Source organism: Mycobacterium sp. NGS48 (genome assembly GCF_059812585.1).
Map to the genome: position 1 here is coordinate 286,974 of NZ_JCALCY010000001.1, position 56,127 is coordinate 343,100.

General features: G+C 66.0%; 59 protein-coding genes (2 of these 59 running past the window's edge). 36 read left to right on the top strand and 23 right to left on the bottom strand.

What is annotated here, in order from left to right; genetic code table 11:
• Positions 1-1,341, bottom strand: partial view of an N-acyl-D-amino-acid deacylase family protein gene (locus tag AC5Y42_RS01350; RefSeq protein ID WP_499895199.1) — the 5' portion only. 390 nt of this gene lie to the left of the window's left edge; only the first 1,341 of its 1,731 coding nucleotides appear in the window; it begins with the start codon at positions 1,339-1,341; the stop codon falls past the left edge of the window.
• Between the two features lie 47 nt (positions 1,342-1,388).
• On the opposite strand from AC5Y42_RS01350, the gene AC5Y42_RS01355 reads away from it, so the two are divergent.
• The 4 genes from AC5Y42_RS01355 to AC5Y42_RS01370 all read left to right on the top strand — a co-directional run bounded on the left by AC5Y42_RS01355 (position 1,389) and on the right by AC5Y42_RS01370 (position 4,789).
• Positions 1,389-1,757: a VOC family protein gene (locus AC5Y42_RS01355; protein ID WP_499895201.1), complete on the top strand. Its 369-nt coding sequence runs from the start codon at positions 1,389-1,391 to the stop codon at positions 1,755-1,757.
• A gap of 10 nt (positions 1,758-1,767) precedes the next feature.
• A complete protein-coding gene (locus AC5Y42_RS01360) occupies positions 1,768-2,292 on the top strand; it encodes a mycothiol transferase (RefSeq protein ID WP_499895203.1) in 525 nt (174 codons plus the stop codon).
• 116 nt (positions 2,293-2,408) lie between these two features.
• Complete coding sequence (locus AC5Y42_RS01365) at positions 2,409-3,938, top strand: aldehyde dehydrogenase family protein (RefSeq protein WP_499895205.1); 1,530 nt, start codon at positions 2,409-2,411, stop codon at positions 3,936-3,938.
• A 5-nt stretch (positions 3,939-3,943) separates the two neighbouring features.
• Positions 3,944-4,789 carry a hypothetical protein gene (locus AC5Y42_RS01370; RefSeq protein WP_499895206.1) on the top strand — a complete coding sequence of 282 codons (846 nt, stop codon included), beginning with the start codon at positions 3,944-3,946 and terminating at the stop codon, positions 4,787-4,789.
• Here the strand turns inward: AC5Y42_RS01370 and AC5Y42_RS01375 are convergent.
• The 7 genes from AC5Y42_RS01375 to AC5Y42_RS01405 form a co-directional block, all read right to left on the bottom strand.
• Entirely contained in the window at positions 4,786-5,277 is a 492-nt protein-coding gene (locus AC5Y42_RS01375; RefSeq protein ID WP_499895208.1) for an LpqN/LpqT family lipoprotein, read from the bottom strand. The genes AC5Y42_RS01370 and AC5Y42_RS01375 overlap by 4 nt on opposite strands.
• A gap of 169 nt (positions 5,278-5,446) precedes the next feature.
• A complete protein-coding gene (locus AC5Y42_RS01380; protein ID WP_499895210.1) occupies positions 5,447-6,133 on the bottom strand; it encodes an anti-sigma factor in 687 nt (228 codons plus the stop codon).
• Positions 6,130-6,693, bottom strand: coding sequence for a sigma-70 family RNA polymerase sigma factor (locus tag AC5Y42_RS01385; protein ID WP_499895211.1), 564 nt, complete (start codon positions 6,691-6,693; stop codon positions 6,130-6,132). The genes AC5Y42_RS01380 and AC5Y42_RS01385 overlap by 4 nt, the downstream gene beginning before the upstream one ends.
• 35 nt (positions 6,694-6,728) lie before the next feature.
• On the bottom strand, positions 6,729-7,499 hold the full coding sequence (locus AC5Y42_RS01390; protein ID WP_499895821.1) for a DUF1295 domain-containing protein: 771 nt from the start codon (positions 7,497-7,499) through the stop codon (positions 6,729-6,731).
• A gap of 17 nt (positions 7,500-7,516) precedes the next feature.
• Complete coding sequence (locus tag AC5Y42_RS01395) at positions 7,517-8,785, bottom strand: class I SAM-dependent methyltransferase (RefSeq protein ID WP_499895213.1); 1,269 nt, start codon at positions 8,783-8,785, stop codon at positions 7,517-7,519.
• Positions 8,782-9,480, bottom strand: a complete 699-nt coding sequence (locus AC5Y42_RS01400) for a DUF1365 domain-containing protein (protein ID WP_499895214.1) — start codon at positions 9,478-9,480, stop codon at positions 8,782-8,784. Before AC5Y42_RS01400 ends, AC5Y42_RS01395 begins: the two co-directional genes overlap by 4 nt.
• Entirely contained in the window at positions 9,474-10,763 is a 1,290-nt protein-coding gene (locus AC5Y42_RS01405; protein WP_499895215.1) for an NAD(P)/FAD-dependent oxidoreductase, read from the bottom strand. Before AC5Y42_RS01405 ends, AC5Y42_RS01400 begins: the two co-directional genes overlap by 7 nt.
• A gap of 130 nt (positions 10,764-10,893) precedes the next feature.
• Between AC5Y42_RS01405 and AC5Y42_RS01410 the strand changes: the two genes are divergently transcribed.
• The 3 genes from AC5Y42_RS01410 to AC5Y42_RS01420 all read left to right on the top strand — a co-directional run bounded on the left by AC5Y42_RS01410 (position 10,894) and on the right by AC5Y42_RS01420 (position 14,200).
• Positions 10,894-11,556 carry a fasciclin domain-containing protein gene (locus AC5Y42_RS01410; protein ID WP_499895217.1) on the top strand — a complete coding sequence of 221 codons (663 nt, stop codon included), beginning with the start codon at positions 10,894-10,896 and terminating at the stop codon, positions 11,554-11,556.
• A gap of 133 nt (positions 11,557-11,689) precedes the next feature.
• The gene (locus AC5Y42_RS01415; protein ID WP_499895218.1) at positions 11,690-13,429 is read left to right on the top strand and encodes a cytochrome c biogenesis protein DipZ; all 1,740 of its coding nucleotides are present in this window, start codon (positions 11,690-11,692) and stop codon (positions 13,427-13,429) included.
• A 174-nt stretch (positions 13,430-13,603) separates the two neighbouring features.
• Entirely contained in the window at positions 13,604-14,200 is a 597-nt protein-coding gene (locus AC5Y42_RS01420; RefSeq protein ID WP_499895220.1) for a fasciclin domain-containing protein, read from the top strand.
• 1 nt (position 14,201) lies between these two features.
• On the opposite strand, the gene AC5Y42_RS01425 is transcribed toward AC5Y42_RS01420, so the two are convergent.
• From AC5Y42_RS01425 to AC5Y42_RS01435, 3 genes are read right to left on the bottom strand one after another with little or no spacing between them, the layout of a single operon-like run.
• A complete protein-coding gene (locus AC5Y42_RS01425; RefSeq protein WP_499895221.1) occupies positions 14,202-15,104 on the bottom strand; it encodes a crotonase/enoyl-CoA hydratase family protein in 903 nt (300 codons plus the stop codon).
• A 2-nt stretch (positions 15,105-15,106) separates the two neighbouring features.
• Positions 15,107-15,496 (bottom strand): type II toxin-antitoxin system VapC family toxin, encoded by a 390-nt coding sequence (locus AC5Y42_RS01430; RefSeq protein ID WP_499895223.1) that lies wholly within the window; start codon positions 15,494-15,496, stop codon positions 15,107-15,109.
• Complete coding sequence (locus AC5Y42_RS01435; protein ID WP_499895224.1) at positions 15,493-15,717, bottom strand: FitA-like ribbon-helix-helix domain-containing protein; 225 nt, start codon at positions 15,715-15,717, stop codon at positions 15,493-15,495. The genes AC5Y42_RS01430 and AC5Y42_RS01435 overlap by 4 nt, the downstream gene beginning before the upstream one ends.
• A 163-nt stretch (positions 15,718-15,880) precedes the next feature.
• On the opposite strand from AC5Y42_RS01435, the gene AC5Y42_RS01440 reads away from it, so the two are divergent.
• Positions 15,881-17,203, top strand: coding sequence for an NAD(P)/FAD-dependent oxidoreductase (locus AC5Y42_RS01440; RefSeq protein ID WP_499895225.1), 1,323 nt, complete (start codon positions 15,881-15,883; stop codon positions 17,201-17,203).
• 68 nt (positions 17,204-17,271) lie between these two features.
• On the top strand, positions 17,272-18,585 hold the full coding sequence (locus tag AC5Y42_RS01445) for a sensor histidine kinase (protein ID WP_499895822.1): 1,314 nt from the start codon (positions 17,272-17,274) through the stop codon (positions 18,583-18,585).
• On the opposite strand, the gene AC5Y42_RS01450 is transcribed toward AC5Y42_RS01445, so the two are convergent.
• Positions 18,582-19,238, bottom strand: coding sequence for a DedA family protein (locus AC5Y42_RS01450; protein ID WP_499895227.1), 657 nt, complete (start codon positions 19,236-19,238; stop codon positions 18,582-18,584). The genes AC5Y42_RS01445 and AC5Y42_RS01450 overlap by 4 nt on opposite strands.
• Positions 19,239-19,275: 37 nt before the next feature.
• Positions 19,276-21,336, bottom strand: coding sequence for a prolyl oligopeptidase family serine peptidase (locus AC5Y42_RS01455; protein WP_499895229.1), 2,061 nt, complete (start codon positions 21,334-21,336; stop codon positions 19,276-19,278).
• A gap of 56 nt (positions 21,337-21,392) precedes the next feature.
• Here AC5Y42_RS01455 and exaC point away from each other — a divergent pair, with 56 nt between their 5' ends.
• From exaC to AC5Y42_RS01490, 7 genes are all read left to right on the top strand, one after another.
• Positions 21,393-22,916, top strand: a complete 1,524-nt coding sequence (gene exaC / locus AC5Y42_RS01460) for an acetaldehyde dehydrogenase ExaC (RefSeq protein ID WP_499895230.1) — start codon at positions 21,393-21,395, stop codon at positions 22,914-22,916.
• Positions 22,917-23,000: 84 nt separating this feature from the next.
• Positions 23,001-23,477 (top strand): DUF779 domain-containing protein, encoded by a 477-nt coding sequence (locus AC5Y42_RS01465; protein ID WP_499895231.1) that lies wholly within the window; start codon positions 23,001-23,003, stop codon positions 23,475-23,477.
• Positions 23,478-23,507: 30 nt separating this feature from the next.
• Positions 23,508-23,789, top strand: a complete 282-nt coding sequence (locus AC5Y42_RS01470; protein ID WP_499895233.1) for a putative holin — start codon at positions 23,508-23,510, stop codon at positions 23,787-23,789.
• Between the two features lie 46 nt (positions 23,790-23,835).
• Positions 23,836-24,489, top strand: coding sequence for a hypothetical protein (locus AC5Y42_RS01475; protein ID WP_499895234.1), 654 nt, complete (start codon positions 23,836-23,838; stop codon positions 24,487-24,489).
• A gap of 184 nt (positions 24,490-24,673) precedes the next feature.
• Positions 24,674-25,906 carry a fatty acid desaturase family protein gene (locus tag AC5Y42_RS01480; protein ID WP_499895236.1) on the top strand — a complete coding sequence of 411 codons (1,233 nt, stop codon included), beginning with the start codon at positions 24,674-24,676 and terminating at the stop codon, positions 25,904-25,906.
• 32 nt (positions 25,907-25,938) lie between these two features.
• A complete protein-coding gene (gene lpdA / locus AC5Y42_RS01485; protein WP_499895238.1) occupies positions 25,939-27,333 on the top strand; it encodes a dihydrolipoyl dehydrogenase in 1,395 nt (464 codons plus the stop codon).
• Between the two features lie 4 nt (positions 27,334-27,337).
• The gene (locus AC5Y42_RS01490; protein ID WP_499895239.1) at positions 27,338-27,610 is read left to right on the top strand and encodes a hypothetical protein; all 273 of its coding nucleotides are present in this window, start codon (positions 27,338-27,340) and stop codon (positions 27,608-27,610) included.
• Here the strand turns inward: AC5Y42_RS01490 and AC5Y42_RS01495 are convergent.
• Together AC5Y42_RS01495 and ramB are read right to left on the bottom strand one after the other, a co-directional pair.
• Entirely contained in the window at positions 27,601-28,152 is a 552-nt protein-coding gene (locus AC5Y42_RS01495) for a carboxymuconolactone decarboxylase family protein (protein WP_499895241.1), read from the bottom strand. The genes AC5Y42_RS01490 and AC5Y42_RS01495 overlap by 10 nt on opposite strands.
• Positions 28,149-29,564, bottom strand: a complete 1,416-nt coding sequence (gene ramB / locus AC5Y42_RS01500) for an acetate metabolism transcriptional regulator RamB (protein ID WP_499895243.1) — start codon at positions 29,562-29,564, stop codon at positions 28,149-28,151. The genes AC5Y42_RS01495 and ramB overlap by 4 nt, the downstream gene beginning before the upstream one ends.
• A 121-nt stretch (positions 29,565-29,685) precedes the next feature.
• Between ramB and AC5Y42_RS01505 the strand changes: the two genes are divergently transcribed.
• The 4 genes from AC5Y42_RS01505 (at position 29,686) to AC5Y42_RS01520 (ending at position 34,078) form a co-directional block, all read left to right on the top strand.
• A complete protein-coding gene (locus tag AC5Y42_RS01505) occupies positions 29,686-30,480 on the top strand; it encodes an acyl-ACP thioesterase domain-containing protein (RefSeq protein WP_499895245.1) in 795 nt (264 codons plus the stop codon).
• Between the two features lie 280 nt (positions 30,481-30,760).
• Positions 30,761-32,047, top strand: coding sequence for an isocitrate lyase (gene aceA, locus AC5Y42_RS01510; RefSeq protein ID WP_499895246.1), 1,287 nt, complete (start codon positions 30,761-30,763; stop codon positions 32,045-32,047).
• A 144-nt stretch (positions 32,048-32,191) separates the two neighbouring features.
• Positions 32,192-33,085 carry a 3-hydroxybutyryl-CoA dehydrogenase gene (locus AC5Y42_RS01515; protein WP_499895248.1) on the top strand — a complete coding sequence of 298 codons (894 nt, stop codon included), beginning with the start codon at positions 32,192-32,194 and terminating at the stop codon, positions 33,083-33,085.
• 132 nt (positions 33,086-33,217) lie between these two features.
• The gene (locus AC5Y42_RS01520) at positions 33,218-34,078 is read left to right on the top strand and encodes a cyclopropane mycolic acid synthase family methyltransferase (RefSeq protein ID WP_499895250.1); all 861 of its coding nucleotides are present in this window, start codon (positions 33,218-33,220) and stop codon (positions 34,076-34,078) included.
• 73 nt (positions 34,079-34,151) lie between these two features.
• Here the strand turns inward: AC5Y42_RS01520 and AC5Y42_RS01525 are convergent, their stop codons facing one another.
• Positions 34,152-35,060, bottom strand: a complete 909-nt coding sequence (locus AC5Y42_RS01525; RefSeq protein WP_499895251.1) for a cyclopropane mycolic acid synthase family methyltransferase — start codon at positions 35,058-35,060, stop codon at positions 34,152-34,154.
• 198 nt (positions 35,061-35,258) lie between these two features.
• Between AC5Y42_RS01525 and AC5Y42_RS01530 the strand changes: the two genes are divergently transcribed.
• Positions 35,259-36,509, top strand: coding sequence for a KasA/KasB family beta-ketoacyl-ACP synthase (locus tag AC5Y42_RS01530; protein ID WP_499895252.1), 1,251 nt, complete (start codon positions 35,259-35,261; stop codon positions 36,507-36,509).
• A gap of 28 nt (positions 36,510-36,537) precedes the next feature.
• Here AC5Y42_RS01530 and AC5Y42_RS01535 read toward each other — a convergent pair whose 3' ends face one another.
• Complete coding sequence (locus tag AC5Y42_RS01535; protein ID WP_499895254.1) at positions 36,538-37,548, bottom strand: prenyltransferase; 1,011 nt, start codon at positions 37,546-37,548, stop codon at positions 36,538-36,540.
• Between the two features lie 28 nt (positions 37,549-37,576).
• The gene (locus AC5Y42_RS01540; RefSeq protein WP_499895255.1) at positions 37,577-38,278 is read right to left on the bottom strand and encodes a TetR/AcrR family transcriptional regulator; all 702 of its coding nucleotides are present in this window, start codon (positions 38,276-38,278) and stop codon (positions 37,577-37,579) included.
• Between the two features lie 112 nt (positions 38,279-38,390).
• On the opposite strand from AC5Y42_RS01540, the gene AC5Y42_RS01545 reads away from it, so the two are divergent.
• From AC5Y42_RS01545 to deoC, 6 genes are all read left to right on the top strand, one after another.
• Positions 38,391-39,758, top strand: a complete 1,368-nt coding sequence (locus AC5Y42_RS01545) for a DUF445 domain-containing protein (protein WP_499895824.1) — start codon at positions 38,391-38,393, stop codon at positions 39,756-39,758.
• A gap of 103 nt (positions 39,759-39,861) precedes the next feature.
• On the top strand, positions 39,862-40,263 hold the full coding sequence (locus AC5Y42_RS01550) for a helix-turn-helix domain-containing protein (RefSeq protein ID WP_499887351.1): 402 nt from the start codon (positions 39,862-39,864) through the stop codon (positions 40,261-40,263).
• 78 nt (positions 40,264-40,341) lie between these two features.
• The gene (locus AC5Y42_RS01555; protein ID WP_499895256.1) at positions 40,342-40,950 is read left to right on the top strand and encodes a heparin-binding hemagglutinin; all 609 of its coding nucleotides are present in this window, start codon (positions 40,342-40,344) and stop codon (positions 40,948-40,950) included.
• A 92-nt stretch (positions 40,951-41,042) separates the two neighbouring features.
• On the top strand, positions 41,043-41,333 hold the full coding sequence (locus AC5Y42_RS01560) for a DUF2516 family protein (RefSeq protein WP_499895826.1): 291 nt from the start codon (positions 41,043-41,045) through the stop codon (positions 41,331-41,333).
• A gap of 4 nt (positions 41,334-41,337) precedes the next feature.
• Entirely contained in the window at positions 41,338-41,769 is a 432-nt protein-coding gene (locus AC5Y42_RS01565) for a DUF2599 domain-containing protein (RefSeq protein ID WP_499895258.1), read from the top strand.
• Complete coding sequence (gene deoC / locus AC5Y42_RS01570; RefSeq protein ID WP_499895259.1) at positions 41,769-42,443, top strand: deoxyribose-phosphate aldolase; 675 nt, start codon at positions 41,769-41,771, stop codon at positions 42,441-42,443. Before AC5Y42_RS01565 ends, deoC begins: the two co-directional genes overlap by 1 nt.
• Here the strand turns inward: deoC and AC5Y42_RS01575 are convergent.
• The 4 genes from AC5Y42_RS01575 to AC5Y42_RS01590 form a co-directional block, all read right to left on the bottom strand.
• Positions 42,440-43,195 carry an LmeA family phospholipid-binding protein gene (locus tag AC5Y42_RS01575; RefSeq protein ID WP_499895260.1) on the bottom strand — a complete coding sequence of 252 codons (756 nt, stop codon included), beginning with the start codon at positions 43,193-43,195 and terminating at the stop codon, positions 42,440-42,442. The two genes, deoC and AC5Y42_RS01575, sit on opposite strands and share 4 nt — an antisense overlap.
• A gap of 383 nt (positions 43,196-43,578) precedes the next feature.
• Positions 43,579-44,538, bottom strand: a complete 960-nt coding sequence (locus AC5Y42_RS01580) for an LmeA family phospholipid-binding protein (protein WP_499895261.1) — start codon at positions 44,536-44,538, stop codon at positions 43,579-43,581.
• Positions 44,535-45,353 (bottom strand): carbon-nitrogen hydrolase family protein, encoded by an 819-nt coding sequence (locus AC5Y42_RS01585; protein ID WP_499895263.1) that lies wholly within the window; start codon positions 45,351-45,353, stop codon positions 44,535-44,537. Before AC5Y42_RS01585 ends, AC5Y42_RS01580 begins: the two co-directional genes overlap by 4 nt.
• Positions 45,354-45,437: 84 nt before the next feature.
• A complete protein-coding gene (locus AC5Y42_RS01590) occupies positions 45,438-45,944 on the bottom strand; it encodes a DUF2505 domain-containing protein (protein WP_499895264.1) in 507 nt (168 codons plus the stop codon).
• 26 nt (positions 45,945-45,970) lie between these two features.
• On the opposite strand from AC5Y42_RS01590, the gene AC5Y42_RS01595 reads away from it, so the two are divergent.
• Positions 45,971-47,035 (top strand): UDP-N-acetylmuramate dehydrogenase, encoded by a 1,065-nt coding sequence (locus tag AC5Y42_RS01595; protein WP_499895265.1) that lies wholly within the window; start codon positions 45,971-45,973, stop codon positions 47,033-47,035.
• A 39-nt stretch (positions 47,036-47,074) separates the two neighbouring features.
• A complete protein-coding gene (locus AC5Y42_RS01600) occupies positions 47,075-48,394 on the top strand; it encodes a L,D-transpeptidase (protein WP_499895266.1) in 1,320 nt (439 codons plus the stop codon).
• Here the strand turns inward: AC5Y42_RS01600 and AC5Y42_RS01605 are convergent.
• Positions 48,372-49,118 carry an SDR family NAD(P)-dependent oxidoreductase gene (locus AC5Y42_RS01605; RefSeq protein ID WP_499895267.1) on the bottom strand — a complete coding sequence of 249 codons (747 nt, stop codon included), beginning with the start codon at positions 49,116-49,118 and terminating at the stop codon, positions 48,372-48,374. The two genes, AC5Y42_RS01600 and AC5Y42_RS01605, sit on opposite strands and share 23 nt — an antisense overlap.
• 195 nt (positions 49,119-49,313) lie before the next feature.
• Here AC5Y42_RS01605 and AC5Y42_RS01610 point away from each other — a divergent pair, with 195 nt between their 5' ends.
• The 7 genes from AC5Y42_RS01610 to AC5Y42_RS01640 all read left to right on the top strand — a co-directional run.
• On the top strand, positions 49,314-50,603 hold the full coding sequence (locus AC5Y42_RS01610; protein ID WP_499895269.1) for an ROK family protein: 1,290 nt from the start codon (positions 49,314-49,316) through the stop codon (positions 50,601-50,603).
• A gap of 50 nt (positions 50,604-50,653) precedes the next feature.
• A complete protein-coding gene (gene mshA, locus AC5Y42_RS01615) occupies positions 50,654-52,003 on the top strand; it encodes a D-inositol-3-phosphate glycosyltransferase (RefSeq protein ID WP_499895827.1) in 1,350 nt (449 codons plus the stop codon).
• 75 nt (positions 52,004-52,078) lie between these two features.
• Entirely contained in the window at positions 52,079-52,585 is a 507-nt protein-coding gene (locus AC5Y42_RS01620; RefSeq protein ID WP_499895270.1) for a type III secretion system chaperone family protein, read from the top strand.
• 23 nt (positions 52,586-52,608) lie between these two features.
• Positions 52,609-53,358: a phosphoglyceromutase gene (locus tag AC5Y42_RS01625; protein WP_499895272.1), complete on the top strand. Its 750-nt coding sequence runs from the start codon at positions 52,609-52,611 to the stop codon at positions 53,356-53,358.
• A gap of 157 nt (positions 53,359-53,515) precedes the next feature.
• Positions 53,516-54,742 carry a sensor histidine kinase gene (locus AC5Y42_RS01630; RefSeq protein WP_499895273.1) on the top strand — a complete coding sequence of 409 codons (1,227 nt, stop codon included), beginning with the start codon at positions 53,516-53,518 and terminating at the stop codon, positions 54,740-54,742.
• Positions 54,739-55,422 (top strand): two-component sensory transduction protein RegX, encoded by a 684-nt coding sequence (regX, locus tag AC5Y42_RS01635; protein ID WP_499895274.1) that lies wholly within the window; start codon positions 54,739-54,741, stop codon positions 55,420-55,422. The genes AC5Y42_RS01630 and regX overlap by 4 nt, the downstream gene beginning before the upstream one ends.
• A gap of 86 nt (positions 55,423-55,508) precedes the next feature.
• Positions 55,509-56,127 carry the 5' portion of an oxygenase MpaB family protein gene (locus tag AC5Y42_RS01640; protein ID WP_499895276.1) on the top strand. Its footprint extends 344 nt past the window's final position, so only the first 619 of its 963 coding nucleotides appear in the window; its start codon is at positions 55,509-55,511; the stop codon falls past the right edge of the window.

Sequence of the window (56,127 nt, forward strand, 5' to 3'; positions counted from 1 at the left end):
GCCGCCGTCTCCGAGTCCCAGCACAACGTCGTCGCGGCGGATCAACTCGCCGATGGTGGTCAACGAGTTGGCCTGAAAGTTGGCCATCGCGCCCAGCAGGATCGCATGGCCGTCGTCGTCGAGCAGTCGGTCGTAGGCCTCCTCGGCGGGGTCCACGCCACGCGCCCGGGCCCGGGCCGCGATGCTGTTCGAGGCATCGGGCTCGTAGTTGGGGTCGTCGCCAAGTGGGAAGATCCAATCCCAGGCCTGCGCCAGATAGAACAGCGGATTGATCGCGGCCTCGGTCGGCTTGTCGCCCAGAATGCGGTCCCGCACCTCCGGCCGTCGCATCTCGGCGACCCGCTGGTCGAGTGGCAGGCCGGCGATCTCGCGATAACTGGGATAGAGCATGAACGGGTTGACCGTCAGATCCAGGCCGATCATCAGCCCGATCGGCCGGGGCAGGACCTGCGCGGTGATATCGGCACCGGCGCCGTTGGCCTTTTCCACCATGGTGATCGCGTCTTCGAACAGCGGGTCACCGGAGTTGCCGACCACCAGCGTGAAGGTCACCGGCAGGCCGGTGTCCCCGGCGGCGTCGAACACCTGCTGCAACACCGGCTGATACCCGCCGGCCGGGATGTCCGGCACGAACTGGATCAGGCCACCGCCGCCGTCGGCGATGCCGCGGGCGATCTCGAGGATCTCGTTCTCCCCGGCGTCGTAGCTGGGTATCTGCCGGCCGCCTTCGGTGCGGTGCGTCGCCAGCCGCGACGACGCAAACCCCAACGCGCCGAGCTCGACGGCTTCCTTGGCCAGCGCCCGCATCTTGGCCAGGTCCTCGGCGGTGGCCGGTTCGCGGTCAGCGCCGCGCCGGCCCATCACGTAGACCCGCAACGGCGAGTGCGGCAGATAGGCGGCCACATCAATGTCGCGCCTACCCGCATCCAAAGCATCCATGAATTCGCCGAAGGTCTCCCACGTCCAGGGCAGGCCGTCGGTCATCACGACGCCGGGAATGTCCTCGACGCCGGCCATCACGTCGACCAGCACGTCGTGGTCTTCGCCGCGGCATGGCGCAAATCCCACTCCGCAATTGCCCACGACCACCGTGGTCACGCCGTGCGCCGACGACGGGTTCAGCCGGTCCGACCAGATCGCCTGACCGTCGTAGTGGGTGTGCAGGTCGACGAACCCGGGCGTGACCAGCAGCCCGGTCGCGTCGATCTCCCGGTCGCCGGGACCGTCGAGGACGCCGACGGCCGCGATCACGCCGTCGCGCACTCCGACGTCGCCGACGTAGGGCTCACCGCCCAGCCCGTCGACGATGGTGCCATGGCGGATGACGAGGTCGTAGGTCATCTAAATAATCTACGACCCTGTCGGCGGCCCATGCCAGGCTCTCTTCCATGATCGATCACTTCGGCATCAATTGCGCTGACTACGCCAAAGCTCAGCAGTTCTACGACCGGGTACTCGGCGTTCTCGGTTACACGCGGCAGATGGATTTCGGCGAAGCCATCGGATACGGCCGGAACGGCCACCCGGCCTTTTGGATCGCCGAGGGCACCGGGATGGGGCCTAACCGCGAGATCCATGTTGCGTTCCAAGCCGCCGACACCGACGCGGTCACGGCGTTTTACGAGGCTGCGCTGGCACTCGGCGCCGAGTCGTTGCACGCGCCGCGGCTGTGGCCGGAGTATCACCCGGGCTACTTCGGCGCGTTCGTGCGCGACCCCGACGGCAACAACGTCGAGGCGGTGTTCCACGGGGCGTAGCGTCGGCGGCATGGCTGACTCCGATGCCGCTGCCCAGGAATTACTTCGCGATTCGTTCACCCGGTTGGTCGAGCACGTCGACCAGATCACCGACGGGCTGACCGATGACGAGGCCAGCTACCGGCAGAGTCCCAACGCCAACAGCATCGCGTGGATGATCTGGCACAGCGCCCGGGTGCAGGACGTGCAGCTTGCCGACGTCGCCGGCGTCGAGCAGGTCTGGACCCGCGACGGCTGGGTGGATCGGTTCGGGCTCGATTTGCCCCGCGACGACACGGGCTACGGCCACAGCCCCGAGGATGTGGCGAAGGTGCAGGCCCCGCGCGACCTGTTGGCCGGCTACTACCACGCCGTGCACAAGCTGACGCTGGAGTACGTCGCTACCGTCACCGCTGACGAGTTGGCCCGCGTGGTCGACAAGCAATGGGATCCGCCGGTGACGGCCAGCATGCGACTGGTCAGCATCATCGACGACTGTGCCCAGCATCTGGGCCAGGCCGCCTACGTGCTCGGCGTCGCGCATCGGCGGACTTGACCGGCTTCTCAGCATCGCTGCGTCCCCGGCTTCGCGGGGACCCCGCTGCATCGTCGCCGCCCGGGCGAACTTGACACCTGTCGACCCACGTCAGGGCCGCGGCTAGCATGGCCGGTATGACCGCCACCACATCACCAGCACCCACCCCCGAGTTCACCGGTACCGGCAGCGTCCGCAATCCCGCTACCGGCGCCGTGGCCGGTGAAGTGCACTGGACCGATCCCGCCGATGTGCCCGCGATTGCCGCAAAGCTGCGCGTGGCCCAGCGCGAGTGGGAGCAGCGCGGCGCCAAGGGGCGCGCCAAAGCGCTGGCCCGCTACGCGGTGTGGCTGGGCGAGCACCGCGACGAGATCGAAGAGCTGTTGATCAAGGAGACCGGCAAGTCGGCCGTCGACGCGGCGCAGGAGGTGCCGCTGTTGATCATGATTCTGTCCTACGTCATCAAGACGATGGAGAAGGCGCTCGCCCCCGAAAGCCGGCCCGCGGCGCTGCCGTTCCTGGCGATCAAGAAAATCACGCTGCACTATCGGCCGCGTCCGGTGATCGGGATCATCGCGCCGTGGAACTACCCGGTGGCCAACGCGCTGATGGACGGTATCGGCGCGCTGGCGGCGGGATGCGCGGTGCTGCTCAAGCCGTCCGAACGCACTCCGCTGACCGCCGAGGTGCTGCGCCGTGGCTGGCGGGAGTCCGGTGCGCCCGACGTGTTTGCGCTGGCGCAGGGCGCCCGGGAGGTGTCCGAGGCCGTCATCGACAACGTGGATTACCTGCAGTTCACCGGTTCCAGTAACACCGGCCGCAAGGTGATGGAGCGCGCGGCGCGCCGGTTGACGCCGGTCAGCCTGGAGTTGGGCGGCAAGGACCCGATGATCGTGTTGGAGGACGCCGACGTCGACCTGGCCGCCCACGCCGCGGTGTGGGGCGCGATGTTCAACGCGGGCCAGACCTGTGTATCGGTCGAGCGGGTCTATGCGCTCGAGGCGGTCTACGACCAGTTCGTCGACGCGGTAGTCCGCGACGTGAAGGCGCTGCAGGTGGGCGCCGGCGATGGGTTTACCTACGGCGCCCTGATCGACGAGGGGCAGCGGGCGGTCACCGAGCGCCACGTCGCTGACGCCGTGGCCGCCGGGGCGCGTGCGCTGACCGGCGGGCAGCGGCCCGACGGTCCGGGCAGCTTCTATCCGCCCACGGTGCTGGTCGACGTCGACCACTCGATGGCCTGCATGACCGAGGAGACTTTTGGTCCGACCCTGCCGATCATGAAGGTCGGCACCGTCGACGAAGCGATCCGGCTGGCCAACGACAGCGAATACGGGTTGAGCGCATCGGTGTTCTCCAAAGATGCAGCACGTGCCAAAGATGTTGCGTTGCAACTTGATTGCGGTGCGGTCAATATCAACGACGTGATCAGCAACCTGATGTGCACCACCGCCCCGATGGGCGGCTGGAAGGCATCGGGCATCGGGGCGCGGTTCGGCGGCGCGGAGGGACTGCGCAAATACTGCCGGGTCGAAACGGTGGTCGCACCGCGCACCAACGTCGGCGCGGGCGGCAACTATTACCACAATTCGCTGAAGGCGCTGACCCGGATGAACCGGATGATGACCAAGATGGCGCTGGCAAGGCCGCGCCGCACCGCAAAGTAGCGCGTGTGCGGTTCGCAGCCACGGCGCTGCTGTGGCTGCTGACCACGCTGGCGGTGGCGGTGGCGGTGCCGACGGTGTGGGCGCAGCACACCATCGTCGACGCCGACGGGTATGCGCGGCTGGCCCGAGGAGCGGCGGGTGATCCGGCGTTGCAGGCCGCGGTGGCATCGCAATTGAGCGCCACCGCGACGAGGCTGATCAGGGAACACGGCTACAGCGTCGACGCGTCGCGGGTGCACGGTGTCGCCAGCGCTTACGCCGCGGGCCCGTCTTTCCCTGCGGACTTCGCGCAGGCCAACCGAGTCGTGCACGGGTGGCTGTTCACGCGCCCCGCGACCGGGTCCGATCCGTGGGTCATCGATCTCGCGCCGATGCTTGAAGACAGCGCCTTGCAGCAGACGCTGTCCGACTACCACGTCCGGGCGCCGTCGGCGCTGACCGTTCCGGTGACGGTATCACCGCCAAAGACGTTGCAGCCGGGCACGTTACGTCCACTGGCGTTGTGGGGGCCGTGGGTGAGCCTCGGCGCGGCGCTGCTCGCCGGTGTCTGCGCAGTCTTGACGTTGGTCGCGGCCCGCAGCCGTGGCAGGGCGCTGGGAAGCCTCGGTGTCTCGGCATTGCTGGTCGGCGCAGCCGGTTGGGCGGGCGTTGAGGTCGCCCGCCGCCGGATCGGCAGTGCGCTCAACCACACCGCCGGCGACATGCGCCGCGTCGCCGATGCCATGGTCGGCCACGCCGAAGCGAGCCTGCATCACTGGCTCAACCTGACATTGGCCGCCGGCGTCGTGCTGGCGGTGTGCGGCGTCGTCGTTGCGATGCTGGGCAGCGTGCGCAACCGGCCCGAGCGCTAGCCTGCGCCGGGCGGCAACATCTGGAAGCCGGTCAAAATCGTGTTTGCATCGCGCGCGAACGCCGGGTTGTCCGGATCAGCGGAGCCGACGGTGAGGGTGGTGGCGTAGGTTTTGCCACCAAAGACGCCCACTACGGCCAGCATGGTGGAGCGACGAGCCGGTATCTCGCCCATCGGCGGCGCGGTGTAGGTCACGCTTTCGGCGCGATACCCGCACCGTGTGGTCGGGGTCGTGACCAGGTCAGTAGCGCCCAGTCCGGCGGTCAAGCCCCTCCGCTCGCCGTCAAGTACCTCCTGAGGGTCCGCGGACCCGTCGGCGGTTTCCAGCGTGACCACGGCGTTGGGGGCGAATTTGTTGGCGATCAGGTCCCGGTTCACGATGGCGTACCGGACGATCTGCGAGTCGAACAGCGTCGTGCGTTCCCACCCATGCGGTTGCGGTATCCGTAACTGCGGCTCGCCGGGAGCATGGGATTCGATTGACGTCATTGGCGCCGAAACATCTTTACACGGACCGGCTTTGGCGTTTTCCGCACCAGGAGCCTTGACCGCCGAACCGGAAACCAAAGTCGTACAGCCCACCAGCGTCGACAGCGCCGCTGTCGCTACCGCCGCTCGCGTCAGCCGTGTCCGCCGCACATCCAACACTGACGCCTTCCTAGCTCAACGGCAACTGGGCAAAGATCTTCCCGGTCGGCTGAGGCGATCCGGTTCCCGGTTCGACGGTGAAGGCCAGCGCACTCGAGTTCCCGAGGTCACTCAACACCGCGGTGGTTGACGGCGCGACGGTCGCGGTGTTCATCGTCCCCGCCGAGACTGGGCCCTTATCGCCGAGCAACCACATCTGATAGACGGTCCCCGCGGAGGGCGGCGGGACGTTGTTCATCACCAGTACACCGGCGTTGCGGTCGCGGGAGAACACCACCGTGGCCATCCCGCCGTCGGCGAGCGGGCGCGAGACCGTCCGGACATCGGGGGCCGCCATGATCTGCTCGGCGACCGTCGCCGCGGGCGGCGTCCTCAGTGCGATTCCCGCGCCGAAAGCCGCGAGCGCCACCACAATTGCCGCGGCCGCGGCCACTACGACTGTACGCCAACGTGTCTGGCGAGCGTCCAGCGTGCCCAGCACCGCCGCGCGCAACTCGGCGGGCGGCTCCGCGGCAGTCGCCGCCGACACCACCGCCATCGTCTCGCGAACGGCGCGCACCTCGTCACTGAAGGCCTCGGCGATCGACACCGGCGCGGCTGCGACCTGCCTGTCGATCGCGACGCGTTCCTCGTCGGAGATGGCGTGCAACGCATACGGCGTGGCAAGCTCGAGCAGTTCGAAAGTCGGCTCGGTCATGGCACACCCAGGCAGTTGCGCAGGCCGCGCAAAGCGTCACGCATCCGTGACTTGATCGTCGACAGGTTGGCCGACAGCCGTTGCGACACCTCGACGTAGGTCAACCCGTCGTAGTAGGCCATCTGGATGCACTGCCGTTGCGTATCGGTCAAACCGTCCAGGCACTCGGTCACCCGGCGCCGCTCGTCACCGGCGATCGCCGCGTCGGCCACGACATCACTCGATGGGTCGACGTTGGCCGCGCCGTAGCGTGACTCGCGCTGGCCGGCGGCCTGTTCGGAGCGCACGCGGTCGACGGCACGGCGATGCGCCATCGTCAATAGCCAGGACAGCGCAGAGCCCTTGGTGGAGTCGTAACTTTTCGCGGTTCGCCACGCCTCCAGGTAGACCTCTTGCGTGGTCTCGTCGCTGTAGCCCGAGTCGCGCAGCACTCGAACGATCAAGCCGTACACCCGCGTCCTGGTGTGGTCGTAGAACGCAGCGAACGCTTGCGCATCCTGACCCGCCACCTGGCGGAGCAATGCGTCGAGGTCGCTGCTCAGCTGCGTCGGTCCGGTCATCGACCGGTAGCCTATCCTCTCCGCCACGACGGTCGTCATTTTCCGGCTGATCGGTGCGGAAGTGGTATGAAAAACGATGTCCGTTGCTGGTATTCGCCGAATCCGGGACGGCCGGCCATATACTTCTCGGCCAGCCGAGCGCCGGTGGCATATACCAGAAAGTAGGTCATGAGCAGCGGGGACAGTATTGTCGCCAACGACCACCAACCGGTGATCGTGATCAGCCACAAACCCCACCACACGCAAGCGTCGCCGAAATAATTCGGGTGACGCGTATACGCCCACAAGCCGCGGTCCATCACCTTTCCGTGATGCTCGGGGTCGGCTTTGAACACCTGCAGTTGGCGGTCCCCGACGGCTTCGAAGGTGACGCCAACTGTCCACAGCAGCATGCCGGCCACACTGAGCGCCAGCAACGGCTTCGGTGTGGGCCCCGTGACGGCTGAGAGTTGCAAGGGCAACGCGACGAACCAGATTGCAAAACCTTGCAGCGCGAAGACCTTGAGCACAACCTGGCCCAGCGAGGCGCCGCGGAGCATGTCGGCGTAGCGGGGGTCCTCGGCTTTGCCGGCCGTCTTGCGGTGAATATGCCAGCTCAGCCGCGTTCCCCAAACCGCGACCAGCGCCAGCAACAGCCAGCGGCGGGAGGCGTCGCCGTTGCCCAGCACCGCGGCGACGACCGCGACGGCGATGAAGCCGATTCCCCAGGCGACGTCGACGACGTTGTAGCGGCCGATGCGCCGTCCGATCGCGAATGCGGCCGCCTGGATTACCGCGATCACCGCGATCGACGCACCGCAGACGATGGCAAAAGTAGTGAGGTTCACCGGGCATCTCCGCGCGCGAATGTCCATTGGTAGACGTTGAGGTATCCCGACCGGAATCCGGCCTCGGCGTATGCCAGATAGAACTGCCACATCCGGGCAAAGACCGCGTCGAAGCCGATGTGTGACAGGGTAACTCGTCGCTGCATGAATCGTTCCCGCCACAGGCGCAACGTTTCGGCATAGTGCGGGCGCAGCGAGTGCATGTCGACGGTGCGTAAATCGGTGTGCCGCGCGGCGATGCCCTGAATGGCTTCAGCGGACGGGATCAGCCCGCCCGGGAAGATGTACTTCTGGATCCAGGTGTGGGTTCTGCGGGTGGCCAGCATGCGGACGTGCGGCATGGTGATCGCCTGAAGCGCTATCCGGCCGGTCGGCGTCAGCAGGCGCTCGAGGGTTCGAAAATATTCCGGCCAGGCGTGAAACCCGATCGCCTCGATCATTTCGACCGAGACCACCGCATCGTAGTTTCCGCCGACATCACGATAGTCGCGCAGGTCGATCTCGACTTGCCCGGACAGCCCGGCCGCCGCGACTCGCTGCCGCGCCAATCGCTGTTGTGCGCTCGATAGCGTCACCGAGCGGACGTGTGCTCCGCGCTGGGCAGCGCGGATGCACAGTTCGCCCCACCCAGTGCCGATTTCGAGCACTTGGCTACCCGACCGAACGCCGGCCGCATCGAGCAGCCGGTCGATTTTGCGCCGTTGCGCGTCGGCGAGGTCCGACCACGAGGCCGGCAGCTCAGAGAACAGCGCGCTGGAGTAGGTCATGGTCTCGTCGAGGAACTCGCCGAACAGATCGTTGGACAGGTCGTAATGCGCGGCGACGTCACGGCGGGCCTGTGCCCGGTTGCGGTGCTGCGACCCCGGCCGGGCGGCCACCACGATCGGTCGCAGCCACTGCAGCGCGCGCGGTACCAGATCCCCCACCTCCGTCGCCAAGATCGTCAGCACACCAGTGAGATTGTCCGACTCCCACTCGCCAGCCATATAGGACTCGCCGAACCCGATCAGGCCACGGCGTCCGATCCGGCGGGCAAGCCGGCCCGGGCGGTTGATCACCAGCGCCGGCGACGACGGCTCGCCGCCGCCGATCACAGTGCCGTCGGGATAGCGGAGCCGCAGCGGCAGGTATGCCGCCGTGCGGCGCAGCAGCCGGTCGGCAACCATCGCGGATGCCAGGGCAACCGGACCGGAAGGCACCCTGGCCACCGCTGGCCAACGGGCGGAATCTATTGCCGCCGAGGTAGTTCCGCAAGCAACACTCATCGTGAGACCACCGGAACTTTGCGCAACCACAATCTGATTCCTTGGAGACGGATGCGCAAGGCGACCATCAGGGGCGCTAGCGGCGAGAGCAACTGCATCCGCGCGACGTGCCCCACGGTTGCCGGCTGTCGTGTCCCGCGCAACGTCGCGACGAATGCCGGTCGTCCATCGCCGTGCAGTGTCACCACGACGTGCACCCGCCGGTCGGGGCGCGGCGCCAGCACCTGGTAATGACCCGTCACCGGATTGAACGGCGACACGTAAAACTTCTTGGTGACGAGTACCGGTGTGTTCGCCGGCGGCAGCAGGTAAGCGTGGCGCTTCCCGTAGGTGTTGTGCACCTCGGCGATCACGTGCCGCAGCGCGCCGTCGCCGTCATGGCACCAGAAGACGCTGATCGGATTGAACACGTAGCCCAGCACTCGTGCCTGGAGCAGCGCGGTCACTCGTCCGCCCGCTAACGACGCGTCGTGCTCGGCGAGAAAGGTGTCGACCCGCTCGCGCAGCGAGGCGCCGGGAGCACCGGTGAAGTGGTCGTGGGCGTGAAACCGGGCGAACGGCCGCAGCCACCACGGCAGTGCCGGCAACTCGTCGATGTCGATATACCAGCTGTAGCTGCGGTATTCGAACGAGTGACGCACCGGCGCCTGCCGGCAGTGGGTAATGGTGGTGCGGTAAATCGCCGGGGTCAGCACGCCATCGCCTGCTCAGTTCGTGCCGGCCAATCGGCGCCCAGTCGCTGGGCCGCCCGCAGCCCCGACGCCGCGCCGTCCTCGTGGAACCCCCACCCGTGGTAGGCACCGGCGAACACCACCCGATCGTCATCGAGGGTCGGCAACAGCCGTTGCGCGGCAACGGATTCCGCTGTATACAGCGGATGGCTGTAGGTCATTTCCGCGATCACCGATCGCGGATCGATCCGGCCGTGGCCGCCGAGTGTGACCAGGAATCGGCGGTTGGCCTGGATGCGCATCAACCTGCTGACGTCGTAGGTGACCACAACTGGGTCGCTGCCGGCGGTGATCAGGTAATTCCATGAGGCGCGGGCACGCCGGTGCCGCGGCAGCACCGACTCGTCGGTGTGTAGTTGGGCGCGGTTGGTCGAATACGGAATCGACGCGAGGACGGCCCGCTCGTATGCCGATGGGTTGTCGAGCAGCAGCAGCGCCTGGTCGGGGTGCACCGCGATGACCGCGGCGTCGAAATGCCGCGGCGGTTCGACGCCGGCCTGCACGATCACCCCGTTGGGCAGCCGGCGCAGCGAGTGCACCGGCGTAGCGGTGCAGACGTCATGCACCCGGGACGCGATGGCCTGTACATAGCGTTGCGAACCGCCGGTCACCGTGCGCCAAGTCGGTGAGCCGAACACCGACAGCATGCCGTGGTTCCCCAGAAACACGAACAGATAGCGGGCTGGGTAGCGCAGCGCGTCGTCGGAGCCGCACGACCACACCGCCGCCACCAGCGGTGTGATGAAGTGCTCGACGAAGAACGCCGAGAAGCGGTGCCGGCGCAGGAAGGCTTCCAGCGTTTCCAAATCGTCGTGGTCGGCGCTTAGTAGCCGGGTCGCGGCGCGGTGAAACCGAACGATCTCGGCGAGCATGAAGAGATAACGCGGTCGGGCCGCTTGCGGACACGCGAACAGTCCGCCGATACCGAGGGCGCCGGCGTATTCCAGGCCGGTGGCGTCGGCGCGCACCGACATCGACATCTCCGACTCCTGGGTCGCCACTCCGAGGTTGTCGAACAATCGGCACAGCGTCGGGTAAGTGCGGTCGTTGTGCACCAGGAACGCCGAGTCGACGTTCACGATGGTGCCGTCGTCGCGCTCGATGACATGCGTGTGCGCATGACCGCCGAGCCGGGTGTCGGCCTCATACAGCGTGACCCGATCCCGTCCGGACAGGGCGTAGGCGGCGGTCAGGCCGGCGACACCGCTGCCGATCACCGCCACCGAGCGCGCGGATGACTGTTGCACATCAGCTATTCGGAGAAGGCGACCAAAAGGATGGCCTCGTCCACCCATCCGTGAGGGCGGTCACTCCGAATCAGAACTGTCCGACCCGTAAGCGGCGGCGTTGCCGCCTTGACTAAGGAGCCGAATCGGAATGAAGGACGTTCAGTCCAGGGCACTGGCGATCACCCTGGCGGCGATCGCTGCCGTGGGGTTTTCGGCGTGTGCGAACGACAAATCCGAGTCTGAGAAGCAGACCAGCGCGAGTCCGGTCACCAGCTCGGCGGCGCCGGCTACCACCGGCGCAACAGTGGATCCCGCGGCGGATCTGATTGGCTCGGGATGCGCCGACTACGCGGCTCTGCACCCGACCGGCCCGGCTTCGGTAGCGGGGATGGCGCAAGACCCAGTCGCGACGGCCGCATCGAACAACCCGATGTTGAGCACGTTGACATCGGCGCTCTCGGGCCAGCTGAACCCCAACGTGAACCTGGTCGACACGCTCAACAACGGCCAGTACACGGTGTTCGCGCCGACCAACGCGGCATTCGACAAGCTGCCCGCCGCGACCATCGACGAGCTCAAGACCAACTCCGACAAGTTGACGAGCATCCTGACCTATCACGTGGTACAGGGTCAGCTCAGCCCGGCGAAGGTTGACGGCGCTCACAAGACCCTGCAGGGCGCCGAGGCCACGGTCAGCGGCCAAGGCAACGACCTCAAGGTCAACGACGCGAGCTTGGTGTGCGGAGGGGTGCACACCGCCAACGCGACGGTGTACATGATCGACACGGTGCTGATGCCGCCCGCTCCGTGACGGTCTGACACCGCCGCCAGACAAGGCAGCTCGCACTCGCGGGCTGCCTTGTCGCCTTTAACGGGTTGGTCACGCAGCGAAACTTGTGGTGTGTGAATGCGATCCAACACGGGCCTGGCTGCGAATACCTGACATGGTGACGCTTGCGCTGATCGGGCTGGTCGGAGGCTTCGTGACCGGCATATCGCCGTGCATACTTCCGGTCCTGCCGGTGATCTTCTTTTCCGGCACTCAGCGCACTGCCGAGGATGAGTCGGCCGGCCCGGGCGGTGGGATAGCGGTCGCGGTCAAGCCGAAGCGCTTGTCTCAGCGGCCGTACTGGGTGATCGGCGGCCTGGTGTGCAGCTTCACCGTGGTCACCTTGCTCGGCTCGGCATTGCTGTCGCTGCTGCACTTGCCGCAGGACGCGATTCGCTGGGTCGCGCTGGTCGCGTTGGTGGTAATCGGGCTGGGCCTGATTTTTCCTCGCCTCGAGCAGCTATTGGAGCGGCCGTTCTCCCGCGTGCCGCAAATTCACATCGCTACCGGTGCAAACGGATTCGGTCTCGGTCTGGCGCTGGGAGTGCTTTACGTCCCGTGTGCCGGGCCCGTTCTCGCCGCCATCGTGGTTGCCGGTGCCACCGCGACGATCGGCCTGGACACCGTCGTGCTCACCGTTGCATTCGCGGTGGGTGCCGCGGCGCCACTGTTGTTCTTCGCGCTGGCCGGTCAGCGAGTGGCCGAGCGGGTCAGCGCATTTCGGCGCCGGCAGCGCGAAATCCGCATCGCGGCAGGCATCGTGACCATCCTGTTGGCGGTGGCGCTGGTGCTCAACCTGCCCGCAATGCTGCAGCGAGCCATCCCCGATTACACCGCCTCGCTGCAAAGCCAGCTCGGCGGCGATCAGCAGATCCAGGAAAGGCTCAACCTCGGCGGCATCGTCACCGACCAGAACAGACAACTGGGCAACTGTGCAAACGGCGCGCCGACGCTGCAGAACTGCGGTCCTGCCCCTGACATCAAAAACATTGCCGGGTGGCTGAATACGGGCGGGGGCAAGCCGATCGACCTGCGCTCATTGCGCGGCAGGGTAGTGCTCGTCGACTTCTGGGCGTATTCCTGCATCAACTGTCAACGCGCCATTCCGCACGTCGAGGGCTGGTATCAGGCCTACCGGGACAAGGGTTTCGACGTGATCGGCGTGCATACCCCCGAGTACGCATTCGAAAAGGTCGCCGGCAACGTCAAAAAAGGTGCCGCCGATCTGGGTATCACCTATCCGATTGCGTTGGACAACGGCTACTCCACGTGGACGAACTATCGCAACCGTTACTGGCCCGCCGAATATTTGATCGACGCCGGCGGCACCGTGCGGCACATCAAATTCGGTGAGGGCGACTACGACGGTACCGAAAAATTGATTCGCCAACTGCTCGTTGACGCCCAGCCGGGAATCACATTGCCTGCGCCAGTCGACGCGCCCGACACCACACCGCCGCACGGCCTCACTCCCGAGACGTATCTCGGAGTGGGCAAGCAAGTCAACTACGCCGGTGCTTGCGTCTACGACGAGGGTTCGGCGACATTCGACTACCCGCCGTCGCTGCCGAACGATTCCTTCGCCCTGCGGGGTTCGTGGGCGTTGGACTACCAGGGCGCGACGGCGCAGGACGGCGCTTCGGCCGTCGAACTCAATTACCACGCGAAAAACGTCTACCTCGTGGTCGGCGGCACCGGTTCCATCTCGGTGATCCGCGACGGCACAACGACCACCGTGCCGATCAGCGGACCGCCGACCTCACATCAGATCGTGGCGGGCGGCGAGGCGATCCGCGACACATTGGAAGTGCGTCCTGGCCAAGGGCTGACCGTGTATTCGTTCACTTACGGATAGTGGCGATCGCAAGCGCGGCGAAGCCGGGCGCTGGGGGCACCGTTCGCTTGCGGGGGACGGGTCGTCATCAAGATGGCAGGCAACCGATCCGGCACGCTGGTGGCTCCGAATAAGGGGTGTCAGAGGGCTACCCGTGCGGCGTAGAACCATCACCCTGAAGAGAGCCGGAATTCGATGAAAGTTCACAACAAAGCGATCAACGCAACCAGCTTGGCGGCGGCCAGCATCGTAGGTTTTGCGGTGGCCACCTCCGCACCTGCGGCGGCGGCGCCTAATTTGATCGGCGCGGGATGCGCAGACTATGCGGCGCTACACCCCGACGGTCCCGCGTCGGTGGCCGGAATGTCGCAGGACCCGGTGGCGGTGGCCGCGTCCAACAATCCGGAACTCACCACGCTGACCGCGGCGGTGTCCGGCCAACTCAACCCGCAGGTGAACCTGGTCGACACCCTCAACAACGGTCAGTACACGGTGTTTGCGCCGACCGACGCCGCGTTCAACAAGCTGCCGGCGTCCACGATCGACCAGCTCAAGACCCCGGAGGGCGCAAGTACGTTGAACAGCATCCTGACCTATCACGTCGTTCCTGGCCAGTTGAGTCCAACCCAGGTCGACGGCTCACACAACACGGTTCAGGGTGCGCCGGTGAACGTGACCGGCTCGGGTGACGGCCTCAGAGTCGGCAACGCTGGCGTGGTCTGTGGCGGGGTGCCCACCGCCAACGCTACGGTGTACATGATCGACACCGTGATGATGCCACCGGGGCAGTAAGTCACGGCGTGATGACGTGCGACGGGTCGGGCCGCAGCTCCGGCGGGGCCTGGCTGTAGTCGCCGAACGGCCCGTCGCGGCGCTCGATGGCGGCGCGCACCCCGTCGGTGGCGGCGGTCTGAATGAACTCCAGCGCATCGGGAGTGTTGCGCATCAAGCCGTCGAGGATGCCGCCGAGCATCTGCGTCGACGCCAGACCCATGTTCTCGTATGCCTGGTTGACAATGAGCTTCTGAGCTCGTAACTGCGACAACGGGATTCGCGCCAGCTCGGCGGCGATTTCGCCGACGCGGCCCTCCAGCCGCTCGAACGGCACCGCCTCGTTGATCAGCTCGACCTCGGCGGCCTGCACACCGGTCAGCGGCCGGCCGGTCAACGAATGCCACTTGACCTTGGCCAAACTGAGCCGATAGAGCCACATGCCGGTCAGGTATGCGCCCCACATCCGGCTGTACGGGGTGCCGATCACGGCGTCCTCGCTGGCGATGACGAGGTCGGCGCACAGCGCGTAATCGCTGGCTCCGCCAACGCACCAGCCGTGGACCTGCGCGATCACCGGTTTGGACGCCCGCCAAATCGCCATGAATTTCTGGGTCGGCCCCGTTTCGCGGGCGCTGACCATCGCGAAATCCTTGCCCGGATCCCACCGGCCGTCGGTCATCATCGTTTCGCCCCAGTGCTGGAAACCCCCACCGAAGTCGTAGCCGCCGGAGAACGCCCGCCCGGCACCGCGCAACACGATCACTTTGATCTCCGGGTCGCGTTCGGCGAGCCCGACGGCGGCCTCGATCTCATCGGGCATCGGCGGCACGATGGTGTTGAGCTGCTCGGGGCGGTTCAGGGTGATGGTGGTGACCGGACCAGCCGTCGTGTACAGCAGCGTCTCGAATTCGGGTGTTGGCATAGTCAGAACACCTCCACATCTGCATGGTGCCCATGAGCTCGAGCCAGCCGGCGATCACAGGTGATCAGCGGCGCCTCCAGGGCCTCCGCCAACGCGATGAACACGGCGTCGTATGCCGTCAAATGATGGCGCAGCCCCCACACGCGATCAGCGAGGGGACCCAGCGGATACCTGGTCAAGGTGATGTCGTGGATGTCGGCGCGAGCATCCTCCAATCGTGCGTCGTCCGCGGCTCGCGTCAGTGCCAAACGGCGCAGCGCATGGAGAATTTCGACATCGATGAGGTGCGGAGCATGCAGGTCGTTGTCATCGGACAGCCGGGCCAGCAACCCGGGGTTGGACGGGCGGGCCAGAACGGCATGGATGAGTGCCGATGTGTCTACGACGATCACCGATCGCGCCCGGTGCGGACCGCGTCGACGATCGCACCTGCATTGGCGCCACCGCTGCGTCGGCTTGACCGGGCTAGGACATCGGCGACGGCCGGCCGGTCGGCCACGCGCACAAGTTCATCAAGTAGGTAGTCCGACAGCGACATTCCCGCGGCGGTCGCCCGCGTGCGCAGCGTGCGATGCACCTCGTCGGGAACATTGCGGATCTGGATGACCTTCACCACCGAAACCTACACCAAATTTGGGTGTGCCCCACCATATGTACACTGCCAGGTCAGGAACACAGGTTCCCGCACATTTAAAATCCCCTTATTATTCTTACAATTGGCTTAATTTTATGTAGGGTCTCTGCATGACGGTTGCCGGTGGTAGCGATGGTGCAGCATGAACCGGTTCGACGTGGCGATCGTCGGCGCCCGGTGTGCGGGATCCCCGCTGGCGACGATGCTGGCGCGGCAGGGCTTGAACGTGTGTGTGCTCGACCGGGCCCGGTTTCCGTCCGAGACTCCCTCGACGCACATGATTCAGCCCTGCGGTGTCCAGATGCTGGACCGGCATGGCCTGCTCGACGGGATCCTGGCGGCCGGTGCAATGCCGCTCGATCGACTCACCCTGATCAACGATGACGTTCGGATCGACGCGACGGTCGATCAGCAGGTAGCTCCGTGCCCCGCGTTATGCGTTCGGCGCGTGACGTTGGATGCGCTGCTGGTCGAAGCCGCCGCCGCGGCCGGCGCGGAGGTGCGCACCGGTTGCCGGGTCACACAACTGATCACCGACGACGGCCGGGTAACCGGCGTGGAGACATCCGCCGGGCCGGTTCATGCGCGGTTGGTGGTGGGGGCCGATGGCCGGCACTCGACGATCGCCTCCTGCGTGGGCGCCCGCGAGTACCACGTCACGCCGCCCGGAAAGTTGTACGCCTGGGCGTATTTCGAAGGCGTCGATAACCGGGACGGGCACGCAAGGCTCGGTCGCCAGCGGGCCGTGGGATTCCTGGCCGGCCCCACCGACGGGGATCTGTACATGGCCGCGATCGGGATCGATATGACCGACCAGGCCAAATTTCACCGCGACCGCGACGCCAACTTCGCCACGGCAATCCGGGCATGGCCGGAGCTGGCAGATCTCCTCGCCGACAGCCGTCGCGTCGGCCCGATCCGGGTCGTCAGCAACTGGTACGGCTATTTCCGGCAGGCCGCCGGCCCCGGCTGGGTGCTCGTCGGCGACGCCGGGCACTTCAAGGATCCTGCGCCGGGACAAGGGATCGCCGACGCGCTGCGCCAGGCCGATAAGCTCGCGACGGCCATCATCGATGGGGTTGGCAACAGCAGTCTAGACATTGCGGCGCAACGGTGGTGGCGATGGCGCGACGACGATGCCTACGAAATGTATTGGTATGCACGCAATGTCGGCGCACCAGGGGCGGTTTCTCCATTGATTAAAAGCGTGCTGCGGGAAATCGCGGCCGACCCCGAGGCCACCCGAATGCTCTTCCAGGTGATGAACCACGATGTTCGTCCTTCGCAGTTGTTCGCCCCGGCAAGGCTCGCCCGTGCCGCGCTGGGGGCATTCCGAGACGAACCCAGCCAGATCGTGGCAACCGTGAAGGAGATCGTCGGTGCCGGAAAACAAAACGCGCGGCAAGGCCGGCAACGACGCCTACAGCCGCCTGGCATGTCCGATACGGCCTGGGAGCGACGGTAACGCTGACATCGGGCAAGATGTCCTCCGTGGAGCCGGACACTCGCTTGCATCGGCTGCAACGGCTGCTGATGCGAATGTTGTCGCTACGCACCATTGTCTTCATCGCCGCGCTCTCGGTGGTCATCCTGGTCCTGACCCTCGGCGCCTGGGTGTGGATCGGCGTGACCAACGATCAACACAACCAGCTGGACCGGCGACTGGACTCGGTAAGCAGCTTGGGCGATATCAGCACCCTGCTGAGTAACCCCAACAGCGATCAGCCCACCCCAAACGGCGACCTGGTGCGCACCGCGCGCATCGGGCCCGCGACCGTATCGGTGCCCAGCGACATCGTGTTGCCAAAACTCGACAACGGCTACGCCGATACCACCATCAACGGCGTCGAATACCGAGTCCGCACCTTCACCGCCGGCCATGCCTCCATTGCGCTCGGCGCGCCGTTGGCCGAAGCCCAGAATCGAGTCAACGAACTGCATCTGCGGGTTTTGCTGATCTGCGGCGGCGTCATCGTCGGCACGGTCCTTGTCGGCTGGGTCATCTCGCTGATCATGGTCAATCCATTCCGGCTGCTGGCGCAGCAGGCGCGAGCCATCAACGCCCAGTCCAACCCCGACGAAGTCCAGGTCCGCGGCGTGCAAGAGGCGGTGGAAATCGCCGAGGCGGTCGAGGGGATGCTGGCCCGCATCGGCAAAGAGCAGCAACGCACCAAAGCGGCCTTGGAATCCGCGCGTGACTTCGCCGCGGTTGCCTCCCACGAACTGCGCACGCCGTTGACCGCCATGCGCACCAACTTGGAGGTGCTGTCGACCCTCGAACTGCCCGCCGAGCAGCGCACGGAAGTCGTTGGCGACGTCATCCGCACTCAGGGCAGGATCGAGGCGACGCTGTCGGCGCTCGAACGGCTGGCCCAAAGTGAACTGACCACTGTCGACGATTTCGTCCCGTTCGACATCACCGAATTGCTGGATCGCGCGGCGCACGACGCGGTTCGGGCCTATCCCGAAGTGAACGTGTCGCTGGTGCCCTCGCCCACTGTGTTGATGGTGGGGCTGCCGGTCGGGCTGCGGCTGGTAGTCGACAACGCGATCGCCAACGCGGTCAAGCACGGTGGCGCCACCGAAATCCTGCTCAGTGCAACCAGTTCCGCCTACGGCGTAGAACTCGCGATCGACGACAACGGCAGTGGCGTGCCCGAGGAAGAACGTGCCGCGGTCTTCGAACGGTTCTCCCGCGGGTCGACGGCGTCGCGGTCAGGCTCGGGGCTAGGGCTGGCGCTGGTCGCCCAGCAGGCCGAACTACACGGCGGCAGCGCAGCATTGGAGACCAGCTCGCTGGGCGGAGCGCGTCTGGTGTTACGGCTGCCCGGAACGCACGACGGTTAGCGCGTCCTGTTTCCGCAGTTGTCGGCGGCAGGGGAGTGGCGTTGCCGACGTTTGATCAGCCACCGGATGAGCACGGCGATCACGACAGCGGCCAACGCGGCCAAAAAATACTTTTCGTAGCGCTGGAATTCGGTGTAAATCGCGGCGATGTGGTCGCCGGCCACATAGCCGACGAGAACCCAAAGGCTGACCCACGCGATGGCTCCCAGCACGTTGTACGCCAGAAAGCGCCACCAACGCATGTGCGCCAGACCGGCCACCACTCCGTTGACCTGCCGCAGTCCATCGATGAACCGGGCGACCGGTACGACGACGTTGCCGTGCTTGGCGAAGAAGCGCTCGGCCGTGGCGAGCCGGTCCTCGGTCAGGAATATGTAGCGACCGAAGCGCAGTACCAACGGCCGGCCGGCGTAATGACCGATGGCATAGCCGACGTTGTCACCGACGACGGCAGCCAACAATCCCAACGCCAGCACGACGGCCAAGTTCAGCCGTCCGGCTCCGGCATAGATTCCTGCAGCGATCAAGACGGTTTGGCCAGGCGCCGGAATGCCGAAGCCCTCCACACCGACCAGAGCCACTACGGCTGCATAGCCGTGACGGTCCAGAACGGAGGCCAGCGATTGCAGGATCCCGGGCAGCTGCGCAGACATGAACGCAAGAGTGCCCGAAAAGCAGTGCTATCAGACGTCAATCGAGTACTTTGCTGGCGCAGCTGCTCTCGTCGCCGCCCAGCATCCGCCACAAAAATGCGAAGCAGAGCGCGGACTTGAACGCGATCTGCTTGTTGTCGGCCGCGCCGGCGTGGCCGCCCTCGATGTTCTCGTAGTACCAGACCCGGTGCCCGGCCGTTTCCAGTGCGGCGGTCATCTTGCGGGCATGCCCCGGATGCACCCGGTCGTCGCGGGTAGACGTGGTGATCAGCACCGGCGGATACTGCTGGTCAGGCGAAATATGGTGATACGGCGAGTATTCCGAGATGAACTCCCAGTCCGCGGGATCGTCGGGATCGCCGTATTCGGCCATCCAGGACGCCCCGGCCAGAAGTAGGTGGTAGCGCCGCATGTCCAGTAGCGGCACCTGGCACACCAGCGCGCCGAACAGCTGCGGGTATTGGGTCAACATGATGCCCATCAGCAGTCCGCCGTTGCTGCCGCCCTGCGCGCCCAGTTGCGCCACCGTGGTAATGCCGCGGACCACCAGATCGGCTGCCACCGCCGCGAAGTCCTCGGCCACCTTGTGCCGGCCTGCGCGCATCGCCTGGGTGTGCCAGCCCGGACCGTATTCGCCGCCGCCGCGGATGTTGGCCAGCACATAGGTGCCGCCGCGGGCCAGCCACAGCCGGCCCAGCACCCCGTCGTAGCCGGGGGTGCGGGTCACTTCGAATCCGCCGTAGCCACCCAGCAGCGTGGGACCCTTCGCATCGGCGGGCCGTACGACGAAGTAGGGGATCGACGTGCCGTCCAGCGATGACACGAAATGCTGGGTGACGCTGAGGTTCTCGGAGTCGAAAAAGGCCGGGGCGGCCTTGACCTCGTGCAGCGGACCGTCGACGGGTCCCTGCAGCAATCGCGACGGGGTGTCGAATCCGCTGGAGTCCAGGAAAATCTCGTCACCGGTGTCATCGGCCGCCACGATCACGGTGTTGGTATTGGCCGGCACGTCGGTCACCGGACGGCGCTCCCAGCTGCCCGGCGTGACGATCTCGACGCGACTGGCCACATCGGCGAGCGTGACGATCACCAGCCGATCACGCGTCCACGCGTAGTGGTGCAGGCTGGTGTGCTCGTCGGGCTCGAACACCACCCGTAACTCCGCTGTGCCGGCCAGAAATTCGTCATAGCCGGCGGCCAGCAGCGAGCCCGCCCCATACGACGCGCTGCCGGTGAACCAGTCGGTGCGTAATTCGATCAACAGCCACTTCCGGTGCACGGACACCGTCGCGTCGGTCGGCGCGTCGATGCGGATGAACTCTGAACCATCCGGGGAGCCGCGCAGTTCGTAGACCTCGTCGTTGAAGAAGTCGACGGCGCGGTTGACGAAGGTGCGCTCGAAACCCGGTGTGCGGTCGGCTCCCGCCGACACGGCGACATCTGCGCGCGACCCCTCGAAGACGGTTTCGGCGGCCGTCAGTGGCGTGCCGCGGTGCCATCGCTTGACGACCCGCGGGTAGCCTGATTCGGTCAGCGAGTCAGCACCGAAGTCGGTGCCCACCAGCAGGGTATCCGGCTCAAGCCAGCTGACTTGCGACTTGGCTTCCGGCAACTCGAACCCGCCGGTAACGAATTGACATGTCGCCATGTCGAATTCACGAACGATCGCCGCGTCGGAGCCGCCACGGGACAGGTTGACCAGGGCGCGGCTGTGATCGGGTTCGATGACCTGCGCGCCGGCCCACACCCAACTCTCGTCATCGGCGCCGGCCAGCTCGTCGAGATCGATCAGCACATCCCACTCCGGGGCGTCGCTGCGGTAGCTCTCCAAGGTGGTGCGCCGCCACAGACCTCGGGGGTTGGCGGCGTCGCGCCAGAAGTTGTACAGGTATTCGCCGCGGCGCCGCACATACGGGATGCGGGCATCGGTGTCGAGCACCTCCAGAGCTTTGGCGCGCATCTGCTCGAACTGCTCACCGGAGAACTCGTCGACGGTCGGTTCGTTGCGCGCGCGCACCCAGTCCAGCGCGTCGTCGCCGGCGATGTCCTCCAGCCACAGATACGGGTCGTCCAGCTCGTCATCAGGCATGGAAGTCATTGTGACCGCAGCGGTACTGTGAGCTGTGTAACACCGTGAAACGAGGAGTTGATCCGATGACCGTCTACGCACGTCCGGGATCTGCAGACGCGCTGATGAGCTTTGAATCCCGGTACGACAACTTCATCGGGGGCGAGTGGGTGGCGCCGGCCCAGGGCCGCTATTTCGAGAACCCGACGCCGGTGACCGGTCAGACCTTCTGCGAGGTGCCCCGCTCCGACGAAACCGACATCGACAAAGCGCTCGACGCCGCGCACGGTGCCGCACCGGCGTGGGGTAAGACCCCCCCAGCGCAGCGCGCGGCGATCCTGGCCAAGATCGCCGACCGCATCGACGCCAATCGGGACAACCTGGCGCTGGCCGAAGCCTGGGACAACGGCAAACCCATCCGGGAGGCGCTGTCCGCCGATATCCCGTTGGCCGCCGACCATTTCCGGTACTTCGCCGCCGCGATCCGGGCCCAGGAGGGTTCGCTCTCGCAGATCGACGACGACACCGTTGCCTACCACTTCCACGAGCCATTGGGCGTGGTCGGGCAGATCATTCCGTGGAACTTTCCCATCCTGATGGGGGCCTGGAAGCTGGCGCCGGCGATCGCTGCCGGCAACACCGTCGTACTCAAACCGGCGGAGCAGACCCCGGCCTCCATCCTCTACTTGATGAGCCTGATCGGCGACCTGCTGCCGCCGGGTGTGGTCAACGTGGTCAACGGATTCGGCGCTGAGGCGGGCAAGCCGCTGGCGTCGAGCGATCGGATCGCCAAGATCGCATTCACCGGGGAAACCACCACCGGCCGATTGATCATGCAATACGCCAGCCAGAATCTGATCCCGGTCACCCTGGAGCTCGGCGGCAAGAGCCCCAACGTCTTCTTCTCCGATGTGATGGCGGCCAACGACGACTTCCAGGACAAGGCGCTGGAGGGTTTCACCATGTTCGCCCTCAACCAGGGCGAGGTGTGCACCTGCCCGTCGCGCAGCCTGGTCCAGGCCGACATCTACGACGAGTTCCTGGAGCTCGCGGCGATCCGCACCAAGGCGGTGCGGCAGGGCGACCCGCTGGACACCGAGACCATGCTGGGCTCACAGGCTTCCAACGATCAGTTGGAAAAGATCTTGTCCTACATCGAAATCGGCAAGGGCGAAGGCGCCACAGTCGTCACCGGCGGCGAGCGCGCCGAGCTCGGCGGTGACTTGGCGGGCGGCTACTACATGCAGCCGACGATCTTCTCCGGCCACAACAAAATGCGGATCTTCCAGGAAGAGATTTTCGGCCCGGTCGTGGCGGTCACGTCGTTCAACAACTACGACGACGCGATGGGAATTGCCAACGACACCCTCTACGGCCTGGGTGCCGGGGTATGGAGCCGCGACGGCAACACCGCCTACCGCGCCGGCCGCGACATCAAGGCCGGCCGGGTGTGGGTCAACTGCTATCACGTGTATCCACCGCACGCGGCGTTCGGCGGCTACAAGCAATCCGGGTTCGGCCGGGAGTGTCACAAGATGGCGCTCGAGCACTACCAGCAAACCAAGAACCTGATGGTGTCCTACTCAGACAAGGCGCTCGGCTTCTTCTGATGACCGCGCGCCGGCGACGATAGGACGATAGACAGGGCAGTGCGATCTGAAAAGGGCAGGAGGAGCGGCTCCATAACGCACCGCGTGGTGATCACCGCCGCTGCCGCCAACCTGCTGGAGCAGCTGACCCAGCGGCACGGCCCGGTGATGTTCCATCAGTCCGGCGGCTGCTGCGACGGGTCGTCGCCGATGTGCTATCCCGACGGGGATTTCATCGTCGGCGACCGTGACGTGTTGTTGGGCCTGCTTGACGTGGGAGACGGAGTGCCGGTGTGGATCTCCGGCCCGCAGTTTCAGGCATGGAAGCACACCCAGCTCGCGATCGACGTGGTGCGCGGCCGCGGCGGCGGGTTCAGCCTGGAAGCTCCGGAGGGAATGCGATTCCTGTCTCGCGGGCGGGCCTTCACCGACGCCGAGAACACCGAACTGGCCGCCGCACCAGTGATTACCGGCGCCGGCTACGCCCGCGGTCAGCGCCCGCCGGAACGCAGCCCGGTGGTCACCGAGGCCACTGACGCATGCCCAATACCGACGGGACGCGCCGGACCGGTACCGCGGTAGCCAGTAGCCACCGCAGTAACGTGGGAAAGCATGATCCCGCTGCCCCGTCCATGGCTGCTGACCAGCGCGATGCTGGTCGGCACCGCGCTCGGATTGGTGGCCGCTATCGCGGCGACGGTGCTGGTTCGGACACCGGTCCGGCCCGATGTCGTCATCGGGTTGGTGCTCGGGGTGCCCACCGTGATCGGGCTGCTGATGATCCTGCTCTTGAGACGACGCTGGGCCACAGCAGTGGGCGTCTGCGCGCTGGCGCTGGCGCCCGGCTGGTTTGGTGCGCTCGTCGCCATTGAGGTGGTGATGGCTTCTGCCTGACCAGGACCGCGACGGCCGCGAATCGCTGCCGCAGACCGAACCGTACGTGCCGACCTTCGACACCGGTGCACAGCCCTGGGCCGACGAACCGCCGACGTCGGGTCGGCCCCGCCGACGGTGGCGACGAAAACCCAAGCCCGCAGCACCGGATCCATCACCGGCGGAGCCCACGACACAGCTGCCGCCCGCCGTTCCGCCCGAGTCTGCGGTGCCGGCCGGGCCGAGGACCGAGCTGGGAGCGGAGGATGCGCCCTCGATCGAGGCCATTCCGGTGCAGTCGAGCGGCGCACCCGCCGCGCCGCCCGCCGAGTTCGCGTCGGAGCCGATTCCGCCCGCCGCGCATTCCGTGACGGTGCCCGGCCGCTACTACTACCTGAAGTGGTGGCAGCTGGTCCTGGTGATCGTCGCGGTGTGGATCCCGGCAGCGGTGATCGGCGTAGCCCTGTTCTCCTGGTGGTACTCGCTGCCCGACAAAACACCCGCCGTGTTCGTCGTGCTGATCTACGTCGTGGTGTGCACGGTCGTCGGGTTGATGATGGCGATGGTGCCGAGCAGGCCGCTCGTTTCGGCGTTGGCGATCGCGGTGATGTCGGCAGTGTTCGCGTCGGCTGCCGCCGCTTCCCCGTTATACGGTCACTACTACTGCCAGGTGCAGTACCAGCAGGGCGGCCACTGCCTGGCCGGGATCATCCCGTACTGAGCGCCAAGTCACGATTGCATCCCAGCTTCGGTGGGGTCGGCCCCAGTGGTCTATGGTCTACACCGACGGTGTTGAACTGGTCGCCGGACCTCGCCTCACGCCCGTGATACATCACCTACTAGATCGGACGTGACGCGAGATGCTGCGGTACCCGAACCTTCTCTGCTGCGTGCGCTGAACGTCGATGGCTATCACCGACGTACCTGAATACGCCCATTTGAGCGATGCGGACATCAAGGAGCTCGGCGTCGCGCTGGAGGCGATCGGTTGCGAAATCGAGGCTTCGCGCGGTGCCAAGGATCGCGCATACATCAAGCGCGTCATCACTTTTCACCGTTGCCTCGAGGTCGCCGCGAGACTGGCCATCGTCGGGAGCAAAGGCAAGTTCGGCTGGGCGGTCGGAACCACGGCCCTGGCCGCGGCGAAGTGCATCGAGAACATGGAACTCGGCCACAACATTATTCACGGCCAATGGGATTGGATGAACGACCCAGAAATCCATTCCAGTACGTGGGAATGGGACATGGTCGGTCCCTCGTCGCAGTGGCGGTCCTCTCACAACCACCGGCACCACGTGTTTGCGAACGTCGTCGGCGTGGACGAGGACCTTGGATTCCGAATCATGCGAGTGACTCGGGACCAGGACTGGCGACCGGCGGCATTGCTGCAGCCGTTGTACGCGGTGCTGCTGGCGATGGCCTTCGAATGGGGCGTCGCGGTGCACGGCTTGTATTCGGTGCAGGACTATGAAACGACAGAGGCCGGTAAAGCCGCCCACAAACGGGCGCTGGTCCGCAAGATCGCACGCCAAGTCGTCAAGGACTATGTCCTCTTTCCCGCGCTGAGCCTTCGGCGGTGGCGCCGCACGCTCGGGGCCAACGTGGTGGCCAATGGACTGCGCAATGCGTGGGCGTACATCGTGATCGTCTGCGGTCACTTCGCGGACGGAGCGGAGAAGTTCACCCCGTCAGTGCTGGAGAGCGAGACGAAGCCCGAATGGTATCTCCGGCAAATGTTGGGGACCGCGAATTTCCGGGCCGGGTCGGTACTGGCGTTCATGAGTGGCAACCTCTGCTACCAAATCGAGCACCACCTCTTTCCTGGTCTACCGAGCAATCGGTACCCGGAGATCGCCGAACGGGTGCGCGTCTTGTGCGCCGCCTACGACCTGCCCTACACGACCGGGTCGTTGCTTCGCCAGTACCTGCTGACCGTGCGCACCATCTGCAAACTGGCACTGCCGGACCGATTTCTGTCCGCCACCTCCCACGACGCACCAGAGACCGCGTCGGAGGACAAATTCCGCAATGACTCGAAAACTTCCGAATCATCAGGGGTCGGGGGCGATGTGCGACGAAGTGGATTGGCGACCGCAATATTCGCCCGCAGGCATGGGCGCCGTCAGTTGGCCGCCTAATCAAGGCCGGGACGGCCCGTTACTGTAGTGCCGTGACCCACTATGACGTCGTCGTCCTCGGAGCCGGCCCCGGCGGTTACGTCGCCGCGATCCGCGCCGCCCAGCTGGGGTTGAACACCGCAGTCGTCGAACCCAAATACTGGGGGGGAGTGTGCCTCAACGTCGGCTGCATCCCGTCCAAGTCGTTGCTGCGCAACGCCGAACTCGCCCACATCTTCACCAAAGAGGCCAAGACCTTCGGGATCAGCGGCGAGGCCGGGTTCGACTACGGCATTGCCTACGACCGCAGCCGCAAGGTGGCCGACGGCCGGGTTGCCGGTGTGCACTTCCTGATGAAGAAGAACAAGATCGCCGAGATCCACGGATACGGCAGGTTCACCGATGCCAACACGCTGTCGGTCGAGCTCAACGACGGCGGGACCGAACAGGTCACCTTCGACAACGCAATCATTGCGACCGGCAGCAGCACTCGGCTGGTGCCGGGCACGTCGCTGAGCCAGAACGTGGTCACCTACGAGGAGCAGATCCTGTCCCGGGAGCTGCCGGCGTCGATCGTCATCGCCGGGGCCGGTGCCATCGGCATGGAGTTCGGCTACGTACTGGCCAACTACGGGGTCGACGTCACCATCGTCGAATTTTTGCCGCGGGCCCTGCCCAACGAAGACGCCGAAGTGTCCAAGGAGATCGAGAAGCAGTTCAAGAAGCTGGGTGTCAAAGTCCGCACGGGCACCAAGGTGGACTCGATCTCCGACGACGGATCACAGGTGACGGTCACGGTCAGCAAGGACGGCAACACGGAGGAACTCAAGGCCGATAAGGTGTTGCAGGCCATCGGCTTTGCCCCCAATGTGGAAGGTTACGGCCTGGAGGCGGCCGGGGTGGCGCTGACCGATCGCAAAGCGATCGGCATCAACGACTACATGCGGACGTCCGTGTCGCACATCTATGCCATCGGTGATGTCACCGGGCTGCTGCAACTGGCGCACGTCGCGGAGGCGCAGGGCGTCGTCGCCGCCGAAACCATCGCCGGTGCAGAGACTTTGGCGCTTGGCGACTATCGGATGCTGCCGCGTGCGACGTTCTGCCAACCCCAGGTGGCCAGCTTCGGGCTCACCGAGCAGCAGGCCCGCGACGAAGGGTATGACGTCAAAGTCGCCAAGTTCCCGTTCACCGCTAACGGCAAAGCACACGGGCTCGGCGATCCCAGCGGGTTCGTCAAGCTGGTCGCCGACGCGAAATACGGCGAACTGCTCGGCGGGCACCTGATCGGCCATGACGTGTCGGAGTTGCTGCCGGAGCTCACACTGGCGCAGAAGTGGGACCTGACCGCAACTGAGTTGGCGCGCAACGTGCATACGCATCCGACGATGTCCGAGGCGCTGCAGGAATGCTTCCACGGCTTGACCGGTCACATGATCAATTTCTAAACCAGTGGGTACCGAGTCGGTGTGGGGTGTGGTTGGCGGCGCGGCCGTCGGCTACATCGCGTGGTTGGTGGCGATGACGGTCGGCAACGCCGTCACCACGGTGAGCCGCTGGAGCCTGGTCGCGTTGGGACTCTCTGTGCTGTTGGCGATCTGGGCCGTGCTGTGGGGGCGACGGCAACGTGAGCGGCGCAACTACCCGCTGGCCGCGTTTGTGTTCGGCCTACCGATTCTTCCGGTTGTGCTGTCCCTGGCGGTACTGGCCGCCACTTACATGTGATCTGGGTGGTCCAGCGGGATCTCGAGGGCCGACATGGTGGCGGCCAGTCCATCGTATTGTGCTGCCAGCAAGCAGAATTCGATCAATTGGCGGCGATCGAGATGAGCGGATAACTGCTGCCAGACCTCGTCGCTGATCGTGCGGTTGTTGATGAAGTCGTCGGTGGCACGCAGCAGCGCCTGCTGTCGATCGTTAAGGCCCTCGGACGCTTCGGGCCAGCCGAAGATGGCCTCCTGGGTCTGCGCATCCAGCCCGCGCCGGCGTGCGATCGGACGGTGATGTTGCAGCTCGTACTCGCACGCACGTAGATGCGCGACTCGAAGAATCACCAACTCGGTGTCCACCGCCGGCAGCCGGCCGCGTAGCAGTCGGGCCCCGTAAAACGCCCATGCCCAGAACAGCAGTCGACGTTGACCCAGGGTGGTGAACAAATGAAACTCCGGTGCCCGAACCGTACGCGCGCCCAGCTTGGCCAGCACCCAGTTGATCGGGCCCAATTCGCGGAACCGCCCCGACGGGATGCGACCCACCTCGGCACTCACGGTTGCTTCACCAGGTAGGGCGACACCGTGCTGCGGTGCTCATCGAGGTCCAATGCGCGGCCCAGCGCGGGGAACGCCCGCTGGGGACAGTTGTCGCGCTCGCAGACCCGGCAGCCCGCGCCGATCGGTGTGGCGACATCCCCCGACAAGTCGAGTCCTTCCGAGTAGACGAGCCGGTGGGCGTGCCGCAATTCGCAGCCCAGTCCGATCGCGAAGGTTTTACCGGGCTGACCATACCGCGCCGCGCGCCGTTCCACGGTGCGGGCCACCCACAAGTAATTGCGGCCGTCGGGCATCTGAGCGATTTGCACCAAAATCTTGCCGGGATTGGCGAACGTCTCGTAGACATTCCACAGCGGACAGGTCCCGCCGCTGGACGAGAAGTGAAACCCGGTGGCGGACTGACGCTTTGACATGTTGCCCGCGCGGTCGACTCGGACGAACGAGAACGGCACGCCGCGCATCGACGGCCGCTGCAGGGTGGACAGGCGATGCCCGATGGTCTCGTAACTGACGCGGTAGAACGACGAGAGCCGCTCGATGTCGTAGCGGAAATTCTCGGCGCTGTCGTGAAACTGCCGGTAAGGCAATACAGTGGCGGCGGCGAAGTAGTTGGCCAGGCCCAGCCGAGCCAGCTTGCGCGACTCCTCACTGGTGAACTTGCCGTCGGTGACCATGGTGTCGATGAGGTTTCCGAACTCCAGATACGCCAATTCGGCGGCCATCTTGAATACCCGCTGCCCCCACGACAGGTGATTGCTGATATCCAGCGTCTTGGCGTCCGGATCATAGCGATGCAGCACCGCCTCGCCCAGATCGATACGTCGGTTGACGTGCACACCGTGCACGTCGGTGAGCCGGTTGGCCAGCTCGACGGCCAGCTCACCGCGGTGCATCCGCATCCGCACGGTGAGATCCTCTGCCGCCGTATCCAACTCGTGTAGATAGTTCTGGCGCTGGTAGAAGTAGTCGCGCACCTCTTCGTGCGGCATGGTGATCGACCCGCTGCCGCTGCCGTCGGAGAACCGCTCTTCGGTAGCCGCGGCCAGTTGTGCGGTGGTGATCCGGTAGCGCCGGTGCAGGTTGACCATCGCGCGGGCCAACCCAGGATGGGCGCTGACCAGTTCGGCGACCTCGGGCAAGTCGACGTCGATGTCCAAGTCACGGTCCATGGTCACCTCGCGCAGCTCGGCGACCAGCCGGGTGTCGTCCTGAGAGGCGAAGAACGTCGCGTCGACGCCGAAAACCTCGGTGATCCGTAGCAGCACGGCCACCGTCAGAGGTCGTACATCGTGCTCGATCTGGTTGAGGTAACTGGGCGAGATCTCCAGCATCTGGGCCAGCGCCGCCTGGCTGAACCCGCGTTCGCTGCGCAACTGCCGAACGCGCGAGCCGACGAATGTCTTGGACACCCGATCAGGTTACCGGGTTGTGAAGGTGGGCTTCGCAGACTTGGCAGCTGCGTAGATTGGCGCGCCACCTTGCTGGTTTGGCATGATTTGCTGAGGGTGGGGAGTAATCGGGGAGTAAATCGTGAGCCTGGACAAAACATTGATGCCGGTGCCGGACGGGCACCCCGACGTCTTCGACCGGGAATGGCCGCTGCGTGTTGCCGACATCGACCGCGAAGGCCGGCTACGCTTCGATGCGGCCGCCCGGCACATCCAGGACATCGGCCAGGACCACCTGCGCGAACTGGGCTTCGAAGACACCCACCCGTTATGGATAGTCCGGCGCACCGTGGTCGACCTGGTCCGCCCGGTGGAGTTCCAGGACATGCTGCGCATGCGCCGGTGGTGTTCGGGCACGTCCAATCGGTGGTGTGAGATGCGGGTCCGCATCGACGGCCGCAAGGGCGGGCTGATGGAGTCCGAGGCGTTCTGGATCAACATCAATCGCGAAACTCAAGGCCCGGCGCGGATCGCCGACGATTTCATCGCGGGCCTGCGGCGCACGACCAGCGTCGACCGCCTGCGCTGGAAGGCGTATCTGACCGCCGGGGACCGTGAGGACGCCGTCGAAATCCACGAGTATCCGGTCCGGGTCACCGACATCGACTTGTTCAACCACATGAACAACTCGGTGTACTGGAGCGTGATCGAGGACTACCTGTCGTCACACCTGGACATGCTGAAGGCGCCGCTGCGGGTGGCGATCGAGCACGACGCCCCGGTCTCACTGGGCGACAAACTGGAGATCATCTCGCACATCCACCCGCCCGGATCCACCGAGCGATTCGGTGCCGGCCTGGTGGATCGCACTGTTACAACGCTCACATACGCGGTCGGCGACGAGACCAAAGCGGTCGCCGCGCTCTTCGCGCTCTGACCAGCCGCCGGCCCCGCCGGTCTCGGCAAACATGTGCATTGACCTGCGCAATCGGGTTACCGGCGGGTAACTACTGAAACGGTTCAGAAAACCCAGGCTTCGCAAGCTTCGCAAATGGGCGCAAAGTCCTAGCCAAACTTGGCAACTTAAACGGGTGGACCTGCGGAGCTAATCTGTGCCATCTTCGATTTAGCAAACCAGTGAAGCCGCTGCGGAGTTAACAAACCTGGAAACCACTCGGGTCTTTCCGCGGCGGTGACGAACCTCAAGGAGCACCGCAATGTCGACCGTTGGCACGCCGAAGAGCGCCGAGCAAATCCAGCACGACTGGGACACCAACCCGCGGTGGAAGGATGCCACCCGCACCTACAACGCCGAGGATGTGGTGGCGCTGCAGGGCCACGTCGTCGAGGAGAACACGCTGGCTCGCCGGGGCGCCGAGGTGCTCTGGGAGCAGCTGCACGACCTGGAGTACATCAACGCGCTGGGCGCGCTGACCGGAAACATGGCGGTGCAGCAGGTTCGCGCCGGCCTGAAGGCCATCTACCTGTCCGGTTGGCAGGTCGCCGGTGACGCGAACCTGTCCGGTCACACCTACCCCGACCAGAGCCTGTATCCGGCCAATTCGGTGCCGCAGGTCGTGCGCCGGATCAACAACGCGCTGCTGCGCGCCGACCAGATCGCCAAAGTCGAGGGCGACACCTCGGTGAAGAACTGGCTGGCGCCGATCGTCGCCGACGGCGAGGCCGGCTTCGGTGGCGCGCTCAACGTCTTCGAGTTGCAGAAGGCGATGATCGCGGCCGGCGTCGCGGGCTCGCACTGGGAAGACCAGCTGGCCTCCGAGAAGAAGTGCGGCCACCTGGGCGGCAAGGTGCTGATCCCGACCCAGCAGCACATCCGCACGCTGACCTCGGCCCGGCTGGCCGCCGACGTGTGCGACGTCCCCACCGTGGTCATCGCCCGCACCGACGCCGAGGCGGCGACGCTGATCACCTCCGACGTCGACGAGCGCGACCAGCCGTTCATCACCGGTGAGCGCACCCGCGAGGGCTTCTACCGCACCCGCAACGGCATCGACCCGTGCATCGCCCGGGCCAAGGCCTACGCGCCGTTCGCGGACCTGATCTGGATGGAGACCGGCACGCCCGACCTCGAGCTCGCCAAGAAGTTCTCCGAGTCGGTCAAGGCGGAGTTCCCCGACCAGATGCTGGCCTACAACTGCTCGCCGTCGTTCAACTGGCGCAAGCATCTCGACGATGCGACCATCGCCAAGTTCCAAAAGGAGCTTGCCGCAATGGGATTCAAGTTCCAGTTCATCACGCTGGCCGGCTTCCACGCACTCAACTACTCGATGTTCGACCTGGCCTACGGGTATGCCCGCAACCAGATGAGCGCCTACGTCGAGCTGCAGGAGCGCGAGTTCGCGGCCGAGGAGCGGGGCTACACCGCGACCAAGCACCAGCGCGAGGTGGGTGCGGGTTACTTCGACCGCATCGCCACCACCGTCGACCCGACGTCGTCGACGACGGCGCTGACCGGCTCGACCGAAGAGGGCCAGTTCCACTGAGGCCCCCCTTTCGCGCGAGTGTGCGTGTCGGCGGTCGACACGCCGCGCGGAATCCCGGTTCTGCGCACGCTCGCGACCTGAGGACGCCGTCAAGTTGACAGCACAGGCCCCGCCCGGCGATGTTGGGCGGGGCCTGTCGCTGCCATGCGCCCGTCAGGGGCAAAGAAGTGTGAAAGGAACACTGTGTCGATCGAACGAGTAGGTGTCGTCGGAGCCGGACAGATGGGCGCCGGGATCGCGGAGGTGTCCGCACGCGCCGGCGTCAACGTGACGGTCTTCGAAACCACCGAAGCACTCGTGACCGCCGGACGTAATCGCATCGCCAAGTCGTTGGACCGCGGCGTCAGCGCGGGCAAGATCACCGAACGCGAACGTGACGACGCCGCCGCTTTGCTGACCTTCACCACCGACCTCAAGGACCTTGCCGACCGCCAACTCGTGATCGAGGCCGTCATCGAGGACGAGACCGTCAAGGCCGGCTTGTTCGCTGAACTGGACAACACCATCACCGACCCCGAGGCGGTGCTGGCGTCGAACACCTCAAGCATTCCGATCATGAAGCTGGCCGCGGCGACGAAGAACCCGCGGCGAGTGCTCGGGTTGCACTTCTTCAATCCGGTGCCGGTGCTGCCCCTGGTCGAACTGGTCTGCACGCTGGTCACCGACGAAGCCGCCGCAGCCCGCACCGAGCAATTCGCCAGTGAGGTGTTGGGCAAGCAGGTGGTGCGTTGTTCGGACCGGTCCGGCTTCGTGGTGAACGCGCTGCTGGTGCCCTATCTGCTGTCGGCGATCCGGATGGTCGAGGCCGGCTTCGCCAGCGTCGAAGATGTCGACAAGGCCGTGGTTGCCGGGCTCTCCCACCCGATGGGGCCGCTGCGGCTGTCCGACTTGGTCGGCCTGGACACGTGCAAGCTGATCGCCGACAAGATGTTCGAGGAATTCAAGGAGCCGCAGTACGCCCCGCCGCCGCTGCTATTGCGCATGGTCGAGGCGGGCCTGTTGGGCAAAAAATCCGGGCAGGGCTTCTACTCTTACTAGAGCCGGGCATTCCGAACTGACCAGAGTTGCGGTGCGCGCCACATCCTTCGGATGGGGTCGTACCGTCGCTCACAGCTACGGTAAGGTGCTATCCCCAGAGGGTCCAAAGCGTGCGATAGGTAACTGATGGAAATGACGAAACTAAGACCGTACTACGAAGAGTCCCAAGCGATCTACGATCTTTCCGATGAGTTCTTTTCATTGTTCCTTGACCCCACGATGACGTATACCTGCGCATACTTCGAGCGCGACGACATGACGCTCGAAGAAGCCCAGAATGCGAAGCTGGATCTGGCCCTGGACAAGCTGAACCTCGAGCCTGGCATGACGCTGCTCGACGTCGGCTGCGGGTGGGGCGGAGCGCTGGTCCGGGCGGTCGAGAAATACGACGTCAACGTCATCGGCATCACGCTCAGCCGCAATATGTGCGACTACAGCAAGGCCAAACTGGCCAGCATCCCGACGAAGCGCACCGCGGAGGCGCGGCTGCAAGGCTGGGAAGAATTCGACGAGAAGGTCGACCGGATCATCACCGTCGAGGCCTTTGACGCGTTCAAAAAGGAACGGTATGCCGCATTCTTTGAGCGCGCCCGCGACATCATGCCCGACGACGGCCGGATGTTATTGCACAGCCTGTTCACGCATCCATGGACGTATTGGCATGAGCATGACATTCCAGTGACAATGACCGATTTGCGGTTCATGCGGTTCATCAGCCAGGAGATCTTCCCCGGCGGCCAGATGCCCTCCCAAGAGGACATTCTCGAATTTTCACAGGGTGCCGGATTCTCAGTCGAGCAAATCGAGAATTTGCGCCCGCACTACGCACGGACGTTGGACACGTGGGCGGCTAACCTGCAGGCCAATCGCGATCGCGCCATCGCCGTCCAGTCCGAAGCGGTGTACGAACGCTTCATGCGCTACCTGACCGGGTGCGCGGACTTCATGCGGCGGGGCATCACCGACGTCGCGCAATTCACCCTGACCAAATAGCAAAGGTCATGCGCTGCAAAGCGCAAGGCTGAGCAGCCGAGGCTGATCAGCTCAGGCCGACCACCAATGGCGGTTAGGCGGCTTTCTTTTCCATGGTGAACTGGCAGACGTTGGTGTAACCGTCGCGGAACAGCTCGCGGCAGCCGGTCAGGTACTTGATGAAGGTCTCGTACATCTGCTCGCCCTTGAGCTCGATCGCCTCGTCCTTGTGCGCTTCGAGTGCCTTGGCCCACGTGTCCAGGGTGCGGACGTAGTTCTTGCCAATGAAGTGGCGCCGGGTGATGTCGAAACCAGCCTCGGTGGCGTACTTGTCGACGATGTCGACCTGCGGCAAGCGGCCGCCCGGGTAGATCTCTTTGCGGATGAAGCTGATGAACCGCATCAGCGACATCGTCCTCTTCAGCCCGAGCTTTTCGCCCTCCTCGGCCGACGGCACCACGATGGTGTGCAGCAGCATCTTCCCGTCGTCGGGCAACACGTTGTAGCACATTTTGAAGAAGTCGGCGTAGCGCTCGTAGGTGCCGATCCCGTCGGCGAAGTGCTCAAACGCGCCCAGCGACACAATGCGATCGACCGGTTGGTCGAACTCTTCCCAGCCGTGCAGCCGCACCTCTTTGGACCGCGGCGAGTCCATCTCGTCGAATTTTTGCCGGCAGTGCGCCATCTGGTTCTCGCTCAGCGTCAGACCGATGACGTTGACGTCGTACTTCTCGATCGCGTGCCGCATGGTCGAACCCCAGCCACTGCCGATGTCGAGCAGCGTCATGCCGGGCTCCAGCCCCAGCTTGCCCAGAGCCAGGTCACGTTTGGCGTGCTGAGCTTCTTCCAGCGTCGTGGCCCCATCTTCCCAGTACGCGCAGCTGTAGGTCATCGACGGATCGAGCCACAGCTTGAAGAACTCGTTCGACCGGTCATAGTGCGACTGGACGTTGTCGACATCCGGCTTCAGTTCGGTTTCCCCCGTGCCCTTTACCCCACTCATAGGCGCCGACCCTATACGGCCGCTCGAACCCCGGCAATCGTGCCCCCGCAGGATCGAGGACGACCCCGCAGTGAGGGGTAAGTGAGGCTCCGTTCGCGGCGGCGCGAACCACGGCCAGGTTTACGCTTGACCGGTATCAGGCCGGGGTAAGTGGGTGGTATTGGAAGGGCCATCGAGGGAAAGGAACGAAGCAGCGCCATGGCCGAGTTCTCGACCGGAAATGGTTTCCCCGATGTGGTTGTCACCGGTGTCGCAATGACCACCGCCCTCTCAACCGACGCCGACAGCACGTGGAAGAAGCTGCTGGACGGACAGAGCGGAATCCGCAAGCTCGATGATCAATTCGTCGAGCAGTTCGACCTACCGGTTCGTATCGGCGGGCATCTGCTCGAGGATTTCGACCACGAACTGACGCGGGTAGAACTGCGCCGGTTCTTGTTTCTGCAGAAGATGTCGACGGTGCTCGGCCGGCGCGTCTGGGCCAACGCCGGCTCGCCCGACGTCGACGTCACCCGTTTGATGGTCTGCATCGGCACCGGGATGGGTTCGACGGAGGAGATGGTCGTCTTTTACGACGACATGCGCGAGCGTGGTATCCGGGCGATAGGTCCGCTGGGCGTGCAGCAGGCCATGCCCAACGCCGCGGCGGCGGCGGTCGGGCTGGAACGGGGTGCCAAAGCCGGCGTCTCTACCCCGGTATCCGCCGACGCCGCCGGCGCCGAGGCCATCGCCCATGCGTGGCGCAGCATCGTGCTCGGTGAAGCCGACATCGCGATCTGCGGCGGCGTCGAGACCAGAATCGAAGCGGTTCCCAGCGCGGCGTTCAGCCAGTTGGGCCTGCTTTCGACGAACAACGACGACCCCGCCGGTGCGTGCCGTCCGTTCGACCAGGATCGCGACGGATTCGTGTTCGGCGAAGCCGGTGCGCTGCTGGTGGTTGAGACCGAGGACCACGCAAAGGCCCGCGGCGCCAATATCTTTGGCCGGATGATGGGCGCCGGCATCACCTCAGATGGCTACGACATGGTGGCGCCCGATCCCAATGCCGAACGGGCCGGCCACGCGATGACCCGTGCGATCCATCTCGCCGGGCTGACGTCGTCCGACATCGACCACGTCAACGCCCATGCCGCCGGCACCGCAGTCGGAGACCTGGCTGAAGCGAAGGCAATCAATAAGGCGTTGGGCGCCCACCGGCCTGCGGTCTACGCGCCGAAAGCTGCGCTGGGCCATTCGATCGGGGCGGCCGGTGCGGTGGAGTCGATCCTGACCGTATTGGCACTGCGGGACGGCACCGTCCCGCCGACTTTGAACCTGCGCAATCTTGATCCGGATATCGATCTCGATGTGGTGGTCGGTGAGCCGCGACCTGGCCACTACGAGTATGCGATCAGTAATTCGTTCAGTTTTGGCGGTCAAAATGTCGCGCTGGCGTTCGGAAGATATTGAGACCGAAAGTGCGTGGATAGCCGCAGCTTCAGATGGCCCGCAGCAGCGCGCCGATCGCCAGGCCCACCACCAGCAGGGCGCCCACCTGACGCACGTGCACCCAGGCCAATGCCGCATACCACAGCGGCCACACGGGGAACCCCTCCGGCGGCGACTCAGGCGGCGGGCGACGAAAATACGGCCACACCTTGACAAGTCGGGGCAGCGCGAACACGACGAGCAATGCCGGCCAGGGCATCGCTTTCGCCAGTACTGCGGCGACGACCAGGAGATAAAAGCCGGCCATCATTCCCAGCGTGGCCGCACGGGCGCGGGCTTCGCCGAGCATCACCGGCAGCGTGCGAATGCCCAACGGCTCGTCGTAGGGGATTTTGTCGATGTGCTTGCCCATCAGCACCGTCGTGCACAGCAGCCCATAGGGCAGCGACGCCAGCACAACCTCCCAGTCCACCGTCCCGACCGCGGAGTAGTACGTTCCGCAGACCATCAACGGACCCCAGACGACGAAGACGTCGGGCTCGCCTAGCCCGCGCTTCTTCAGCCGCACCGGCGGGGCGGTGTAGGCGACGCTCAGCAGGAAGCCGGACAGCGCAAACGCCACCACCGGCCAACCGCGCGCCCACGTCAGCACGATCAGGATGGCCAGGTCGGCCACATTCACGACGGCGATTGCCACCAGCAGGGTGCGACGACTGACCAGCCCCGAAAGCACCGGATGCGGCGCGTAGAGCGCACGCGGATAGTTTTCGCTGTCGGTGCCGGTCTGCGTGTCGTACAGGTCGTTCATCAAGTTATTCGCGATGTGCGCCAACGTGATTCCGACGATCGCGAGAACCAGCCAGCGCCAATCCAGGTCCGGCTTGCCGATCGCCAACAGCGCGGCGACCAGGCCCGCGAACAGGGTCATCGGCAGCACCGCCGCGCGGGTGACGACGATCCAGCGGGTGACGGTATCGACCGGTCCGTCAGGTGGCGGATTGGTGGTCCGCAATGCGTAAGCCCAGGACCGCAGTCGCGAGCGGGTCTTCACCTCGGACATCACTCGAGACTAGCCCGAGATTAGGGCCTTAGCGCGGGCGGACGGGCACGACCGGCGAGGGATGCGGTTGATTCCGAAAGTCCTCCAGCGACCCGCCGACCTCGACGATCCCGACAAGCGCATTCCAACTCAGCATTGTCAGGTAATCGATCAGCTCGTCGGCACTCATCCGCGGGTTCAGTAACCAGGAGTGGGTGGCCAGTTGCACGCCACCGACGATCATGTACGCCCACGGCTCGACGCCGCCGAGGTCCATCCCCGCCGGCTTCATCCGGCGTCGCAGCATCACGGCGAGCATGCGAGCGATGATCCGTTCGGAGTCGGCGACCACCTTGTTCTTGCCGGCCGAGTTGTTCGCCATCACAAACCGGTAGGGCTCGGGTTCGGCCGCGACGGTGTCGACGTATACCCGGATGATCTCGCGAGTCAGGTCGAAGCCGTCCAGATTCGACGACAGCGCCGCAGCCATGTTGGGGATCAGCGTGATCTGCGCGAACCGCATCATCACCGCGGTCGTCAGGTCGTTCTTGTCGACGAAATATCGGTACAGGACAGTTTTGGAGACCCCGATTTCGCCGGCGATCTCGTCCATGCTCACGTATTGCCCGCGCCGTCGGATTGCCTCGATGGTCCCGTCGATCAACTCATTGCGACGTTCCACCTTGTGCTGGTGCCATCGTCGCTTCCGGCCATCGGTCTTTGGGGTCCCGGCCGGGGCCTGCTGTGCCACTATTGCTGATTCCCATCACTCGACGCCCTCGATACTACTGGTTAGTACTGCTCTGCAGTTGAGGGCGGTAACAGTTACTTCGCGCATTAGATACCTGATAGCGGATGATGGTCTGGTGGTACATCGAGCTAATCCGGCGGCCCGCCCGGCCGTGACGGACTTGATCCCGCTGCCGACGAGGGCGCGCCGAACCGCCGCGTCGCTGGCGGAGTCGTTCGCCGGGGCCGACCCGCAGGCAGACGCTGAGCGGCGCCGGGGACTGCGCCGGATGAAAGTCGTGGCGCTGAGCTTTCTCGTCGGCGCCACCGCGGTCTTCCTGGGTTGCCGGTGGGCCCAGACCGGCGGCACCGCCCCCACGTGGGTGGGTTATGTCGGTGCGGCCGCGGAAGCGGGCATGGTCGGTGCACTGGCGGACTGGTTCGCGGTCACCGCGCTGTTCAAGCATCCGCTCGGTATCCCGATTCCGCACACCGCGATCATCAAGCGCAAAAAAGACCAGCTCGGCGAGAGTCTTGGGACTTTCATCCGGGAGAACTTCCTGTCGCCGCCGGTCGTCGAGACCAAGCTGCGGGATGGTCAGATCGCCGGACGGCTGGGCAAGTGGCTGTCGGAGACCTCTCATGCCCAGCGGGTGGCCACCGAAACGGGCACGGTGCTGCGGGTGCTGGTGGAACTGCTGCGCGACGAGGACGTTCAGCAGGTCATCGACCGGATGATCGTGCGGCGCATCGCCGAGCCGAAATGGGGTCCGCCGGCGGGCCGGGTGCTGTCCACCTTGCTGGCCGAGCACCGGCAGGAGGCGCTCATCCAGTTGCTGGCCGACCGGGCGTTCCAGTGGTCGCTGAACGCCGGAGAGGTGATCCAACGGGTGGTTGAGCGTGACTCGCCAAGCTGGTCGCCGCGGTTCGTCGACCACTTGGTCGGCGATCGCATCCACCGCGAGCTGATGGATTTCACCGACAAGGTACGCCGCGACCCCTTCCACGAGTTGCGTCGCTCGGCCACCCGCTTTCTCTTCGAGTTCGCCGACGATCTGCAGCACGACGAGGCCACCATCGCCCGGGCCGAGGCCGTCAAGGACCAACTGATGGCCCGCGACGAGGTCACCAACGCCGCTGCGACCGCCTGGAAGACGCTGAAACGGCTGGTGCTCGAGGGCGTCGACGATCCGTCCAGTGCGCTGCGTACCCGCATCACCGATGCCGTGGTGCGTATCGGCGAATCGCTTCGCGACGACGCCGACCTGCGCGACAAAGTGGACAACTGGATCGTGCGCGCCGCGCAGCACCTGGTCTCGCAATACGGGGTGGAGATCACCGCCATCATCACCGACACCATCGAGCAGTGGGACGCCCAGGAGGCCAGCCGCCGCATCGAATTGCACGTCGGCCGCGATCTGCAATTCATCCGGATCAACGGCACCGTGGTGGGTTCGCTGGCTGGCCTGGCGATTTATGCGATCGCCCAGCTCATGTTCTGAGTTGTGCTAACTAGTGCTTGCAAAAGTTAGCACTTGGTTCTACTGTAGTGCCCGTCAGCACCGACGACCGACGCCGCCGGGCAAATGAACTAAGGAGCCACTGATGCAGCAGGAGGAGAAACTTGCCGCAGTGGTGTCGACTGCTGCGTCAGACATCGGCAGTTTCATCAGGACGCAGCGCGAGGCGGCGCAGGTGTCGGTGCGGCAGTTAGCGGAGAAGGCCGGTGTCAGCAACCCGTACCTCAGCCAGATCGAGCGTGGCTTGCGTAAACCCTCCGCTGACGTGCTCAACCAGATCGCCAAGGCGCTGCGGGTGTCTGCCGAAGTGCTCTACGTGCAGGCCGGGATTCTTGAGCCCAGCGCGACCAGCGAAGTCCGCGACGCCATCGTTACCGACACGGCGATCAGCGAACGGCAGAAACAGGTTCTGCTCGACATTTACACGTCCTTCGTGCAACAAAACGAAGCCGCCCGTGAGGAGACCAAGTCTGCTGAGCCTGCTTGATGCTGCCTAATCCATGACGTTTGGGTATGCCAAACATCTGTCCGCCAACATGTAAACGATCCACGAAAGGGAAACACCATGGCCGACAACCCGACCATCGACGATCTGAAGGCCCCGCTGCTTGCCGCGCTGGGCGCCGCTGACCTGGCCCTGGCCACCGTCAACGACCTGCTCGCCGAGCTGCGCGAGCGCGCGGGGGAGACCCGCACCGACACCCGCAGTCGCGTCGAGGAGAGCCGCGCCCGCCTGACCAAGCTGCAGGAGGACCTGCCCGAGCAGCTGCGTGAGCTGCGTGAGCGGTTCACCTCCGAGGAGCTGCGCACGGCCGCCGAGGGTTACGTCGAGGCCGCGACCAGTCGCTACAACGAGCTGGTCGAGCGGGGCGAGGCCGCCCTGGCGCGGTTGCGCAGCCAGGCGGGCTTCGAGGACGCGTCGGCCCGGGCCGAGGGGTACGTCGACCAGGCGGTCGAGTTGACCCAGGAGGCGCTGGGCACCGTGGCGACGCAGACCCGCGCGGTCGGCGAGCGTGCCGCCAAGCTGGTCGGCATCGACCTGCCCAAGAAGGAGCAGCCGGCCAAGAAGAGCGCCGCCAAGAAGGCCCCGGCCAAGAAAGCCCCGGCCAAGAAGAGCGCCGCCAAGAAGGTTCCGGCCAAGAAGGCTCCGGCCAAGAAGGTCACCCAGAAGTAAGCGGCTTCACCCACCACTCGACTCCGAGTTGCCCCTGCTGGGGTGACTCGGAGTCGACGTTTTTATGGGCGTCCGCATACGCTTACAGGGTGATGCTCCAAGGTTTGGTCGGCACGATCCTGATGATCGTGCAAGTCGCCGTAGTGGTGACGTCCGTCTATGCGTTCGTGCACGCGGCAATGCAGCGCCCTGACGCCTACACCGCGGCGGGCAAGCTCACCAAGCCGGCGTGGCTGGGAATCCTGGGCGCCGGTATCGTAGCGGCCACCCTGCTGGTTTTCCTTCTCGGCGTGCTGGGTCTGGCCGCCGCTGCCTGTGCGTCGGGTATCTACCTGGTCGACGTTCGGCCCAAACTTCTTGAAGTTCAAGGTAAATCGCGCTAGTCGGATGCGAGCGCTCGCTGTGCCGGCGGCGGCACTTCCCGCGCTGCTGATCGCCGCGCCGGTGGCCGCCGACCCGGGCGCTGCGGGGCCGTCGACGCCCGGATACGCACCGCCGTTTGTGGACCACGCCGAATGGGTGCAATGGGGCCGGCAGTCCAGCCTGCGCGTCTACCCGACCGCGGCGGCGCGCGCCGCTGCCAGGCAGGCCGTCACCGACAACGCGGCCACTGACGAAGCCTGGTTCGAGGTCGTGAGCCGAGCGCCCAACGCCGACACCCCTGGTATGCGCGAACAGTTTGTGTGCCACTGGCAGGTGGCGGAGTTCGTACAGCCCGGTAAGACCAGCTGGAATCTGGAGCCGTGGCGGCCGGTTGTCGACCCGACCGAGATGATCGGTTCCGGCTGCAACCCCGGCGGCTGGGAAGGACCGTTCTAGTGCCGAGCCGACCGACCCGCCGGCAGGTGGCGGCGCTCGTCGACCACACGCTGCTCAAACCGGAAGCCACCGCCGCCGACGTGGCCGCTGTCGTCGCCGAAGCGGTCGAATTGGGCGTCTGCGCCGTCTGTGTCTCTGCGTCGATGGTCCCGATCGCAGTCCGCGCAGGCGATGTCCGGGTAGCCGCCGTCGCCGGTTTTCCGTCCGGTAAGCATCTGGCAGAAGTGAAGGCCCGCGAAGCGGCCCTGGCGGTGGCTTCCGGTGCCAGCGAGATCGACATGGTGATCGACGTCGGCGCGGCCGTTGGCGGTGACGTCGACGCCGTGCGATCGGAGATCGCCGCCGTGCGCGCCGCGGTGCCAACCGCGCTGCTCAAGGTGATCGTGGAGTCAGCTGCTCTGCTGGCACTGGCCGATGAGCGCATGCTGGTCGCGGTCTGCCGCGCTGCCGAGGACGCCGGCGCCGACTTCGTCAAAACCTCGACCGGCTTTCATCCGGCCGGTGGCGCGTCGGCGGCCGCTGTGGCACTGATGGCCGACGCCGTCGGTGGACGCCTCGGGGTCAAAGCCAGCGGCGGCATCCGCACTGCCGCTGACGCGATCACCATGCTCGACGCGGGCGCCACTCGACTCGGCTTGTCTGGCACCCGCGCCGTGCTCGACGGGCTGGACTAGAGGTTGTCGAAGCAGGAGTCCTGACTGGACGACGACGCCGGGATAGCCGCGTTTTGCGTCGAGAACGTGGCCTCGACTCCCGAATCGGTGACCTTCACGCTGTCGGCGTGGATACCCAGCGGGTAATTCTTGGTCGCCTTGGAGGTGAGGTCGTCGAGGTTCTTTTGCACCGTATCCGTCGACATCGTGGAGCCCAGCGCTTTCAGGTCGACCACCTGCAGCGAAACCCCGTTGTCGGCGAGCTGCGGCTTGACGGTGGCACTGTCCAGCAGGCCCTTCAGTTTGATGGTCCCGTCGCTCGGATTGGCGGTGACTTTGCTGGTCACCAGGTTGCCGATTACCGGGATGGCGTCCTGGATCGACTCTTTGATGCCGTCCGTCGACCAAGTGATCGTGCCGTTGAGCGACCCGATTGTGCCCTTGGAATTGCCGCTGCCGTTCAGGTTGACGTCATGGATGTTCAGGTTGAGCGTCATGCCCTTGGCGCTGCGGATCTGATTGCCGGCGGTCTGCACGGAGATGTTGGTGTAGTGGCTGTTGATGTACTGCCACAGCACCGGCGGCGTGGCGGCGAAGGACACCTTGGCGCTGTCCTGCACCTCGCACTGCACCGCGTTGGCCACCTTGCTGTCGGCGGTGTGGCGGGTGTACAACTCGGCGCCGATCAGTCCGGCGAACACCACGAGCAGCACAATCACCAGGATCAGCAGGATCGACGTCCGATTGCCGGAAAATCGGGTTAACACGTTCATTGGCTTGCTTTTGGGCTCTTTGGACTCCGCTGGGGTGGGCAGCTTCGTGGTGGCCGGCTCCGGTCGGTTGGGCCCCGGGGCCGGTTGGCGCGCTTGAGGTTGCGGCGGACGCCCCGGCTGTTGATGCGGTGGCGGCCCGGCCTGCCGCGGCGGCGGGGGAGGCGGACCGGTTGGCTGCGGCCGGTTCGGCGGGGGCGGCGGCTGCGGGCGCCCCCGCCGGGGAATTCGTTCGGTGGGGGATTGGGAGGGGCCTGGACCTGGCCGCGGCCGACCAGACGGCCCTGACGGGCGAGCCCATTTTGACGGGTCGCCGCCCGAAGGTCCTTGCGGTGTCGTCACCAGCGCGATTGTGCCTTACCGAGCTGAACGAAATCTGAAAATGGTCACAGGTTCGCGAAGCAGGGATCGGATTGCCCGGGTGGGATAGCGGCGTCGCGCGTCGAAAAGTGGGCCGCCACACCATCTTCGGTGACTTGCACGCTGTCGGCATGGATACCCAACGGATAGTTGTTGGTCAGCCGGGAGGCGAAGATGTCCAGCGCCGATTGCGCGGTCTCGCTTGGCACCGTGACGCCCATCGCGGCGACTCTGACGACCTGCAGCCATAGCCCGTTGTCGGCGACCTGCGGTTTGACGGTGACGCTGCCCAGGCCCAGCCCGCCGTTGAGTTCGATCGTGCCGGCACTGGGGTTGGTGGCGACGCTGTTGACCAGGCCGCCCACGAAGGGAATGGAATCCGCCACGGTTTCCTTGATGCCGTCGGACGTCCAGGTGATGCTGGCGTCCAGCGACCCGATTGTGCCCTTCGAGTTCGCGTCGCCGTGCAGGTCGACGTCATCGATCAGGATGTCGGCCTTCATCCCCTTGGCGTCACGGACCTGGTTGCCTGCGGTGTGAATCGAGATATCCCGATAGTGGCCCATGATGTGCTGCAGCAAAAACGGAGTGGGACCGAACGACACGCTGACCTTGTCGTGCACAACGCATTCGGTCGCCGCGGCCACCACACTGTCGGCCCGATGGCGAGCGTAGATTTCGCCACCGACCAGCCCGGCGATCGTCAGCGCGACCACGATCACGAGCACCAAAACGACCGAAACCGGGTCGCGCAGCCAACGGCGCCTGTTCTTCACTGGTGCGCCCTCCGACGGCGGCAGTCGCGACGTTGACTCGGTGGGGGCGTCCTCCGAGTAAGGGGGCTGAATCCCGGCAGTCGGCTGGTCGTGGACCGGCGGCGGCGAGTCGGCCTGATCCGGTGGGGACGGTTGCGCAGAACCACCTTCACTGCCGGGGCGAGCCCATATCGACGGGCCGTTGTGCGGTGGTTCCTGCGGATTCGTCACCCGGGCGATTCTGCCTCATCGGCGTCAGCGAAGTCGGCCTGGTTGCGCAGCACCGCGATGGTGTCACGGGCGGCTTGCACGCGGTCCAGGTCGATATCGGCGACCAGCAGCTGCGGGTCGGCGGCTGCGGCGGCCACGACCTCGCCGAACGGCGAGACCACCAGGCTGCCGCCCACTCCGGTCGGGGCGCCCGAGCCGCTCAGTTGCCGGCCGGGGTCGGCCTGCCCGGCCGCGACGACGTAGCTGGTGGAGTCCAGCGCGCGGGCGCGGGCCAGCAACGTCCATTGCTCGAGCTTTCCCGGGCCGGAACCCCACGACGCGGCGACGGCGATCAGCTGAGCGCCGCGGCGCGCCAGCGCTGTGTACAGCTGGGGAAACCGGATGTCGTAACAGGTGGTCAGCCCCACCCCGATCCCGTCGACGTCGATCAGCACCGGTTCACGGCCCGGCGCGACGGTGCGCGACTCGGTGAATCCAAAGGCGTCGTAGAGGTGGATCTTGTCGTAGTGGGTATCGGTGCCCGGGCCGGCCGCGAGCAACGTGTTGGTGACCCGGCCGTCGTCGGCGGGGGTGAACATGCCGGCGATCACGGTGATGCCCGTGTCGGCGGCGATCCGGCGCACACCGTCGGCCCACGGCCCGTCGACCGGCTCGGCGACCGGCGCCAGCGGCACACCGAACCGGCACATCGTGGCCTCCGGAAACACCACCAGCGCCGCGCCGGCGTCGGCGGCGCGGCCGGTGTAGTCGTCCACCAGCTGCAGGTTGGCTGCCGGGTCGGTGCCACTGAGGATCTGGGCAGCCGCAATCCGCATGCCTGCCAGCCTAAAACCTTGCCGAACGTCGACTTGTCGGGCAGAAATGCGTCAAATCGCCCAACAACTCGACGCTCGGCGTGCTCACGGGTTGGTGATCCACATGGTGGTGAAGCGCTGCTCGGCGATCAACAACTCGACGAGCTGGCTGCCGATAAAGTTCTCCAGTTTCCCGCCGACGAGCGGGATCCGAACTTCGACGGTGGCCCGGAATTTCAACCGCGCACCGCCCGACTCGGCCACCGGTTCCAGCACCGCGTCACCGGTCAGTGCGGCCGGCGCGTCCAGGATCGAGCCGACCACAGTGGCGGTGGCGGCGCCGTTGCCGATCGGGTCCCAGGTCTCCTCGCGGCGGATGCATAGATCGCCGCGGTGAAACTGAGTGATCACCCCCGGCAGCCGGTCACTGCGCAGCACCTGGGTGGTGATCACGTCGATCGTGCCGTCCTCGACGCGCATCGAGTCCAGCGTCGCGTCGTCGGCGCCCGAATCGGCCAGCCGGGCCAGCCAATACGCCTCGTCGCTGAATGCTCGAAGAACCTCTTCGACGGTGGCCCCGTAGTCCGTGGACATGTCGAATGAACGCGGCATAGCAAATCACGCTACCGTTACCGCCCGTGGCGGGAACGTTGTTCGCCGGTGCGCATGTCGCCGAGAAGGTGCCGCTGGCGCCGCTGACTACCTTGCGGGTCGGCCCGATTGCGCAGCGCGTCATCACCTGCTCGAGCACCGAGCAGGTGATCACCACGCTGCGCCAATTGGACGCCGAAGAGTGTCGCCCGCTGCTGGTATTAGCCGGTGGTTCCAACGTGGTGATCGCTGATGCGCTGACCGATCTGACGGTAATTCGATTGGCCGCCAACAACGTTCATATCGACCGCAACATCGTGCGGGTCGAGGCCGGTGCAAAGTGGGATGACGTCGTCGCCGCGTCTATCGAGCACGGTCTGGGCGGGCTGGAATGCATGTCGGGCATCCCCGGTTCGGCGGGCGCGACCCCGGTGCAAAACGTCGGTGCGTACGGGGCGGAGGTGGCCGACACCATCACCCGGGTGCGGCTGCTGGATCGGCGCAGCGGCGAGGTGCACTGGGCGGTGCCCGGCGAACTGCGCTTCGGCTATCGCACCAGCGTGCTCAAGCACTCCGAGGCGGCCGTCGTACTGGAAGTGGAGTTCGCGCTGGATGCCGCCGGCCGCAGCGCGCCGCTGCGCTACGGCGAGCTGGTCACCGCGCTGGGCGCGACGGCAGGCCAACCGGCCGAGCCCACGGCGGTGCGAAAAGCAGTGCTGGCGCTGCGGGCTCGCAAGGGCATGGTGCTCGACCCAGCCGACCACGACACCTGGAGCGTGGGATCGTTTTTCACCAATCCGGTTGTCGCGCCGGAGGTTTACCAGCGGCTGACGGACGAAGCGGATCGTCCGGTGCCGCACTATCCGGCGCCGGACGGCGTGAAGTTGGCCGCCGCCTGGTTAGTCGAGCAAGCCGGCTTCGGCAAAGGCTATCCAGGTGCCGCGGGGGCGGCCTGCCGGCTGTCGACCAAGCATGCGCTTGCTTTGACCAACCGTGGTGGTGCCACCGCCGCGGACGTGCTGGCGCTGGCCCGCACCGTGCGCGACGGAGTCCGCGATGTGTTTGGCATCACATTGATGCCCGAACCGGTGCTGGTCGGCTGCGTCCTGTAGCGCGCGCGTGCACGGGGTAGGTCGTTTTCGCCGGTATCTTTGTGTGTCGTGAACACAGCGCGTGACCTGCCGCCGATCAACCGGCGCCGGGCCTTGACGACGCTGGCGGTGGGGATGTTCGCGCCGAACCTTTTGGCGGCTTGTGTCGGGGGATCAAGCAAACAATCGGAAAAGGCCAAACCACCGCCGGCGGCCAGTTTGACGTTCCGGCCGGCCGACAAGGCCGAGGATGTGGTGCCCACTGCGCCGATCAGCGTCGAGGTGCGCAACGGCTGGTTCCAGAAGGTGGCGTTGACGAACACCACCGGCAAGGCGGTGGCCGGGGCACTCAACCGCGACCGCACCGTCTACACCATCACCGAGCCGCTTGGCTACGACGCGTCCTACACCTGGAGCGGTTCGGTGGTCGGCCACGACGGCAAGGCGGTCCCGGTCGCCGGGAAGTTCATCACCGTTACCCCCACCAAGCAGGTCGACGGCGGCTTCCAGCTCGCCGATGGGCAGACCGTCGGGGTCGCCGCGCCGATCATCATCCAGTTCGACGCGCCGATCGCGGACAAGGCGGCAGTCGAGCGGGCGCTAAAGGTCACCACCGACCCGCCGGTCGAGGGCAGCTGGGCATGGCTGCCCGACGAGGCTGCCGGAGCGCGCGTGCACTGGCGCACCCGCGAGTACTACCCGGCGGGCACCAAGGTCAACGTCGACGCCAAGTTGTACGGGCTGGAATTCGGCGATGGCGCCTACGGCAAGCAGGACATGAGCTTGAACTTCGAGATCGGCCGTCGTCAGGTGGTCAAAGCCGAAATCTCGTCGCACCGCATCCAGGTGGTCAGAGACGAAGGCGTCATCATGGACTTCCCGTGCAGCTACGGCGAAGGCGACAAGGCGCGCAACGTCACCCGCAACGGCATCCACGTGGTCAGCGAGAAATACGCCGACTTCTACATGTCCAACCCCGCCGCCGGTTACAGCAACATCCACGAACGCTGGGCCGTGCGCATTTCCAACAACGGCGAGTTCATCCACGCCAACCCGGCAAGTTCTGGCGCACAAGGCAATTCGAACGTCACCAACGGCTGCGTCAACCTGTCGACGGGCGACGCCGAGCAGTACTTCAGCAGCGCCATCTACGGGGACCCGGTCGAGGTGACCGGGAGCCGGATCGAGCTGTCCTACGCCGACGGCGACATCTGGGACTGGGCGGTGGACTGGGACAGCTGGGTGGGGATGTCGGCGCTGCCGCCGGCCAGTGGGTCCAAGCCGTCGCCGGCGTCGATGCCGCGCAGCGCGCCCGCTACCCCCAAGGATGCGCCCACGTTGTCGGGCACCCCGACCACTAGCGCCCGACCCGGCGGCTAGCGGTGGCCTGATCGCGCGGCCGGATCACGATCTGGTCGAGGTTGACGTGCGACGGGCGGGACGCCACGAACCCGATCACCTCGGCGATGTCGGCGGCCACCAGCGGCGTCATCCCCGTGTAGACGGCGTCGGCGCGTTGCTGGTCACCGCCGAATCGCACCAGCGAGAACTCTGTTTCGACGGCGCCGGGCGCAATCTCAGTGAGCCGCACCGGCTGTCCCAACAACTCGCCGCGCAGCGTGCGGTGCAGCGCCCCCTGCGCGTGTTTGGCGGCCGTGTAGCCGGCGCCGCCGTCGTAGATCTCCAATGCCGCCACCGACGTGACGGTGACAATCAGGCCATCACCGGACGCGATCAGTTTGGGCAGCAATGCGCGGGTGACTCGCAGCGTGCCGAGCACATTGGTCTCCCACATCCACCGCCAGTGCGCCAGGTCGGCGTCGGCCACCGGCTCCAGGCCCTTGGCGCCGCCGGCGTTGTTGACCAGCACGTCGACCCGGTCCAACTGCCCCGCCAGCGCCTCGACGGCAGCATCGTCGGTGACGTCGGCGACCACGGCGGTGCCACCGATCTCATCGGCCAGCGCGGTGACCCGGTCGGCCCGCCGCGCCACCGCCACGACGTGGAAGCCCTGGGCAGCGAGGGTTCGCGCGGTCGCCTGACCGATCCCGGCGCTGGCCCCGGTGACCACGGCGATGCGCTGGCCTGACTCCGCTGATCTCATCGGAACGACTTTAGTAACCGTGCTAAATTCCTCAGTGTGTACCTGAGCGCATTGTTCGGTCTGACGTCCGCGTGTCTGTTCGCGGACTGCGCGTGTTGTCGCCGCGCAGTTTGCCGCGCCTGACCGGCCTTCCCAACAACCGAAGCCGGAGTGCGGCCAGACCTCGCCATCGGATCCCGGAGAAGGACACACCCCGTGCGCACAACCGCTCTCACCGCCTCACCCCATAGCAGTCGGCCGTCGCTGCGAATGCGCCACGTCGTGACGCCGTCGCTGCACCTGTCCGACACCGCCGCGGCCTCGGTATTCCGGGCCGTGCGGCTGCGCGGGCCGATCGGCCGCGACGTCATCGCGCAGACCACCTCGCTGAGCATCGCCACGGTGAATCGCCAGGTGATCGCGTTGCTGAACGTCGGACTACTGCGAGAGCGCGCGGATCTTGCCGTGGCGGGCGCGATCGGCCGTCCGCGGGTGCCCGTCGAGATCAACCACGAACCGTTCATGACACTTGGCATCCACATCGGTGCGCGAACCACCAGCATTGTGGCCACCGACCTGTTCGGGCGGACGCTGGACGCCGTCGAGACGCCCACGCCGCGCAGCGGCCAGGCACCTGCCCTGGCCTCGCTGGCCGACGGCGCCAGCCGGTACCTGAGGCGCTGGCATCGGCGTCGCCCGCTCTGGGTCGGGGTGGCCATCGGTGGGGCGGTCGACGGCGCCAGCGGGCACGTCGACCATCCCCGGCTGGGCTGGCGGGAGGCGCCGGTGGGCCCGGTGTTCGCCGACACGCTGGGTCTGCCGGTGTCGGTGGCCTCCCATGTCGACACCATGGCGGGAGCCGAGTTGCTGCTCGGCATGCGCCGGTTGGCTGCCAGCACTTCGACCAGCTTGTACGTCTACGCCCGCGAGACCGTGGGCTATGCACTGGTGATCGGCGGGCGGGTGCACAGTCCGGCGAGCGGGCCGGGCACCATCGCGAACTTGCCCGCGGCTTCGGAACTGCTTGGCGGGTCCGGGCAGCTGGAATCCACCGTCAGCGACGAAGCAGTGCTGGCCGCCGCGCGGCGACTGCGGATTCTGCCCGCCGCCCGCGCCGGCGGTGCCACCGGCACGGTCACCGAGCTGCTGCGGGTCGCACGTAACGGCAACCAGCAGGCCAAAGACCTGCTGACGGAGCGGGCCCGCGTACTCGGTGAAGCGGTCGCGCTGCTGCGTGACCTGCTCAACCCGGACGATCTGGTCGTCGGCGGGCAGGCGTTTACCGAGTATCCGGAGGGTATGGCGCAAGTGGAGGCGGCGTTCGCGGCACGCTCGGTGCTGCCGCCGCGCGACATCCGGGTCACCGCGTTCGGCAACCGGGTCCAGGAGGCCGGCGCCGGCATCGTGTCGCTGGGCGGGCTCTACGCCGATCCGCTCGGCGCGATGCGCCGGGCCGGGGTGCCCGGTTCGGCACTGATAGATACCGACCACGAGTCGTCGGCCTGACGTGGGACGTCGGGTGGTGCTGCAAAGATGACGGGGTGCCTCCGACTGAGATTTCCCGATTGGAGCCCCACCGGCCGGACGCCGCGGAGTTGACCGGTCTGCGGCGGGTGGCGGTGCTGTCGGTGCACACATCCCCGCTGGCCCAGCCGGGCACCGGGGATGCCGGCGGAATGAACGTCTATGTGCTGCAGACCGCCCTGCATATGGCGCGGCGGGGTGTGCAGGTAGAGATCTTCACTCGAGCCACCGCGTCCACCGACCCGCCGATCGTGCCGGTGGCGCCGGGCGTGCTGGTGCGCAACGTGGTGGCCGGCCCATTCGAGGGGCTGGACAAATACGACCTGCCCACCCAGTTGTGTGCGTTCGCGGCCGGGGTACTGCGCGCCGAAGCCGCCCACGAACCGGGCTACTACGACATCGTGCACTCGCACTATTGGCTGTCGGGGCAGGTCGGCTGGTTGGCCCGTGACCGTTGGGCGGTGCCACTGGTGCATACCGCGCACACGCTGGCCGCGGTCAAGAACGCGGCGCTGGCCGACGGCGACGCGCCCGAGCCTCCGCTGCGCTCTGTCGGCGAGCAGCAGGTTGTCGACGAGGCCGACCGGTTGATCGTCAACACCGAAGACGAAGCCGCGCAACTGGTTTCGCTGCATCAAGCCGACCCGGCCGCTGTCGATATCGCCCACCCCGGTGTCGATCTGGACGTGTTTCGGCCCGGTGACCGGCGCGCTGCCCGTGCTGCGCTGAGCCTGCCGCTCGACGAGCAGGTGGTGGCCTTCGTCGGGCGGATTCAGCCGCTGAAGGCGCCCGATATTCTGCTGCGCGCCGCGGCGCGACTGCCGCGGGTGCGCATCGTGGTGGCCGGCGGGCCATCTGGTAGCGGTTTGGCCGCGCCCGACGGGCTGGTTCGGCTGGCCGACGAATTGGGTATCACCGCGCGGGTGACGTTCCTACCGCCGCAGTCGCGTGTGGAACTGGCCAGGTTGTTCCAAGCCGCTGACCTGGTGGCGGTGCCCAGCTATTCGGAGTCGTTCGGCCTGGTCGCCGTGGAGGCGCAGGCGTGCGGAACACCGGTGGTGGCCGCCGCCGTCGGCGGACTGCCGGTGGCGGTGCGCGACGGGGTCAGCGGAACATTGGTGTCCGGTCACGACGTCGACCTATGGGCCGATGCAATCGACGAGTTGCTGCAACTGAGCGCCGGACCGCGGGCCGCGGCCTTGAGCCGCGCGGCGGTCGAGCACGCGGCCACGTTCTCCTGGGACAACACCGTCGATGCGCTGCTGGCCAGCTACCGCCGCGCGATCAGCGAGTTCACTACGCGTCGTCCGGTGCATGAGCTGGCATCGGCGCGGCGAGTCCGGCGCTGGGCGCCACGGCGGGGACTGCGAGCCGCGCCGTGACTCGGGCCGACGACGATGATGCTGGCGTGAAGGGGGATCGTGGGGGTCCCCCCGCTTGCGGGGGAGAGTGGCGCCATGACTGACGTTCAGCGGGTGATCGAGGATGCGCTGGACTCCAGCCAGCTGACGTATTCGCGGCATGAGGGGGCGCACGGCGGGTTGCCCGGGCTGATCGTGGAGTTGCCCGGGGAACGCAAACTGAAGACCAACACCATCCTGAGCATCGGCGAGCACTCGGTGCGGGTCGAGGCCTTCGTGTGCCGCAAACCCGACGAGAACCACGAGGGGGTCTACCGGTTCCTGCTGAGACGCAATCGCCGCCTCTACGGGGTCGCCTACACGCTCGACAACGTCGGCGACATCTACCTGGTAGGTCGGATGTCGCTGGCATCGGTGGACGCCGCCGAGATCGACCGGGTGCTGGGGCAGGTACTCGAGGCGGTGGATTCGGACTTCAACACGTTGCTGGAGTTGGGTTTCCGGTCCTCGATTCAGAAAGAGTGGGAGTGGCGGGTGTCGCGGGGGGAGTCGCTGAAGAACCTGGAAGCGTTCGCCCACCTCATTGACGACGAAGACGACTAAGCGCCCGTGAGAGACTTGCCGGCATGGGAGACACTGCCACGCTGGTGTTGCTTCGCCACGGCGAGAGCGAATGGAACGCCCTCAACCTGTTCACCGGTTGGGTCGACGTCGACCTGACCGACAAGGGCCGCGCCGAGGCGATCCGCGGCGGTGAGCTGATGGTTGAACACGACCTGCTGCCCGACGTGCTCTATACCTCGCTGTTGCGACGGGCCATCACCACCGCGAATCTGGCACTCGACGTCGCAGACCGGCACTGGATCCCGGTGCGGCGCACCTGGCGGCTCAACGAACGCCACTACGGCGCGCTGCAGGGGCTGGACAAGGCCGAGACCAAGGAACGGTATGGCGAGGAGCAGTTCATGACGTGGCGCCGCAGCTACGACACCCCGCCACCGCCGATCGAGCAGGGCAGCCAGTTCAGCCAGGACACCGACCCGCGCTACGCCGATATCGGTGGCGGCCCGCTGACTGAATGCCTGGCTGACGTGGTGGCCCGATTTTTGCCGTACTTCACCGACGTCATCGTGCCCGACCTGCGGTCGGGCAAGACCGTGCTGATCGCCGCGCACGGCAACTCGCTGCGCGCGCTGGTGAAGTACCTGGACGGGATGTCCGACGAGGAGGTCGTCGGACTCAACATTCCGACCGGGATTCCGCTGCGCTACGACTTGGACGCCGACCTGCGGCCCACCCTGGCCGGCGGCAGCTACCTCGACCCCGAAGCGGCGGCCGCCGGGGCGGCCGCGGTCGCCGGCCAAGGCCGCCGGTAGCGCTACTCCAGTGGCTTACCGGCGAGCGTGGTCGGACCCGCTTTTGGCGAACGCCGCGTAAACGGCGGTCGAATACATGGCTCGCAGCGTGTGACATGTCCGATTTTGGCCGCGCGCTACTGGGGTGAAGTTCACCGGGATTTGTAGGATTTTAAATGTGACTGTGTTCTCGGCGCTGTCGCTGGCCGGGGTTTCGATCGTCCTGGCGCTGGCCGTCGGCATCGCCGTCGGTGCTCGTTTGGCGCCGCGCGTCCTCGAGCGACGGCAGCGGGCAGCCGCAGACTGGGCCGGCATCACCGTCGCGCAGATGCTGCAGCGCATCGTCGCACTGACTCCGCTGGGCACCGCGGTGGTGGACGTCCACCGCGACGTGGTGTACCGCAACAACCGCGCCGACGAGTTGGGCCTGGTGCGCGACCGTCAGCTCGACGACGAAGCATGGCGGGCGGCGCGCCGGGCGCTGGCAAGCGGCGATGTTGCCGAGTTCGACATGCAGCCCGCCAAGGCCTCGGCGCCCGGCCGGTCGGGGTTGTCGGTGCGCGGGGAGGCGCGACTGTTGAGCGAGGAGGATCGCCGCTTCGCCGTCGTCTTCGTCTACGACCAGTCCGAGTACGCCCGGATGGAGGCGACCCGTCGCGACTTCGTGGCCAATGTCAGCCATGAGCTCAAGACCCCGGTCGGTGCGATGGCCGTGCTCGCTGAGGCGCTGTTGGTGTCGGCCGACGACCCGGAAACCGTACGCAGGTTCGGTGAGAAGGTGCTCGTCGAGGCCAACCGGCTCGGGGACATGGTCATTGGGCTGATCGAACTGTCCCGGCTACAGGGCGCCGAGCGATTACCCGACCTGGGCGCCGTCGACGTGGATGCCATTGTCTCCGAGGCGATTTCCCGTCATAAGGTGTCCGCCGAAAACGCCGATATCGAGGTCCGCACCGACGAGCCGAGCGGCCTGCGGGTGCTGGGCGACCAGACCTTGCTGATCACCGCGCTGGCCAACCTGGTGTCCAACGCGATCGCCTACTCCCCGCGTGGGTCGCTGGTGTCGATCAGCCGTCGCCGACGCGCCGGATCCGTCGAGATCGCGGTCACCGATCGCGGCATCGGCATCGCACGCAAAGACCAGGAACGGGTCTTCGAGCGGTTCTTCCGCAGCGACAAGGCACGGTCACGGTCCACCGGCGGCAGCGGGCTGGGCCTGGCGATCGTCAAGCACGTCGCCGCCAACCACAACGGCAGCATCGGGCTGTGGAGCCAGCCCGGAACCGGCTCGACGTTCACCCTGTCTATCCCGATGTATGTCGATCCCGGCGACGAGCCCGATCAACCGCCCGAGCCCCTGGCTCGGCCCAAGAGAGTCCAACGAGAGGAAGAACTGCGCAAATGACCAGCGTGCTGATCGTGGAAGACGAGGAGTCGCTGGCCGATCCGCTGGCGTTCCTCTTACGCAAAGAGGGCTTTGATGCCACGGTCGTGACCGACGGGCCCTCGGCACTGGCCGAATTCGACCGGGTTGGCGCCGACATCGTGCTGCTGGACTTGATGCTGCCGGGCATGTCGGGTACTGACGTGTGCAAGCAGTTGCGTGCCCGTTCCAGCGTGCCGGTGATCATGGTCACCGCCCGCGACAGCGAAATCGACAAGGTCGTCGGACTGGAACTGGGCGCCGACGACTATGTGACCAAGCCCTATTCGGCGCGGGAGCTGATCGCCCGGATCCGGGCGGTGCTGCGCCGCGGGGGCGACGATGACTCCGAGGAAGCCGACGGCGTATTGGAGTCCGGACCGGTGCGCATGGATGTCGAGCGTCACATTGTCTCCGTGAACGGAGAGCCGATCACGTTGCCGCTTAAGGAGTTTGACCTGCTGGAGTATCTGATGCGCAACAGCGGCCGGGTGTTGACGCGCGGGCAGCTGATCGACCGGGTGTGGGGTGCCGACTACGTCGGCGACACCAAGACCCTCGACGTGCACGTCAAGCGGCTGCGGTCCAAGATCGAGGGCGACCCGGCCAACCCGGTGCACCTGGTCACCGTGCGTGGGTTGGGCTACAAGCTCGAAAGCTGACCCTCGGCAGCTCGCCGGAAATCGTTGACACGTTGACACAGAAATGTAGTCTTTGTGTCAAAGAGTCATCCGGCTAAGGAGTGGCCATGGGCGCCGGCATCGCACCGCACATCGATCCGGATCGCCTGGCGGGCCCGGTGCGACCCCGGGTGATGGGACAGTTTCGCAAGCACAGCGGCAGCGTGTTCGCCGGCGTCTTCGGAGCCGCCGCGTTCGACGAGGTGGCCCTGGTACCGGTGGCCGCCGCAGTCGACAAGACCGGCCGCTTCGAACGCAACTTCGCCGACCGCGGTGTGCGCAGCGGGTTTTCGGCGCTATTAGCCATTTGGGGCGACGCCGACGACCGCGCGGCCGAGGGCGAACGGCTCAAGCTGCTGCACCGCGACGTCCGCGGCCGCGGCAAGGGGGAGTTCGCCGATGTCCGCTACAGCGCCTTGAGCCCGCAACTGTGGAACTGGATCGCGGTCAGCGGACTGTTCGTGGTGCTGCGGTCCTTTACGCCGGCCACCGGAATCGCGCTGACGCCGGCCGAGGAGGAAGCGGCCTACCAGCAACTTGTCGCCGCGTTCAGCGCTATCGAACTGCCCGGAAAATCCGGCAAGCTGCCGCCGACATACGCCGATGCCATCCGCTACTACGACGACATGGTCGACACCCACCTTCGGGCCAACCCGTTTCTGGATCGGGTAACGGCCGGGCTCACCC

Excerpts from the sequence above, each read along its gene's own strand:
- AC5Y42_RS01355 (WP_499895201.1), top strand. The coding sequence starts at position 1,389 with ATGATCGATCACTTCGGCATCAATTGCGCTGACTACGCCAAAGCTCAG.
- AC5Y42_RS01360 (WP_499895203.1), top strand. The coding sequence starts at position 1,768 with ATGGCTGACTCCGATGCCGCTGCCCAGGAATTACTTCGCGATTCGTTC.
- AC5Y42_RS01365 (WP_499895205.1), top strand. The coding sequence starts at position 2,409 with ATGACCGCCACCACATCACCAGCACCCACCCCCGAGTTCACCGGTACC.
- AC5Y42_RS01375 (WP_499895208.1), bottom strand. The coding sequence starts at position 5,277 with ATGACGTCAATCGAATCCCATGCTCCCGGCGAGCCGCAGTTACGGATA.
- AC5Y42_RS01380 (WP_499895210.1), bottom strand. The coding sequence starts at position 6,133 with ATGACCGAGCCGACTTTCGAACTGCTCGAGCTTGCCACGCCGTATGCG.
- AC5Y42_RS01385 (WP_499895211.1), bottom strand. The coding sequence starts at position 6,693 with ATGACCGGACCGACGCAGCTGAGCAGCGACCTCGACGCATTGCTCCGC.
- AC5Y42_RS01395 (WP_499895213.1), bottom strand. The coding sequence starts at position 8,785 with ATGAGTGTTGCTTGCGGAACTACCTCGGCGGCAATAGATTCCGCCCGT.
- AC5Y42_RS01410 (WP_499895217.1), top strand. The coding sequence starts at position 10,894 with ATGAAGGACGTTCAGTCCAGGGCACTGGCGATCACCCTGGCGGCGATC.
- AC5Y42_RS01415 (WP_499895218.1), top strand. The coding sequence starts at position 11,690 with ATGGTGACGCTTGCGCTGATCGGGCTGGTCGGAGGCTTCGTGACCGGC.
- AC5Y42_RS01420 (WP_499895220.1), top strand. The coding sequence starts at position 13,604 with ATGAAAGTTCACAACAAAGCGATCAACGCAACCAGCTTGGCGGCGGCC.
- AC5Y42_RS01425 (WP_499895221.1), bottom strand. The coding sequence starts at position 15,104 with ATGCCAACACCCGAATTCGAGACGCTGCTGTACACGACGGCTGGTCCG.
- AC5Y42_RS01440 (WP_499895225.1), top strand. The coding sequence starts at position 15,881 with ATGAACCGGTTCGACGTGGCGATCGTCGGCGCCCGGTGTGCGGGATCC.
- AC5Y42_RS01445 (WP_499895822.1), top strand. The coding sequence starts at position 17,272 with ATGCGAATGTTGTCGCTACGCACCATTGTCTTCATCGCCGCGCTCTCG.
- AC5Y42_RS01450 (WP_499895227.1), bottom strand. The coding sequence starts at position 19,238 with ATGTCTGCGCAGCTGCCCGGGATCCTGCAATCGCTGGCCTCCGTTCTG.
- AC5Y42_RS01455 (WP_499895229.1), bottom strand. The coding sequence starts at position 21,336 with ATGACTTCCATGCCTGATGACGAGCTGGACGACCCGTATCTGTGGCTG.
- exaC (WP_499895230.1), top strand. The coding sequence starts at position 21,393 with ATGACCGTCTACGCACGTCCGGGATCTGCAGACGCGCTGATGAGCTTT.
- AC5Y42_RS01470 (WP_499895233.1), top strand. The coding sequence starts at position 23,508 with ATGATCCCGCTGCCCCGTCCATGGCTGCTGACCAGCGCGATGCTGGTC.
- AC5Y42_RS01480 (WP_499895236.1), top strand. The coding sequence starts at position 24,674 with ATGGCTATCACCGACGTACCTGAATACGCCCATTTGAGCGATGCGGAC.
- aceA (WP_499895246.1), top strand. The coding sequence starts at position 30,761 with ATGTCGACCGTTGGCACGCCGAAGAGCGCCGAGCAAATCCAGCACGAC.
- AC5Y42_RS01515 (WP_499895248.1), top strand. The coding sequence starts at position 32,192 with ATGCGCCCGTCAGGGGCAAAGAAGTGTGAAAGGAACACTGTGTCGATC.
- AC5Y42_RS01520 (WP_499895250.1), top strand. The coding sequence starts at position 33,218 with ATGACGAAACTAAGACCGTACTACGAAGAGTCCCAAGCGATCTACGAT.
- AC5Y42_RS01525 (WP_499895251.1), bottom strand. The coding sequence starts at position 35,060 with ATGAGTGGGGTAAAGGGCACGGGGGAAACCGAACTGAAGCCGGATGTC.
- AC5Y42_RS01530 (WP_499895252.1), top strand. The coding sequence starts at position 35,259 with ATGGCCGAGTTCTCGACCGGAAATGGTTTCCCCGATGTGGTTGTCACC.
- AC5Y42_RS01535 (WP_499895254.1), bottom strand. The coding sequence starts at position 37,548 with ATGTCCGAGGTGAAGACCCGCTCGCGACTGCGGTCCTGGGCTTACGCA.
- AC5Y42_RS01550 (WP_499887351.1), top strand. The coding sequence starts at position 39,862 with ATGCAGCAGGAGGAGAAACTTGCCGCAGTGGTGTCGACTGCTGCGTCA.
- AC5Y42_RS01555 (WP_499895256.1), top strand. The coding sequence starts at position 40,342 with ATGGCCGACAACCCGACCATCGACGATCTGAAGGCCCCGCTGCTTGCC.
- AC5Y42_RS01560 (WP_499895826.1), top strand. The coding sequence starts at position 41,043 with ATGCTCCAAGGTTTGGTCGGCACGATCCTGATGATCGTGCAAGTCGCC.
- AC5Y42_RS01565 (WP_499895258.1), top strand. The coding sequence starts at position 41,338 with ATGCGAGCGCTCGCTGTGCCGGCGGCGGCACTTCCCGCGCTGCTGATC.
- AC5Y42_RS01575 (WP_499895260.1), bottom strand. The coding sequence starts at position 43,195 with ATGAACGTGTTAACCCGATTTTCCGGCAATCGGACGTCGATCCTGCTG.
- AC5Y42_RS01585 (WP_499895263.1), bottom strand. The coding sequence starts at position 45,353 with ATGCGGATTGCGGCTGCCCAGATCCTCAGTGGCACCGACCCGGCAGCC.
- AC5Y42_RS01590 (WP_499895264.1), bottom strand. The coding sequence starts at position 45,944 with ATGCCGCGTTCATTCGACATGTCCACGGACTACGGGGCCACCGTCGAA.
- AC5Y42_RS01605 (WP_499895267.1), bottom strand. The coding sequence starts at position 49,118 with ATGAGATCAGCGGAGTCAGGCCAGCGCATCGCCGTGGTCACCGGGGCC.
- AC5Y42_RS01620 (WP_499895270.1), top strand. The coding sequence starts at position 52,079 with ATGACTGACGTTCAGCGGGTGATCGAGGATGCGCTGGACTCCAGCCAG.
- AC5Y42_RS01625 (WP_499895272.1), top strand. The coding sequence starts at position 52,609 with ATGGGAGACACTGCCACGCTGGTGTTGCTTCGCCACGGCGAGAGCGAA.
- regX (WP_499895274.1), top strand. The coding sequence starts at position 54,739 with ATGACCAGCGTGCTGATCGTGGAAGACGAGGAGTCGCTGGCCGATCCG.